Origin of the sequence: Aeromonas sp. 603757, from assembly GCF_049171255.1 — a bacterium.
Lineage (GTDB): Bacteria > Pseudomonadota > Gammaproteobacteria > Enterobacterales > Aeromonadaceae > Aeromonas > Aeromonas veronii_A.
Genome location: NZ_JAAKOE010000007.1, coordinates 168,710 through 214,703 on the forward strand (window position 1 = coordinate 168,710; position 45,994 = coordinate 214,703).

The 45,994-nt window shown below is 58.6% G+C and carries 40 protein-coding genes, 1 tRNA gene and 1 rRNA gene (1 of these 42 only partly in view); 23 read left to right on the forward strand and 19 right to left on the reverse strand.

The genetic code is table 11. The features are described 5' to 3' along the window. Positions 1 to 451 (forward strand): IS3 family transposase gene (locus tag G5332_RS09295; protein ID WP_421249537.1) (it extends 769 nt beyond the left edge of the window). Within the gene, positions 1 to 451 belong to an annotated coding region that runs on past the window's edge; the region does not span the whole gene. A 66-nt stretch (positions 452 to 517) separates the two neighbouring features. Here the strand turns inward: G5332_RS09295 and G5332_RS09300 are convergent. Further along, a complete protein-coding gene (locus G5332_RS09300) occupies positions 518 to 2,308 on the reverse strand; it encodes an AMP-dependent synthetase/ligase (protein ID WP_421172246.1) in 1,791 nt (596 codons plus the stop codon). A 227-nt stretch (positions 2,309 to 2,535) separates the two neighbouring features. Here G5332_RS09300 and G5332_RS09305 point away from each other — a divergent pair, with 227 nt between their 5' ends. Next, positions 2,536 to 3,036 carry a hypothetical protein gene (locus tag G5332_RS09305; RefSeq protein WP_406596058.1) on the forward strand — a complete coding sequence of 167 codons (501 nt, stop codon included), beginning with the start codon at positions 2,536 to 2,538 and terminating at the stop codon, positions 3,034 to 3,036. Between the two features lie 7 nt (positions 3,037 to 3,043). Here G5332_RS09305 and rimI read toward each other — a convergent pair whose 3' ends face one another. After that, the gene (rimI, locus tag G5332_RS09310) at positions 3,044 to 3,493 is read right to left on the reverse strand and encodes a ribosomal protein S18-alanine N-acetyltransferase (RefSeq protein WP_216952883.1); all 450 of its coding nucleotides are present in this window, start codon (positions 3,491 to 3,493) and stop codon (positions 3,044 to 3,046) included. Between the two features lie 109 nt (positions 3,494 to 3,602). Continuing rightward, positions 3,603 to 4,037, reverse strand: coding sequence for a DNA polymerase III subunit psi (locus G5332_RS09315; RefSeq protein ID WP_421249538.1), 435 nt, complete (start codon positions 4,035 to 4,037; stop codon positions 3,603 to 3,605). 313 nt (positions 4,038 to 4,350) lie between these two features. Between G5332_RS09315 and G5332_RS09320 the strand changes: the two genes are divergently transcribed. The 5 genes from G5332_RS09320 (at position 4,351) to G5332_RS09340 (ending at position 11,811) form a co-directional block, all read left to right on the forward strand. Next, positions 4,351 to 5,964, forward strand: a complete 1,614-nt coding sequence (locus G5332_RS09320; RefSeq protein WP_216952885.1) for an ATPase RavA domain-containing protein — start codon at positions 4,351 to 4,353, stop codon at positions 5,962 to 5,964. 9 nt (positions 5,965 to 5,973) lie between these two features. Further along, positions 5,974 to 7,428, forward strand: a complete 1,455-nt coding sequence (gene viaA, locus G5332_RS09325; RefSeq protein WP_421172245.1) for an ATPase RavA stimulator ViaA — start codon at positions 5,974 to 5,976, stop codon at positions 7,426 to 7,428. Between the two features lie 195 nt (positions 7,429 to 7,623). Next, positions 7,624 to 9,471, forward strand: coding sequence for a diguanylate cyclase (locus tag G5332_RS09330; protein ID WP_151286234.1), 1,848 nt, complete (start codon positions 7,624 to 7,626; stop codon positions 9,469 to 9,471). Between the two features lie 219 nt (positions 9,472 to 9,690). Beyond that, positions 9,691 to 11,277: a peptide chain release factor 3 gene (prfC, locus tag G5332_RS09335; RefSeq protein WP_005349018.1), complete on the forward strand. Its 1,587-nt coding sequence runs from the start codon at positions 9,691 to 9,693 to the stop codon at positions 11,275 to 11,277. Between the two features lie 57 nt (positions 11,278 to 11,334). After that, positions 11,335 to 11,811, forward strand: a complete 477-nt coding sequence (locus G5332_RS09340; protein WP_421172244.1) for an ASCH domain-containing protein — start codon at positions 11,335 to 11,337, stop codon at positions 11,809 to 11,811. 43 nt (positions 11,812 to 11,854) lie between these two features. Here the strand turns inward: G5332_RS09340 and G5332_RS09345 are convergent, their stop codons facing one another. Both G5332_RS09345 and mdtH read right to left on the reverse strand, forming a co-directional pair. Further along, positions 11,855 to 12,769: a bifunctional helix-turn-helix transcriptional regulator/GNAT family N-acetyltransferase gene (locus G5332_RS09345; RefSeq protein ID WP_421311232.1), complete on the reverse strand. Its 915-nt coding sequence runs from the start codon at positions 12,767 to 12,769 to the stop codon at positions 11,855 to 11,857. A 140-nt stretch (positions 12,770 to 12,909) separates the two neighbouring features. Further along, complete coding sequence (gene mdtH / locus G5332_RS09350) at positions 12,910 to 14,106, reverse strand: multidrug efflux MFS transporter MdtH (RefSeq protein ID WP_421172242.1); 1,197 nt, start codon at positions 14,104 to 14,106, stop codon at positions 12,910 to 12,912. 92 nt (positions 14,107 to 14,198) lie between these two features. Between mdtH and G5332_RS09355 the strand changes: the two genes are divergently transcribed. Beyond that, complete coding sequence (locus tag G5332_RS09355; protein ID WP_005340524.1) at positions 14,199 to 15,092, forward strand: LysR family transcriptional regulator; 894 nt, start codon at positions 14,199 to 14,201, stop codon at positions 15,090 to 15,092. 32 nt (positions 15,093 to 15,124) lie between these two features. Here G5332_RS09355 and G5332_RS09360 read toward each other — a convergent pair whose 3' ends face one another. Beyond that, positions 15,125 to 16,900, reverse strand: coding sequence for a M4 family metallopeptidase (locus G5332_RS09360; RefSeq protein ID WP_266134775.1), 1,776 nt, complete (start codon positions 16,898 to 16,900; stop codon positions 15,125 to 15,127). 347 nt (positions 16,901 to 17,247) lie between these two features. Between G5332_RS09360 and G5332_RS09365 the strand changes: the two genes are divergently transcribed. Next, a complete protein-coding gene (locus tag G5332_RS09365) occupies positions 17,248 to 17,802 on the forward strand; it encodes a GNAT family N-acetyltransferase (RefSeq protein ID WP_005340529.1) in 555 nt (184 codons plus the stop codon). After that, entirely contained in the window at positions 17,802 to 18,353 is a 552-nt protein-coding gene (gene rimJ, locus G5332_RS09370; protein ID WP_421311233.1) for a ribosomal protein S5-alanine N-acetyltransferase, read from the forward strand. The genes G5332_RS09365 and rimJ overlap by 1 nt, the downstream gene beginning before the upstream one ends. 62 nt (positions 18,354 to 18,415) lie before the next feature. Here the strand turns inward: rimJ and G5332_RS09375 are convergent, their stop codons facing one another. From G5332_RS09375 to G5332_RS09385, 3 genes are all read right to left on the reverse strand, one after another. Next, complete coding sequence (locus G5332_RS09375) at positions 18,416 to 18,664, reverse strand: hypothetical protein (protein WP_005340533.1); 249 nt, start codon at positions 18,662 to 18,664, stop codon at positions 18,416 to 18,418. A gap of 309 nt (positions 18,665 to 18,973) precedes the next feature. Further along, positions 18,974 to 20,023 carry an oxidoreductase gene (locus G5332_RS09380; protein ID WP_268012390.1) on the reverse strand — a complete coding sequence of 350 codons (1,050 nt, stop codon included), beginning with the start codon at positions 20,021 to 20,023 and terminating at the stop codon, positions 18,974 to 18,976. 135 nt (positions 20,024 to 20,158) lie between these two features. After that, the gene (locus G5332_RS09385; protein WP_058056771.1) at positions 20,159 to 21,322 is read right to left on the reverse strand and encodes a multidrug effflux MFS transporter; all 1,164 of its coding nucleotides are present in this window, start codon (positions 21,320 to 21,322) and stop codon (positions 20,159 to 20,161) included. A gap of 238 nt (positions 21,323 to 21,560) precedes the next feature. On the opposite strand from G5332_RS09385, the gene rdgB reads away from it, so the two are divergent. Together rdgB and hemW are read left to right on the forward strand one after the other, a co-directional pair. Next, positions 21,561 to 22,157: an RdgB/HAM1 family non-canonical purine NTP pyrophosphatase gene (gene rdgB, locus G5332_RS09390; RefSeq protein WP_005340539.1), complete on the forward strand. Its 597-nt coding sequence runs from the start codon at positions 21,561 to 21,563 to the stop codon at positions 22,155 to 22,157. Between the two features lie 90 nt (positions 22,158 to 22,247). Further along, the gene (gene hemW, locus G5332_RS09395) at positions 22,248 to 23,393 is read left to right on the forward strand and encodes a radical SAM family heme chaperone HemW (RefSeq protein WP_335818087.1); all 1,146 of its coding nucleotides are present in this window, start codon (positions 22,248 to 22,250) and stop codon (positions 23,391 to 23,393) included. 117 nt (positions 23,394 to 23,510) lie between these two features. Here hemW and G5332_RS09400 read toward each other — a convergent pair whose 3' ends face one another. Both G5332_RS09400 and zntR read right to left on the reverse strand, forming a co-directional pair. Then, positions 23,511 to 23,750 (reverse strand): alternative ribosome-rescue factor A, encoded by a 240-nt coding sequence (locus G5332_RS09400; protein WP_005340543.1) that lies wholly within the window; start codon positions 23,748 to 23,750, stop codon positions 23,511 to 23,513. 214 nt (positions 23,751 to 23,964) lie between these two features. Further along, a complete protein-coding gene (gene zntR / locus G5332_RS09405; RefSeq protein WP_421172238.1) occupies positions 23,965 to 24,420 on the reverse strand; it encodes a Zn(2+)-responsive transcriptional regulator in 456 nt (151 codons plus the stop codon). Between the two features lie 414 nt (positions 24,421 to 24,834). Here zntR and purH point away from each other — a divergent pair, with 414 nt between their 5' ends. The 4 genes from purH to G5332_RS09425 all read left to right on the forward strand — a co-directional run bounded on the left by purH (position 24,835) and on the right by G5332_RS09425 (position 29,018). Further along, positions 24,835 to 26,427, forward strand: a complete 1,593-nt coding sequence (gene purH, locus G5332_RS09410; RefSeq protein ID WP_201994810.1) for a bifunctional phosphoribosylaminoimidazolecarboxamide formyltransferase/IMP cyclohydrolase — start codon at positions 24,835 to 24,837, stop codon at positions 26,425 to 26,427. A 114-nt stretch (positions 26,428 to 26,541) separates the two neighbouring features. Then, complete coding sequence (gene purD, locus G5332_RS09415; RefSeq protein ID WP_227341940.1) at positions 26,542 to 27,828, forward strand: phosphoribosylamine--glycine ligase; 1,287 nt, start codon at positions 26,542 to 26,544, stop codon at positions 27,826 to 27,828. Between the two features lie 277 nt (positions 27,829 to 28,105). Then, complete coding sequence (locus G5332_RS09420; RefSeq protein WP_005349056.1) at positions 28,106 to 28,480, forward strand: cytochrome b562; 375 nt, start codon at positions 28,106 to 28,108, stop codon at positions 28,478 to 28,480. Next, a complete protein-coding gene (locus G5332_RS09425; protein WP_101531414.1) occupies positions 28,461 to 29,018 on the forward strand; it encodes a cytochrome b/b6 domain-containing protein in 558 nt (185 codons plus the stop codon). The genes G5332_RS09420 and G5332_RS09425 overlap by 20 nt, the downstream gene beginning before the upstream one ends. 164 nt (positions 29,019 to 29,182) lie before the next feature. On the opposite strand, the gene G5332_RS09430 is transcribed toward G5332_RS09425, so the two are convergent. The 5 genes from G5332_RS09430 to rpsU all read right to left on the reverse strand — a co-directional run bounded on the left by G5332_RS09430 (position 29,183) and on the right by rpsU (position 34,076). Then, positions 29,183 to 29,259 (reverse strand) — tRNA-Ile (locus tag G5332_RS09430). Between the two features lie 187 nt (positions 29,260 to 29,446). Then, a complete protein-coding gene (rpoD, locus tag G5332_RS09435) occupies positions 29,447 to 31,342 on the reverse strand; it encodes an RNA polymerase sigma factor RpoD (RefSeq protein WP_263718854.1) in 1,896 nt (631 codons plus the stop codon). Between the two features lie 183 nt (positions 31,343 to 31,525). Then, positions 31,526 to 33,313 (reverse strand): DNA primase, encoded by a 1,788-nt coding sequence (gene dnaG / locus G5332_RS09440; protein WP_421311234.1) that lies wholly within the window; start codon positions 33,311 to 33,313, stop codon positions 31,526 to 31,528. 88 nt (positions 33,314 to 33,401) lie between these two features. Continuing rightward, complete coding sequence (locus tag G5332_RS09445) at positions 33,402 to 33,845, reverse strand: GatB/YqeY domain-containing protein (protein WP_005349081.1); 444 nt, start codon at positions 33,843 to 33,845, stop codon at positions 33,402 to 33,404. 15 nt (positions 33,846 to 33,860) lie between these two features. Next, entirely contained in the window at positions 33,861 to 34,076 is a 216-nt protein-coding gene (gene rpsU, locus G5332_RS09450) for a 30S ribosomal protein S21 (RefSeq protein ID WP_005309452.1), read from the reverse strand. Positions 34,077 to 34,255: 179 nt separating this feature from the next. Here rpsU and tsaD point away from each other — a divergent pair, with 179 nt between their 5' ends. Further along, positions 34,256 to 35,269: a tRNA (adenosine(37)-N6)-threonylcarbamoyltransferase complex transferase subunit TsaD gene (gene tsaD, locus G5332_RS09455; protein ID WP_005349085.1), complete on the forward strand. Its 1,014-nt coding sequence runs from the start codon at positions 34,256 to 34,258 to the stop codon at positions 35,267 to 35,269. Between the two features lie 242 nt (positions 35,270 to 35,511). On the opposite strand, the gene G5332_RS09460 is transcribed toward tsaD, so the two are convergent. After that, a complete protein-coding gene (locus G5332_RS09460) occupies positions 35,512 to 36,831 on the reverse strand; it encodes an anaerobic C4-dicarboxylate transporter (RefSeq protein ID WP_021229055.1) in 1,320 nt (439 codons plus the stop codon). A 125-nt stretch (positions 36,832 to 36,956) separates the two neighbouring features. Continuing rightward, the gene (aspA, locus tag G5332_RS09465) at positions 36,957 to 38,399 is read right to left on the reverse strand and encodes an aspartate ammonia-lyase (RefSeq protein WP_005340569.1); all 1,443 of its coding nucleotides are present in this window, start codon (positions 38,397 to 38,399) and stop codon (positions 36,957 to 36,959) included. A 442-nt stretch (positions 38,400 to 38,841) separates the two neighbouring features. On the opposite strand from aspA, the gene G5332_RS09470 reads away from it, so the two are divergent. Further along, on the forward strand, positions 38,842 to 39,318 hold the full coding sequence (locus G5332_RS09470; RefSeq protein ID WP_100646746.1) for an FxsA family protein: 477 nt from the start codon (positions 38,842 to 38,844) through the stop codon (positions 39,316 to 39,318). A gap of 34 nt (positions 39,319 to 39,352) precedes the next feature. Here G5332_RS09470 and G5332_RS09475 read toward each other — a convergent pair whose 3' ends face one another. Next, the gene (locus G5332_RS09475; RefSeq protein ID WP_235630050.1) at positions 39,353 to 40,687 is read right to left on the reverse strand and encodes an MATE family efflux transporter; all 1,335 of its coding nucleotides are present in this window, start codon (positions 40,685 to 40,687) and stop codon (positions 39,353 to 39,355) included. A gap of 260 nt (positions 40,688 to 40,947) precedes the next feature. Here G5332_RS09475 and G5332_RS09480 point away from each other — a divergent pair, with 260 nt between their 5' ends. The 5 genes from G5332_RS09480 to G5332_RS09500 form a co-directional block, all read left to right on the forward strand. Then, positions 40,948 to 41,241 carry a co-chaperone GroES gene (locus G5332_RS09480; RefSeq protein ID WP_005340573.1) on the forward strand — a complete coding sequence of 98 codons (294 nt, stop codon included), beginning with the start codon at positions 40,948 to 40,950 and terminating at the stop codon, positions 41,239 to 41,241. 43 nt (positions 41,242 to 41,284) lie between these two features. Continuing rightward, positions 41,285 to 42,919, forward strand: a complete 1,635-nt coding sequence (gene groL, locus G5332_RS09485; protein ID WP_005341224.1) for a chaperonin GroEL — start codon at positions 41,285 to 41,287, stop codon at positions 42,917 to 42,919. 104 nt (positions 42,920 to 43,023) lie between these two features. Beyond that, entirely contained in the window at positions 43,024 to 43,524 is a 501-nt protein-coding gene (locus G5332_RS09490) for a molybdopterin-binding oxidoreductase (protein WP_421172235.1), read from the forward strand. A gap of 23 nt (positions 43,525 to 43,547) precedes the next feature. Beyond that, positions 43,548 to 45,479, forward strand: a complete 1,932-nt coding sequence (locus tag G5332_RS09495) for a putative bifunctional diguanylate cyclase/phosphodiesterase (RefSeq protein ID WP_227341942.1) — start codon at positions 43,548 to 43,550, stop codon at positions 45,477 to 45,479. Positions 45,480 to 45,929: 450 nt separating this feature from the next. Then, positions 45,930 to 45,994, forward strand: a 16S ribosomal RNA gene (locus tag G5332_RS09500); the annotation flags it as partial.

Genomic DNA, 45,994 nt, shown 5'->3' on the forward strand with positions numbered 1-45,994 from the left:
TATCACCTATCTGCCAGCCAGGAGCGGACCGCTGTACCTGAGCCTGGTGACGGATGCGTACTCACGCAAGATAGTGGGCCATCACGTGCACGAAGGGATGCACGCCGAGTCGGTGGCGATGGCGTTCAAGAAAGCGCTGAAGCAACGACGTGGCAGCGGGGAGCTAATCCATCACTCGGACCGCGGCGTGCAGTATTGCTCGGGGCTGTATCAGTCATTACATGAACGGTACGGGGTGAAATGCTCGATGACGGATGGGTATGACTGTTACCAGAATGCGTTGGCGGAGCGGGTGAACGGGATTTTGAAAGGAGAGTTATTGTTGCAAAGCCCGCAGGATTTGACGCAAGCGCGGGAAATGGTGCGTGAAGCGGTGGATATTTACAACGAGGAGCGGCCGCATCATGCGTTGAAATACAGAACCCCCGATGCGGTACATAGAGGGTTCTGAGTAGAAAAATGCTAGTTGAAAATGTGTAAACCTATTTCAGGACTAGACATCTGAACCTGAGCGATATCAGACGTGGTTATACATGGCCTCGATTTCGCTCTGGTACTTGGCCTCGATGATCTTGCGGCGCAGCTTCATGGTGGGGGTCAGCTCACCCAGCTCCATGGAGAAGGCGCTCGGCAGCAGGGTAAACTTCTTCACCTGCTCGAACTTGGCCAGCTCTTTTTGCAGATCGGCGATGCGGGCTTCGAAGAACTCCATTACCCGGGAGTGGCGCAGCAGCTCGGTCTTGCACTGGTACTGCAGGTTGATGGAGCGGGCGTACTCCTCCAGCGACTCGAAGCAGGGGACGATCAACGCCGAGACGAAGTGGCGGGCATCGGCGACGATGGCGATCTGCTCGATAAAGCGATCCTTGCCGATGGTCCCTTCCACCAGTTGCGGGGCCACGTACTTGCCGTTGGAGGTCTTCATCAGCTCCTTGAGGCGCTCGGTGAAGTAGATATTGCCCTGGCTGTCGAGCTCACCGGCATCGCCGGTACGCAGGAAGCCATCCTCGGTCATCACTTCGGCGGTGGCGTCCGGCTTGTTGTAGTAGCCGCGCATCACTGTGGGGGAGCGCACCAGCAGCTCGTTGTTCTCACCCAGCTTCACTTCGATGCCGTTCAGTGCCGTGCCGATGGAGCCGAGCTTGAACTGGCTGTCTTCGTAGCAGCAGACGGTGGCAGTGGTCTCGGTCATGCCGTAGCCGTACTTGAGGTTGAGCCCCATCGCCTGGAAGAAGAGGTTCACATCGTCGGCCAGACGGGCGCCCGCCACCGGCAGGAAGCGGGTGCGGCCGCCAAAGCGGGCGCGCAGCTTGCGAAACACCAGTCGCTCGGCGAGCCAGAGCTGGCCGTAGAGCAGCGGGGAAGCGGACTTGCCCGTCTGACGGGTGGCAACCATCTGCTTGCCGACACGGGTTGCCCAGCCAAACAGGGCGCGCCGCAGAGCCGGAGCCTGAGCGACTTTGGCCTGGATCATGGCATAGGCCTTCTCGTAGAGGCGCGGCACGGCGCACATCACGGTCGGCTGCACCTCGCCAATCACATCCATCGCCTTCTGCGGATCGCGGATATAGACGTTCTCGGCGCCGCAATAGAGCACGTAGTAGCTCCAGGCCCGCTCGAATACGTGGCTGAGCGGCAGCATGCAGAGCGACACATCCTGCTCGTTCAGATCGAGGCGGCTGTTGTGTATCTCGAAACAGGCGGCGATGTTGTTGAAGTCGAGCATGACCCCCTTGGGCTCGCCTGTGGTGCCGGAGGTGTAGATCAGGGTCAGCAGATCATCCATCCGGTACTGGGTTTCCCGCTCGCGCAGCTCCTGCTCACTGGGTTGATGGTTGCCGGAGACCAGAAATGTCTGGAAGTGGCTCGCCTGCTCACAGCCGCGCAGGTTGACGCTGCCATCGAGGGCGACGATCTGGCGGATCTCGCCGTTTTCAATCAGTTTCAGCGCCTGATCGAACTGGGGTTGCTCGCCAACGAACAGCACCTTGATGCCGGCATCTTTGACGATGTAGCGCAGCTGATCGAGGGTGCTGGTGGGATAGATAGGGACGCTGACGCCGCGGGCGGCCAAGATGCCGAGATCGGCCTGGGTCCATTCCGGCATGTTGCGGGCATAGATGCCGACCATCTCGGTGGGCTGGTGGCCGGCACGGATCAGCGCCTGTGCGCAGTAGTCCATGGCCTGGCCCAGAGTACGCCAGCCGATGGCGCGCCACTGGCCATCCTGCTGAACCCGCAGGGCAGCCTTGTTGCCAAGTTGGGCAATACGTTCACGCATCAGTCGAACCAGATGAAGCTTCGGCATCAGTTAAACATCCTTTAATTACAGTTGTACGCCCGCAAGGGCACTAAAAATCGGGCTAGAGTTTAAACTCCAAGATTACAGCTTACAAGTGTTCGCTGTTTGTCTTGGATCACAAAGAGTGCAAATAGCTCTTCCTTTGTGCAGAGTGGCCGATACTGCAAAGGAGCAAAGGGAGAGTTAACGATATGAATCTATGGATGAAAGGGGCATTGGCCGTGATCGTGCTCATGATGGTGGGGGGCGGGGCGGCCTGGTACTTTCTGGGCAAGACACAGCAGCCTGCGAATCCCTGGTATGAAGGGGCGGAGGGATACCAGCAGGCCCAACAGCAGGCATTGGCGCTGGGCTATCCGCTGCTCTATGTGCTGGAGACCCCCAAGTGCCGTCGCTGCAAGGCATTGAACGAACGTTTCTGGCGCAGTGAAGAGATGAGAGTGCCGTTGAGCCGATTGGTCAAGGTGCGGCTCAATCCGGGCAAGGGGGATGGTAGTGAACAGATCCTGCGCCGTTTTCCCAAGGTGGCCACACCGCCCGGCATCTATATCCAGCAGCCGGGTCAACCCCTCAAACCGATCAAGATAGTGGTGGATATACAGCAGATATGGATGCCGGGGAAAACCTGGCTGCGGGGCTTCTATATGCCGCTTTCCGCCGCAGGATTCGAGGCGGTGGTTCACACCACTCTCTCCTTGCAGGATCCGGCGATGGATAACGCCCCCCTCGATTGAGGCGGGATCAGCTGAAGTCGAACAGGCGGGACATCAGTACCGCATCTTCCCGATCATTGCCGGTGCCGTAGTAGTCGGCGCGGCGGCAATACTCGGCAAAGCCGGCGCTCTCGTAGAGGTTGATGGCGGTCTGGTTGCCTGCCCGCACCTCGAGAAACCAGGCCTCTGCCCCGGCTTGTTTGCTGCGAGTCAGGTAGGCTTGCAGCAGTGTCCGTCCCAACCCCTTGCCCTGAAATTCGGGGTGGACACAGATATTCATCAGCGAGCTGTCTCCGGCCACCAGATCCGAGATATAGAAGCCGGCCGGGCGACCATCGACCAGCATCAAGCCGTTGAGATAGCGAGGACCGAAGCAGGATAGCAGGTTGGCCTGGCTCCAGGGCTCCTTGTGGGCGGCCTGCTCTATGGGATAGACAAGGTCGAAATCGGCTTCGAGCAGGGGACGAAACTCAGGCATGTTGACTCCGGGTGACTGGGTGGAGGATGTCGGGGTTGGCAAAGACGACTTTTGTAAAATCAGGTAAAAAGAGCGGCTTCCAAGAGGGCGTTGAAGGCATGATGCAGGATCATGTCGTACTGTTCGCCAGGTGTCGGCGTAGTTGTTGCCACAGGGCGCGCTTTTGTGCGGCACTGGGGGCCAGCGGACAGATCAACGCATCGGGTCGTTCCGGGTTGGCCTCCGTCAGCCAGAGCAGCGGTGAGGCATCCGCCGTTTGCAGGTTGGCAGGCGGCAGCTCGCTGAGCAGTGAGACCTCGTCGGGGGTCATGCCGAGCAGCTGGCAGATATCCGCCAGCAGCGTGGTGGCAGGCAGCTGAGGCGCCAGCAACCAGAGTTTGCCGCTGGGCAGCGGAGCGCGGGTGGCCGGTGCTGTCTGGTCGGGCTGCACGGCATCTTGCGCAAGCTCGGGTACGAGATCTGCACCCAGCAATGCCGGACGACGCAGTTGCCAGCTTTGAATGCCCATGCGGGCCAACATGCTCTGACGAACGGGATCTTGCATCTGGGGCGACTCACTCTTGATCTGCGTTGGGGAAAATTGTGTTGCGCAGGGTACACTCGAACCGCTTTTGCTGCACCCTTTGCAACGCATCATCTGGCGCATGCGGGCATGGTGCCATCACGACACTGGCTATGCATGGGCGCAGCACGCTGCCGATACGGTATCGCACTGCCTTTGCGTTTTTTCCTGCCAGAGGCGGGTATTGTGCGGCAAGAGATACCAGAATAAACATCATAACAAGACAAAACCCAAGGTCGAGCAAATGGATATCACGCCTTGGGGCTAACATCATCCCAGCTTCGGAACACTCTCTATGTCGTCTTTAGCTCAAGCCCAGAACCCTGCGCGTCTTATTCCCATCCAGGAGCGCCTGCCCCGGCTGCTGGCAGCCCTTGGTGAGGGGCTTTATGAACGGCAGGATGCCCTGCGCCTCGGTCTGCTGGCAGCCCTCAGCGGTGAGAGTGTCTTCTTGCTGGGGCCACCCGGTATCGCCAAGAGTCTGATTGCCCGTCGCCTCAAGCTGGCCTTTCACGACGCCCGCCACTTTGAATATCTGATGACCCGTTTCAGCACACCGGAGGAGGTATTTGGCCCCCTCTCCATTCAGGCGCTGAAAGAGGATGGCAAATACCTGCGCCTCACTGCCGGCTATCTGCCGGAGGCTGAGGTGGTGTTCCTCGACGAGATCTGGAAGGCGGGTCCCGCCATTCTCAACACCCTGCTCACCGCCATCAACGAACGGCAGTTCCGCAATGGTGATAGCCAGCATCCCATCCCCATGCGGCTGCTGGTGACCGCCTCCAACGAGCTGCCGGCGCCGGACAGCGGGCTGGAAGCGCTCTACGACCGGATGCTGGTGCGGATCTGGATGGACCGGGTGCAGGAGAAAGCCAACTTTCAATCCATGCTGGCCAGCGACGGTCACGCCCACCAGAATCTGCCGGAATCCCTGCAGATCCGGGGGGATGAGTACGAGCAGTGGCAGAGCCAGATTGAGCAGGTGCGCCTGCCGGATGCCTGTTTCGAACTTATCTATCAGCTGCGCCAGCAGCTCGACAGTCAGCTGGCCCATCGCTGCTATGTGTCGGATCGCCGCTGGAAGAAGGCGGTACGGCTCATCAAGGCGAGTGCCTTCTTCAATGGCCGCGATGAGGTCGCACCGGTAGATCTGCTGCTGTTCAAGGATTGTCTCTGGCACGACGAGGAGTCCCGCACCGCCCTGCTGGAGATGATGACCGAGTTCTCCCGTCTCTACGGTTATCAGCAACTGGCCTTGACCCGCCAGCTGCTTGCCCTGCGGGATCAATTCAAACAGCTCAAACAGGGCGTGGCCCAGCGTCTCTGCTGCAAGGCGCGCAAGCGCAAGCAGTGGTTTGGCAGACGGGCGAGGGGGATCGAGATCCCGCTCGCCAACGCCAGACCCTTTGGCAAGCAGGTGCACTTCCATCTGCTCACCCCGGCCCCGCTGGATGGCAGCGATCCCGAGCGTCTCACCAGCACCCTGGTGTTCGATCGTACCCTGCTTTCCCATTGGCATCCGACCGGTGAGGCGCTGGTGGGTTATCAATATGGCAACCCGAAAGAGGGACACTACGAGCTGGTACTTGACGATGAGCTGCGCCTGCAGGTGCTCGATATCCAGCGCCAGCAGATCCCGCTGGTATTGATGGAGCGCAACGCCATCCCTGAGGTGGTGCTGGAGCCCTGGCTGCAAGCGCTCGATGAGCTGCTTGCCCAGGTTGGCAAGGTGGTGCAGGAGCTTAAACAGCAGCGCACTCTGTTCGATCGTCATCGGCAGCACCTCTTTATTGCCCAGCGCTGGCTGCAACAGGTGGAAGACAGCTTCTTCGTGCTGAGCCGGGATCTTGAACTGCTGCGCGGCGAGCTGACACAGTGGCGCGAGCGGTTGCCAAGGCTGGACGAGTAAGGAGCGCTCATGCTTGAGATTGGCATGCTGGATCTGGGGCTCCTGATCGGTGAAGGGGAGCTGGCAGGGGAGGTGGCTCTTTTGCTTGCTGCGTCGCCCAAGATCTCCGAGTTCATCAAGCGCTCCCCGCTGCAGGGCAAGCTGCTGAAAAAGCGCCTGCAGAGCTGGGGTGAGCAGCTTGGCGAGGAGATCCGTCACAAGCCGGTGCCGGTGGCGCTGGAGCAGGAGTACCTGCTCTATCAGGCGCACCGGCAGTTGCCGATGACCGAACTGATAGGCCGTTTGCCCGCCCTGCTGGAGTCGCTGGATCACTACAGCCCCTTTGCCGGTGAGGCCCGTTCGCTGGTTCGCCAGCTGATGGCTCACCCCACCGAGGGGCTGCGCCAGCTCTTTATCGATAAGTGGCGCGCCAGTCTGGTGGGGAGCCTGCTGCAACTGCAGCAGCAGATCGCCGAGGCGGAGCGGGAGAAGCAGCGTCAGGAGATTGAAGATCAGCTGCTGGCGAGCCGCACCCTGGCCGATGCCCTCGATCCGAACCAGATCTCAGCCGGTGGTCTTTGGGATCTGGCGCAGGGGCACTGGCACAAACGCAGTCTGGTGCTGGTCAAGCAATACGCCCGTATGTTGCAGCGCGAGCCCTTGCTGGCGGAGATTGCCGCTCTGCTCGGGCGCAGCGAGCGGGATCGCCGGGCGCAGGAGCAGCCGGTGCCACCGGTTCAGGTGCTGGAGCTGGAGCCCGCCCCCAGCGACGATGTGCCGGACGACCTGGTGGGCATCCACCAGGCGAGCGACCTGATGCGGCTACTGCCAAGCGAGGCGGTGATGCTGGGGCTGCCGGAGCTGGAGCTGGAGTTCTACCGCCGCTATCTGGAGCGGCGCCTGCTCAGTTACCAGTCACGCGGCACCTTGCCGCGCCAGCGCATCATGCTGCGCACCCCGGAGCAGGGGGGGCAGCAGTTGCAGCAGCGGGGCCCCTTTATCGTCTGTGTCGATACCTCCGGCTCCATGGGGGGCTATCCCGAGGAGTGTGCCAAGGCACTCTTTCTTGCGCTGCTCAAGGTGGCGATGGATGAGAAGCGCGGTTGCTACCTGATGCTCTTCTCTACCGAGGTGGCGACCCTTGAGATCACCGCCGATACCGGACTGGACAAGGCGGAGCGCTTCCTCTCCATGAGCTTTCACGGTGGTACCGATCTGGTGCCTTGTCTGGAGAAGGCGCTGGTCAAACTCGATGATCCTGCCTTTGCCAAGGCAGATGTGCTGGTTATTTCGGACTTTATCGCTCAGAGTCTGCCCCATGCCCTGCTCGAGCAGATGAACCGCTATCGCCAGCGCCAGACCCGCTTTCACGCAGTGGCCATGTCCCGGCACGCCAAACCGGCACTGTTGCGGGTCTTTGACAACAGCTGGCTGCTCGATTGCGGTCTGCGCGGCCGGCTACTGCGGCGCTGGCAGCATCATTAGTTACCGGGAGGGAGCCAGCCCCCTCTTTCGCTCTGTATCCCCCTCCTCATTCCAACGTTATGATATTGCTGTAAAATGTGAGATGAAACCCATTCAAGTCCTCTCTCCTTGCGGTAGCCTTTACAGCCGTTGTTACAGGGTGATTTTCCGGTATCGGGTCGCCTGCTGCTCTTTCCCCATTCATCCGGAGTGTTTATGAGCCGACTTGCCTTGCTGCTGTTGCTGGCGGTATTCGGGCTGGCAGCCAGACCCTTGTCCCCCGAGCAGTTGGAAAATGAACTGGAGGAGATGGAGCAGGTCCATCAGCCTATCGAGTTGCTGCGGGAGCGCGTTGCTCGCTTGCTGCGGGATGGCAGCGACTATCCACCGTCCCAGCTGATGCGGATCAGTCGTCTGGCTTGCTGGGCCCAATCTGCCGATGACATCCAGGCGTCTCGCCGTGCGATTGCGTATGCCGACAGCCAACTGGTGCTGGCTCAACAACGGGGAGATGACGCAGCCATTGCCGAGTTGCTCATCTGTCGTGGCTGGTTCAATCAGCTGCTCGGCGAGGTGGCACAAGCCCGTCGGGATTATGATGAGGGGCTGCGGTTGGCAGGGGAGGCCGCTGTGCTCAAGCTGGAGGCGCTGGCGCTGTCCCACCGGGGAGCCATGTTGTCGTTTCAGGGGGCGTCAGGGCAGGGGCTGGTGGATCTCACTAGGGCGCACGACATCTACGAACGGTTGGGATTGACCACCTGGTATAACCGGGCGCAGCTCGAGATTGCCGCCGCGTTTCGCCGCATGGGTCTCTATGCCGAGGCTCTCACTACCCTGAACCGGTTGCATGAACACTTTGCCCACAACCATGACGGGTTCGGTTTGGCCAGGATGAGAGAGCAGCTGGCTCTGGTCTATCTGGAGACGGGGCGCTATCAGGAAGCGCAGCAGGAGCTCGAACGTAGTCTCGCCTTTTTGCAACAACCCGAGTACCGGATTGAACATGCGGATCGTCAAGTGATGCTGGCGGAGGCTCTGCTCGGTCTGGCGCGCCTGGAGCAGGCCGGACGCTTGCTGGCGCAGGCAGCAGGCGTGCTCACCCCTGAAGTTGATCCTATCCTCCACGCCCATCTCGAGCTGGTAATGGCCAAACTGCAGGTGAAAATGCGGGATCCGGCCCCGGCCTTGAGCGCACTGGCGAAGATTGAACCGATCCTGAAGGCTGAGGGGCACACTCGTTACCTGATGGATCTCTACGCAGTGCGCAGCGAAGCATTCGAGCTGCAAGGGGACTATCCGGCTGCGCTGGCGGCCTTGCGGGATCATTTGGTGCAAGAGCAGCGCCTCGACCAGATGCAGCGAGAGCAGAGTACAGCCTGGGTGCGCGGCCAGTTTGAACTGACCCGCCAGGCGGAAGAGAACAAGCGGTTGCGGGTCGAGCAGCAGTTGCAGCGGCAGGAGCTGGCGCAGATCAAGGAGCGTCGCTTCTGGTTGCTGGTGGTGATGGTGCTCTGCGGTGGAGTGGCTCTGCTGACGATGAGGTGGTTGCTGGAGCGCAATCGTCGGATGCATCGGTTGGCCTTTACCGATGAGCTGACCGGTATCGATAACCGGCGTCGGGTGCTGGTGGATGGGCGCGAGCACTTTGAGCTGGCCCGCAGGCAGCAAATGCCCTTTTCTCTGCTGCTTTTTGATATCGATCACTTCAAGCGGATCAACGATTCGCTGGGTCATCATCAGGGCGATCGGGTACTGCAGTGGGTATCCAGAATGGTGGCAAGAGAGTTGCGGCAGCAGGATCTGCTGGGCCGTACCGGTGGAGAGGAGTTTTTAGCACTGCTGCCGGAGACGGGGCTGGAGGAGGCGTCCCGTTTGGCTGAGCGGATCCGCGCCAGGGTCGGCCAACGGGCGTTGCCCGGTTTGTCCCATCCGGTGACCATCAGCATCGGGTGTGCCTGCCAGCGCGATGATGATCAGGATCTGGCCGCGTTGATCCGGCGTGCGGATGAGGCTCTCTACCGGGCAAAGGGGGCCGGGCGCAACCGGGTGGAAACAGACGACTGACGGACTGGGTATTTTTCACTCGCGCGGGTATAATGTCGCGCAATTTTGCTTTGACTCAGGCGATAAGACCCATGTAACGCAACCCTCCTCCCTCTCTCCACCAGGTTGGCAACACGCCAGCTGGCGTGGCTTTCGTTGCGTATACATGTGCCGTGAGCGGCATTCCGGATTTATTCCCACGGTGGCTGATGCCACCGCTCAATAGAAGAACGTTGAATTATGTCAGCTGAATTTCTGAGTGAAGTCTCCAAGAGACGCACTTTTGCGATCATTTCGCACCCGGATGCGGGTAAAACCACCATCACTGAAAAAGTCCTGCTGTTCGGACAGGCCATTCAGCGCGCCGGTACCGTCAAGGGCCGTGGCTCGGGCCAGCACGCCAAATCCGACTGGATGGAGATGGAGAAGCAGCGTGGTATCTCCATCACCACCTCGGTGATGCAGTTCCCCTATGCCGATTGTCTGGTCAACCTGCTCGATACCCCGGGTCACGAGGACTTCTCTGAAGATACCTACCGTACCCTGACCGCGGTCGACTGCTGCCTGATGGTCATCGATGCCGCCAAGGGTGTTGAAGACCGGACCCGCAAGCTGATGGAAGTGACCCGTCTGCGTGATACCCCTATCCTCACCTTCATGAACAAGCTGGACCGCGAAGTGCGCGATCCGATGGAAGTGATGGACGAGGTGGAGCGCGAGCTGAAGATCATGTGCGCCCCGATCACCTGGCCAATCGGCTGTGGCAAATCCTTCAAGGGTGTCTATCACCTCTACAAGGATGAGACCTATCTCTACCAGAGCGGTCAGGGCCACACCATTCAGGAGAAGCGTGTAGTCAAGGGGCTGAACAACCCGGATCTGGATGCCGCCGTCGGCGAAGATCTGGCCCGGCAACTGCGTGACGAGCTGGAGCTGGTGCAGGGCGCCTCTCCCGAGTTCGATCACGATGCCTTTATCGCTGGCGAGATGACCCCGGTCTTCTTCGGTACCGCACTGGGTAACTTCGGTGTTGACCACATGCTGGATGGCCTGACTGACTGGGCGCCGTCTCCTATGCCGCGCAAGGCCGAGAGCCGCGAAGTGGTGGCGACCGAGGAGAAGTTCTCCGGTTTCGTATTCAAGATCCAGGCAAACATGGATCCGAAGCACCGTGACCGTATCGCTTTTATGCGTATCGTGTCAGGTACTTACAGCAAGGGCATGAAGATGCGCCACGTGCGTATCGGCAAGGATGTGAACATCTCCGATGCCGTGACCTTTATGGCCGGTGACCGTGAGCAGGCGGAAGACGCCTTCGCCGGTGACATCATCGGTCTGCACAACCACGGTACCATCCAGATCGGCGACACCTTCACCCAGGGTGAGGATCTCAAGTTCACCGGTATCCCGAACTTTGCACCGGAACTGTTCCGCCGCATCCGCCTGCGCGATCCGCTCAAGCAGAAGCAGCTGCTCAAGGGGCTGGTCCAGCTCTCCGAAGAGGGTGCGGTACAGGTGTTCCGTCCGCTGATCAGCAACGATCTCATCGTCGGTGCGGTCGGTGTGCTGCAGTTTGACGTGGTGGTTTCTCGTCTGAAGAGCGAGTACAACGTCGAGGCCATCTACGAGGCGGTCAACGTCTCCACCGCCCGCTGGGTGGAAGGGACCGACGTCAAGAAGTTCGAAGAGTTCAAGCGCAAGAACGAGGTCAACCTGGCCCTCGATGGCGGTGACAACCTCACCTATATCGCGCCGACCATGGTCAACCTGCGCCTGGCACAGGAGCGTCACCCCGACGTGGAGTTCCGCCAGACTCGCGAGCACTGATACTGCTTACCAAATCCCGCCAGATGGCGGGATTTTTTTATGCATCAAGGAGAGGTGATGGTTGAATCGATGAATCCTGCCTGCTCGGCTCTGGCTGAGAGTTATCTGTTATCCCTGCCGGTGGCAGCACGGGCTCGTCATGTCTCAGCGGACTACTTCTGTGCTGATGCACACAATGCCAACCTCTGTGCCGCGCTGGTAGCAGCATGCCGCAAGCGAGCAACCTGTAGCCTCGCTTACTGGTATCTGGAGAAGGGCGAGCGGATGCCGGAACAGGGGGACCTACTGGTGGTAACCGACTGGAGTGGTCTGCCCAAGGCTCTGGTTGAACTGGTGTCAGTCACCTTGTGTCCATTCGATGAGATTGATGCTGCGTTTGCCGCCGAGGAAGGGGAGGGAGATGGCTCTTTGGCTTGGTGGCACGAGGCGCACAAGGCTTTCTTCGAACGCGAGATGAAGGCGGAAGGGAGAGAATTTGATGAGCACGCCACGCTGGTGCTGGAGCGATTCCGGGTAGTGGCGCTGCCGCAGTAAACGAAGCGGCAAGCAGGGGAGACTCCTGCTTGCCGCTATCACTTTAGAGCGCTAGGTCTAACACCATGCAGATCTCACAATCCCCGTGGCCGGTGCAGCCAAGGGGGCCGGGCAGGTGTTCAAAGCCCAGTGATTCATAGAGGCTGGTGGCTTCGCGCAGTACCTCAGTGGTCTCCAGATAGCAGCGGCGATAGCCCAAACCACGAGCGGCATCCAGTGCCTGCAACACCAGCCGCTTGCCAAGGCCCAGTCCGCGCAGGGCGGGCATAAAGTACATCTTCTGCAGCTCGCAGACTCCCTCTTCTCCCGCCAATGGCGCGATACCACCACCGCCGAGGATGGAACCGTCCGGCCCTTCGATAACCCAGTAGCGGCTCTTCTCCCCCTGATAGCTCTGGGAGAGGGTGTCGAGATTGGGATCCGAGACCCCATACCCTTTGTCGGCGGTGAGGTCATATTCGGCCGAGACGGCGCGGATCACCAAGGCGATCTGGGCATTGTCCGCCGCCGTGATGGGGCGGATCTGGTAACCCCGCTGGCGACGGGCGCGGGAGAGGGCGCTGCGATAGAGACGTAACCCTTGCCACAACTGCTCCCGCTCGGGCAAGCTCAACTGCGCCAGCATCTCTTCCATCGCCCCGTCCATCTCCCGGTGCAACTCCAGCAGCATCCCCTGACCGTTGACGGTGAGGCGGGCCTCCTTGCTGCGGCCGTCGGAGGGGTGCGGGTGCCAGCTGATAAGCTCCCGCTCGGCGAGGCGTGCCAGCGGACGGCTGGCGTTGGATTTGTCGATGTGCAGCTTTTCTGCCAGCTGCTGATTGGTGGCCGGGGCGTTTTCCAGCTCGATCAGCAGGTGAGCCTCGATGGGGGTGAGTGCCAGATTGCCGCACTGCTGGGAGAGCATGCCGAGTTCGCGAACCAGATCGCGCGACAGGGCGCGCAGGGGACGGGGATCCATATCGTGGTTTCCTTTTTAGTTGTGCATGACAACTAAAATAGCGTAAAAGTTGTAATTCGCAACCTTTTGCTGTGATGGCTTGCAGAATATAGGGTAAGCGGCAGCACCGTTAGCGGGGCTGCCGTAGGCAGGGGGGGGCGTCAGGCGGCGGCTCTGATAGCCAGCTCCGGGCGGCGGGAGAAGCAGCGGGAGAGCAGCAACATGGTGGCGACGCCTATGGTGCCCAGCACCAGCCAGGGGAGGGCCGGTTGTCCCTGTTGCAGCGAGAAGTCATAGAGGGAGCCACCGCCCACATAGCCGGTCATGCCCCCCAGCGCCAGTCCGAGGCGGCTGAAGCCCATGTAGCTGCCGCGGGCTGTGGGGTTGGCCAGCCGGGTCATCAGGGTCTCCCGGGCCGGTTCACAGATGATAATCCCCAGATAGAAGCAGGCCAGCAGCACGAAGATGCCGGAGAGGGTGCTGACAAAGGCGACCAGCCCGATCCCCACCGTCATCAGCAGGATACCCGCCATCAGCCGGCTCTCCAGCCGATAGCGCCGCTCGCTAAAACGGGCGATAGGGTAGAGCAGCGCCAGCGACAGCGCCGTTTCCAGGCTGTACATCCAGCCCACCGCCGTGGTGGTGCCGGAGAGCTGCTTGACCAGAATGGGGAAAATAAGCATCACCTGTACCCACAGCATGTAGTAGCCGCTCAGGATCAGCACCAGTCGGCAGAAGGCGCGATCCGCCAGCACCTGCCCCAACCCTTCACGCATCGGAGTCGGTTTGACCGAGAGGCGGTAGGCGGGCAGCAGGGTCCAGTTGCAGAGAGCCGCCAGGGTGAAGAGCCCGGCACCCAGCAGGCAGACATAGGTGAAGTCAAAGCGCAGCAGCCAGCTGCCTAGCAGGGCACCGGTGACGGCTCCCGCGCTCTCCAGCATCATCAGCAGGGAGATAAAGCGGCCCCGCTCATGGGGACGGGTAAATTTGATCACCAGTGCGGCCCGTGGCGGATCGAACAGGCAACCGCCCAGTCCGGAGAGGAAGCAGGAGAAGATCAGCATGGCGCCGCTGTCGGCCCAGGCCAGGGTGGCAAAGCCGACGGCGCGCAGCAACATGCCGGTGACGATGAGCGGGCGGGCGCCGAAGCGGTCGGCGAGGGAGCCGCCGAAGATCCCCAGTCCCTGCTGGGTCAGCTGGCGCAGGCCGAGGGCCAGCCCCACCAGACCGGCGGCCCAGCCGAGTTGATCGACGAAGCGCAGGCTGATCATCGGCATCACCACAAAGAAACCCAGGATCACCAGTGTGGTATCCAGCGCCAGAAACCAGCGTCCCCAAAACCTCGCCCTATCGACCATAACGCCCTCTCATTCACAGATACCTTCATTCTGGAGAGGGTTTAGATATAGTGGTAGACGACAACTACCTATATTTCATATCAGGATTATTTATGTCTATGGATCTGGACGATCTGCAACTGCTGCTGGATGTGGCCGAGCTGGGCAGCTTCAGTCAGGCGGCGGCCATTCGTGGCTGGTCACAGCCGCTGGTGAGCCAGCGGATTGCCCAGCTGGAGGAGAGCCTCGGGGCACCGCTGTTTCAGCGTCATCGGCGCGGGGTGACGCCGACCCGTGCCTGCGAGGAGTTTCTCCCTGCCGCCCGCTCGGCGCTGGCCACTCTGAGTGAAGGACGGTTGGCACTGCAGGGGGCACCTGCACTGCCCTGTATCCGTCTCTCCAGCCTCCCTTCGCTCACCTCGGTGGTGTTTGGCTCGCTGTTGATGGAGCTGGTGGATGAGCCGTTCGAGATCCGCTGCACCACGGATCACTCCGGCGAGATCATGCAGTCGCTGCTGACTGGCGAGGCCGATATCGGCTTTGTACTCAAGCGTCCGCCGGTTGCGGGCCTGCAGATGGAGCTGCTTTGCTGCTCCCCCATTATCGCTATCGCCTCGCCATTGCATCCGCTGGCCGGTTGTCACGGCCTCACCCTGGAGGATATTGCCGACCAGCGGCTGGCGCCTCAGGTATGGGGGCCGGGGTGTGACGTCTTTATCCAGCAGTTGCGGCGGCTGCGGCGGGCCGCCAGCCCCCTGCATGCGGTGCAGCCCGCCAGTGCGGCGCGGGATCTGGCGCTGGAACACGGGTTTATCACCCTGATGCCGGAGCTGGCCATCAAGCGGGATCTGGAGGTGGGGCGGCTGGTCAGGCTCGATGTGCGCAATCTGCCGCAAGAGCATTGGGATGTGATGATGGCTTGGCGAGGTGGCAAGCGGCCCAACCCGGCCCGGGAAACCGTGTTGGCCACCGCCCGCACGCTGGCGAAACGGTGGCGCAATGAGTAGAGCGATGCGGGACAAGGCCCGCACCGGGTGGATCAGTAGCTGGCCTTGAGGGTCACGCCACTGAACGCTGCAAACCCTGACAGCTGCACATGCCAGGTGCCCGCCTTGGGATTGGTGAACGAGCAGCTTTCGTTATTGCCCCCCTTGTAGGGGCGGCAGTCGTAACTGCTGCTGGTGGGGGCGCTGCCAAAGCGGACGTAGAGGTCGGCATCACCGGTACCGCCGCTGCTGCTGATCTGCAGCGACCTGGTGCCCGCCGGTACGTTCAGGGTGTAGTTGAGTTTGCCACCCTTGCTGGCGGCGAGGTTGCTCACCGGCACGCCGTTTTGCAGCACGTTGTCGCTCGGTGGCGGCGTGCTGCCGCAGCTGGCATCGACCCCGACGGTCTGGAAGGCCCGTGCCACATCCGCCTGACTGTAACCCAGATCGGCGGTCGCCCGGCTGACGCCGCAGGCCCCTTGCTGATAGTTGGTGTTGGCGCCCCAGTAGAGGCGGTTGGCCAGCAAGAAGACTTCAAATGCCTTGCGGGTGTTCCAGCCACTGCTGGTGGCGAGCAGGTAGAAGGCGCGGTTATAGACCCCGGAGCTGTGGTGTACATCCATCCCCTCCTGATAATCCGCCGCATGGCCGATGGACCTGCCATCCCGGGTCGGATCCTCGAAGTAGCGCAGGGAGCCGTTGCCCTTGAAGATCTGGGCGCCGACCAGCCAGTCGTTGCTCCCCTTCATGTAGAACTCGGCCGCTTCACCCGCCATATCGGAGAAGGCCTCGTTGATGCCGCCGGATTGTCCTGAATAGATCAGCCCGGAGTTCTGTTCGGTAAAGCCGTGGCTCACCTCGTGAGCCGCCACATCAAGGCTCACCAGCGGGTGGAAGGTGGTAGCGCCGTCACCGAAGGTCATCTGGCTGCCATCCCAGAAGGCGTTCTCGTAATTCTTGCTGTAGTGAACCCGCATCTTCAGTTTGAAGGTGAGGGGCGCCGTGTTGTACCAGTTGCGGTACATGTCGAACACCACGTTGCCGAAGTAGTGGGCGTCGTTGAGGGGCGAATAGGCGCCGTTGATCTCCTTGACCCGGTTCTCCGGGCAGGTGAACTGGTGGATGGCACCGCCTGAGGTGGCGTGGTTGAGGTTGATGGTATCGACGTTGGGGCTGGTCATCCGGCAGTTGTCATCCACGATGAGCGGGCCAAAGTCGGTGCCGTAGACGTATTTGCCGGTCTTGATGTTGCCCCCCGGGCCGCTGGCGTCCTTGTGGTTGATCCCCTCCCAGCGTTTGAGCTCCTCACCGCTCTGGGCATCAAGAATGACGAAGGGGCGGCTCGGCTTGTCACCTTCGGCGATGAAGGAGACCTGATAAACCAGCCGGGCCAGCCCGTTCTCATCCTGCATCACGTAGAGTTTGACCTGCTCGTTGCTCCCCTTGCTGCCCGCCTTGGCCTTGCTGGCGGCATCCTGTGGCGAGAGGGTGGCGACCGGGCTTGCCACATCCTGATCGATCTGGCGCAGCATGCGCCCGCTGGCTTGTTGCAGCTGGCCGTTCAGGCTCTTGTCAGCTACCACCACCTGACCCATTACCGGGATGCCGTTCCAGACCTGCTCGTAGCGGATCCGCTGCTGGCCATTGGGCAGCTTGACCACCCGCACCTGACGAAACTCGCCATCTTCCAGCTGCAAGGTACCACTCGCGGCACTGAGGCCTGTCATGGCCCGGATGCCGTTTGCCGTTACGTTGATCTCTACCTCTTGCGCCGCCAGTGCGGCGCTTCCCCAGCAGGCCAGCGCAACGGCCAGATAAATTTTATTCATCTCTTCTTTCCTTAAATCGATGAGGTTGATAAACCGACCGAAGGTCGGGCGTTTTGAAGCTAGTGCCGGTGGGGGAAAGTGCCCCCTGTCAAAAGTGACAGCGCAGCACAAAGGGGTAGCAGGATCTGCCAAAGTGCCGTTTGGGGGGCATTTATCGGCGTCATGTGGAGAGCATTATCCGGTTTCAGACACCCACCCTCCTCTTTTGAGGGAGGAGAGAGCGTGAGCTGTCACCCTCTGCGAAGCCTGTCGGAGGAGGGCCGTAAAAGTGGCTGGCGCGGCCAGTGGCGATTGGCTACATTGGGTGCTGGTTAGCGATTTGATCACTGATTTGAAAGGAGAATCCCATGTTTTCATGGCAGTTGGACGACGAGCTTGCGCTGCTCTTCTTGCAGCCCGATATGGCGAGCGAACTGTTTGCCCTCTGCAATGACAACCGGGAGTACCTCTCCCAGTGGCTACCCTGGCCGCCACTGATCCAGCGCCCCGTCGACAGCGCCCTCTTCATTCGCAGTGCTATCGAGAAGTTCGCCCGGGGCGAAGGGCTCACCACCGCCATCGAGTATCAGGGGGAGGTGGTCGGCGTAATCGGTTACAACAGCATCGATCACGACCTTGGCAAGGTGGTCATCGGTTACTGGCTGGCGGAGCGCTGGCAGGGTAACGGCATCATCACCCGGGCCTGTCAGGCCCTGATCCACCACGCCTTCGAAGAGATGGGGATGGAGAAGGTGGAGATCAGCGCCGCCACCGATAACGAGCCCAGCAGGGCTGTTTGTGAGCGGCTCGGGATGCAGCTGGAGGGGGTGACCCGGCGCGCAGAGCGGCTGGGCAACCGGATTGTGGACCACGCCCACTACAGCCTGCTGCGCGATGAGTGGCTAAGACAGAGGGAGTCCTGATGACGCTGCCACATATCAAGACGGCTCGTACCCACCTGACCATACTGTCGCCGGATCAGGCCCCCATGATGCTCGACTTCTACCAGCGCAACCGTGCCCATCTCGCCCGTTGGGAGCCGCTTCGGGACGAGCACTTTTACACCCTCTCGTACTGGCATGCCCGGCTGCAGGACAGCTACAGCCAGTTCTTCAACGGCACCGGCGTCAATCTGGTGGCCCTCGATCCGGCTGGCGAGCGGGTGATCGCCACCTGCAACTTCAGCAATATCCTGATGGGGGTCTTCCAGGCGTGTCATCTGGGCTATGCCATCGACCAGCAGCATCAGGGACAGGGGATGATGGGAGAGGTGCTGTCAGTCGCCATCGACTACCTGTTTCGGGAGCACGATCTGCATCGCATCATGGCTTGCTATATGCCAGCCAATCAGCGCAGTGGCGCCTTGCTGGAGCGGCTCGGCTTCGAGCGGGAGGGATTCGCGCGGGCGTATCTGATGATCAATGGTCGCTGGGAGGATCACATCCTCACCTCGCTGATTAATCCGGCCCCCTGAGCGACAGATAAAAAAACGGGCCCGAAGTTGCCTTCGGACCCGTCTTCGAATGAGGTGCAGGCTTAGTTGGCCTTGGCATCGCTCACTGCAGCTTCAACCTTGGTAGCGGCTTCGGTAGCAGCTTTTTCTACGGTTGCAGTCGCTTCGGAGGTGGCCTTCTCTACGGTAGAGGTGGCTTCGCTAGCGGCTTTTTCTACAGTGGCAGCAACTTCGGCGGCCGGAGCAGCAGCAGGAGCGGCAGCTTTTTCTTCTTTCTGACCGCAAGCAGTCAACATCAGACCCAGGATACCGGCTACCAGTACTTTGTTCATGTGCATTCCCTCAAATAAATATGGAGAGATGGTCTGTGCAACCATCACAGCGCCCACCGTTGCCCGGTATTGAAACAAGAAGCCGGGAGGCAGCAGGCGGGCGCAATATAGCCCCATTAGTTACCGATGAAAACGGATATCACAATGACATTTTTTCGTGCCGTGGATAAAAAGCTCCACTGCAACGACTGATATCAATACAAGATGCCGTTAAATGGTACTGATTGCACAATAAAACACCGCTTTGCTGCCGTCTTGTGGCGGTTTAACAAGGTCAAGGTTGGTCAAGTGCGGCCGATGACCCGTACCTTAGTCAGACAGCTTCTGACAGGGCAGCCGTTTTCCCTCAAGGTGGCTCTGACGGGCCAGATCCAGCAGCGCCATCACCGCCAGCGCTTCACTTGCTGGCACCGGGTTGCTTCCCTCACCCTTGATGGCGGCGCAGACACCGCGATAGTAGGCGCCATAATCCCCCGGCTCACCCACCACGCTCTGCTGCTGCAACTGACCATCGACAATGCGGCTGAGCTGACCGGGTTCACTATCCATGCCCCAATCCGCCGCCGGTGGCCGCTTGCCCAGTTTGAGCTGATCTTCCTGCACATCCATACCGAATTTCACGAACGAACCCTGGCTGCCGTGAACGATGAAACGCGGCATGGTGGCCGAGACCAGACAGCTGCCATGCAGAATGACCCGCAGAGCACCGTAACCCAGCACCACATGGAAGTAGTCGTCCGCCAGTGCGCCGGGGCGCTGCTCGGCCAGATCGGCCTGCAACCAGTCAGGTTGGCCGAACAGCTGCAATGCCTGATCCAGCACGTGGGGGCCGAGATCGAACCAGAGGCCGGAACCCGGGCCACCCGCTTCGCGCCAGCGCTGGCGTACTTCGGGGCGATAGCGATCGAAGTGCGATTCGAACTGAGCGATCTGCCCCAGCGTCCCTTCGGCAATCAAACGGCGCACGGTAAGGAAATCCCCGTCCCAACGGCGGTTGTGAAAGATGCTGAGCAGTCGCTGCTGCTTTTCGGCCAGCTCGACCAGCGCTTGCGCTTCAGCCAGATCCAGTGCAAAGGGCTTGTCGATCACCACATGTTTGCCTGCCAGCAGCGCCTGGCGGGCGAGGGGGGCATGGGTGTCGTTGGGGGTGGCGATCACCACCAGATCGACGGTCTCATCGCTTAGCACCTCCTCCAGTGAACCGACCCGGCAGGCGGGCAGATCGGTCTGCACCTTGGCGGCATCGCGGCTTACCACCCAACTCAGGGACAAGCCCGGGGTGGTGGAGAGGAAGGGGGCGTGGAAGGTCTTGCCTGCAAAGCCATAGCCCACCAGGGCTGCGTTGAGAGTGTGGCTCATCGGGAGTTCTCCGCTGACATCGAGTGAGTGGGGTTGCCATCGCAGGCTCTCTGCCGGATGGCCATGTGCTGTAAAGGCGATACAAACGAGAAGGGGGCCGATGGCCCCCTGAGTGTGCCCATCAGAGCACAGGATTTATTGCAAACACAAGCGGCGACCGCGGCGGGTCATCAGCATCACCAGAGGCGGCAGCAGCAGCCACATATGCAGTGCCAGCTGGCTGAGCGGGTCGTGCATCAGGGCGCCAGTCAGGCCAACCAAAGCGCCGGAGCCGCTCATCTGGAACAGGCCGAGCAGGGCCGCGGCGGTACCGGCGCAGTGGCCGAACGGTGCCAGCGCCATCCCGGCGGCAGAGCCCAGAATCATGGCAAAGCCGATGCTGGAGAGGAACACCGGCCCCATCATCGCCAGCGGATGTTCGATGTGCATGGCCAAAGTCAGGGTGATGGCCGAGAGCATCAACACCAGCAGGCCGATGCGCAGGGTGCGTCTTGGCCCCACCTTGGCGATAAAGCGCGGCGCCATGAAGCAGGCCAGGATGTTGAGCGCGGCGTTGGCGGTAAACCAGTAGCTAAAGCCGCTCATATCGAGCCCCAGTTTCACCATCAGCTGCACCGGTGCGGCGGTTACATAGGCGAGGATCACCGCCATCGCCAGCATGCACAGCGCCGCGTTGAACAGGAAGCTGGGGGAGCGCAGCACCGGGCTGTAGCGGGACCAGCTGATGAGGGCCCCTTCACTGCGGGTCTCCTCCGGGCGGGTCTCCGGCATCCGCCACATCAGCCAGCAGCCGACGATGAGTGCATAACCGGCCATAAACCAGAAGTTGGCAGACCAGCCCGCCTTGGCGGTGAGCCAGCCACCGAGCAGGGGGGCCAGCGCAGGAATAAAGCAGATGGCGCCATTGAGGTAGGAGATCATCTGACCGCTCTTTTTCGGGCCGTAGCTGTCACGTACCACCGAGAAGGCGGCGACCGAGGTGGCGCAGGCGCCAAAGCCCTGCAGCACTCGCGCCAGCATCAATTCGCCGAGGCTGGCGGCAAAGCCAGCCCCCAGCGCGCTCAGGCCATAGAGCAGCACGCCGCCCAGCGCGATGGGCTTGCGACCGTAGCGATCGGCCAGCGGGCCAACAAGCAGTTGCCCCAGCCCCATGCTGAACAGGAACCAGGTGATGGTGCCCTGCATCAGGGTTACTTCGGCGCCCAGCTGCTCGGCCATCTGCGGAATGGCGGGCAGGTAGATGTCGATAGCCAGCGGACTGAACAGCACCAGTAGTACGAGCAAAAGTATCAATGGCATCTGTCACCTCTTTAGTCAGCCAGGTTAATGAATTGGGGCGCGAGTCTACTGACTCACAGTAATGAATAGAAATGGTATTTAATCACTTTGGTTATTCCATTATGGAAACATGTATTAAAAAGCTGGTTATTCGATGGCGGCAAATCCCCCGCAACCCCATCACAGCGGGTGTAATTGACGCTTTTACTAAACGCTTGCGCCGCATAGAATGCGCAGATTATTTTTGCGGAGGTGCTCGATGAACAAGCTTGTCCTGGCAACAGGTAACCAGAAAAAGGTGAAGGAATTGGCCGCCATGCTGGCCGATATGAAGATCCAGGTGATCCCACAGAGCGAGTTTGCGGTCTCCGATGCCGATGAGACCGGCACCACCTTCGTCGAGAATGCCATCATCAAGGCCCGCCACGCCGCCCGCATTACCGGTCTGCCCGCCGTGGCCGATGATTCCGGTCTGGAAGTCGATCTGCTGCAAGGGCGCCCCGGCGTCTACTCCGCCCGTTTTGCCGGTGTGGGTGCCGGTGACAAGGCCAACATCGAGAAGCTGCTCGGCGAGCTGCAAGGTGCCCCCGAGTACCTGAAGAGTGCCCGCTTCTGGTGTGTGCTGGTCTATATGCGCCACGCTGACGATCCCACTCCCATCATCTGTCAGGCGAGCTGGGAAGGGATGATCATCGACGAGCCGCGCGGTCAGCACGGTTTCGGCTATGACCCGGTCTTCTTCGTGCCGGATCACGACTGCACCGCCGCCCAGATGCCCGCCGAGCTGAAGAACCAGCTGAGCCATCGCGGTCAGGCGCTGGCCAAGCTCAAAGCGGCGCTGGCTGCGGCGCACTGAGTCACTTCGCCACCTTGTTGGTTACACACGGTCAATTACACATAGTCATCTACAATGGGGGCCTTGAGCCCCCGTTTTATTGGAAGCCCCATGCTGCAACTGCCGCCGCTCTCTCTCTATATTCATGTGCCCTGGTGTGTCCAGAAGTGCCCTTACTGTGACTTCAACTCCCATGCCCAGAAGGGGGAGTTGCCTCACCTCGAATATGTCGCCGCTCTGCTGGAGGATCTGGATCAGGATCTGAAGTGGGCGCAGGGGCGGCCGCTCTCCTCGATCTTTATCGGTGGCGGCACCCCCAGCCTGCTGACGGTGGAGGCGATGCAAGCCTTGCTGGACGGGGTACGGGCCCGCATACCGCTCACCGCAGATTGCGAGATCACCATGGAGGCCAACCCGGGCACGGTGGAGGCGGACAAGTTTGCCGGTTTCCAGCGCGCCGGCATCAACCGTATCTCCATCGGGGTGCAGAGCTTCCAGCAGGAGAAGCTGACCCGCCTCGGCCGCATTCACGGCCCGGAAGAGGCGCGCAAGGCCGCCGCACTGGCCCATGCCATCAAGTTGCCCACTTTCAATCTGGATCTGATGCACGGTCTGCCGGATCAGAGTCTGGATGATGCCCTTTATGACCTGCAGCAGGCTATCGACTGTGCCCCACCGCACCTATCCTGGTATCAGCTCACCATAGAGCCGAACACGGCATTTGCCTCCAAACCACCCAAGCTGCCGGAAGATGACACCCTGTGGGATATCTACGAACAGGGCCACGCCATGCTTACCGCCAGCGGTTATCGCCAGTACGAAATCTCGGCTTATGCCAAAGAGGGTTACCAGTGCCATCACAACCTCAACTACTGGCGCTTTGGCGACTATCTGGGGATCGGCTGTGGCGCCCACGGCAAGGTGACCGATCTCGCGGATCAGCAGATCCTGCGCACTGCCAAGGTGAAGCATCCGAAAGGGTATCTGGACAAGAGTCGTCCCTATCTGGACGAGCAGTGGCAGGTGACGGCAGACGATCTGCCGCTCGAATACTTTATGAACCGCTTCCGACTGTTTGAACCGGCCCCCAAGGCGGAGTTCGAGGCCTATACCGGCTTGCCGCTGGAGCGGGTCGAGACAGTGCTCGCCATCGCCCAAAGCAAGGAGCTGATCGAGGATTTGGGGGATAGCTGGCAGCTCACCTCTCTCGGTCATCGCTATCTCAACGTATTGCTCGAACTCTTTATGGATGAGTGAGTGGCCTGTTGAGACGCGCTGTTGAGGCTGTGAGTTGGCGTTGCCAGACCACTTCTTCTGTCAAAACAATCAGGGCGCCATTGGCGCCCTGATTGTTTATGGTCGGTAGAAACCCGCTCAGCAGCAGACGCGGATCATCTGCTGTTGGCCGGGCTCCCACCGCTTGCCAAATTTGGCCTTGCGCTGGTAACTCCCCTTGCCCTTCTTGTTGCGCTCGACCCGGCTGCGAAACAGGGGATCGGAGAGCAGGGCGTGCAGATGGTTATCCTTTATTTCGCCGCGCTGATGGGCATAGTTGCCCCCTTGCGCATTTTCCTCACGGGGGAGGGCGGGTTGGTCGACCCGAATTTTGGCCATGATGGCTCCTCTTCTTTTCTCTTGGTGTGTTGATTCTTGTGTCTGGATGGTGGTTTTCGCTGCGAGCGCCTGTTCAGCTGAGCGCCCGCCAACCGGATGGACTGGCACCGGTTAAAAACGCGGCGATTTTGTCACCAAATCGCCGCCGGAGCAATGCGTCGGGCGCGCCGAGTCAGTCACTCTGAGCTAGGCACGCTCAGTCAGGCATACCACGTCAGCCGTGAACCGGGTCATGCTGGTCGTAGCTGTGGTGCTCGTGATGGGCAGGGGCGCCAGATTCCAGCGTCTCGAGGATGGCGCAGTGCTCCGCCGAGCGCGGCCCGCCGCAGCAGATATTGGAGAGCTCGCGCAGATTGTCGCGAAAGCGGGTCAGTTCGATGATCTTCTGCTCCACCTGGGCCAGCTTGGTGTCGGCCACAGCTTTCACCTCCTGACAGGTGACTTTGGCCTTGTTGGTGTCGAGGTCGAGCAGCTCGCCGATATCGGCCAGCGAGAATCCGACCGACTTGGCGCGGATAATAAACTCCAGCCGCCGCTTGTCCTGTTCACTGTAGAGGCGGTAGCCGGATTCGTTGCGGATCCCCGGTGAGATAAGCCCGTTCTTCTCGTAAAAACGCAGGGTATCTGCCTTGACCCCGCACGCCTTGGCCAGTTCACCGATCCGATACATGCTCTCTCTCCCCTTGAATGTATGCCGCCACAAAAACCGGAATCCACTATCACCCCTTTGCCCATGGATTGCCAGCCAAGGGCATAAAAGGGACAGATAAACATCTCCTGGCGACCCTTTTTCCCATAAAACACTGAAAGTGCAAACGTTTCGAGAAAATCAGGTGAAAACGTTTAACGCCGCGCCAAATAAGGCTTTGCTGTTTCAAAAAATCCACCACAGGTCACATTTTTTGTGTAGAATACGCGCCCATAACAGAGCGCCGCACCAAGCGGGCATTTCCTAAAACGCTTTTGCCGGATGTCGGGGCGAGAGTGGTTTGCGAAATCCCCCACTTCCATTTATTTGGGGACTCTCTGTGTTGAGCCTCGCCTCCCATGGAACGGTCCCCGTTATGTTGAGGACGATAGTGTGATGGAACAAGCTCGACCCATTCGCCGTGCACTGCTGAGTGTGTCTGACAAAACTGGCATTCTGGAATTTGCCAAGGCACTCAACGAGCGTGGTGTTGCCCTGCTCTCCACGGGCGGTACCGCCAAGCTGCTTGGCGAGGCGGGTCTGCCGGTGACCGAGGTCTCCGACTACACGGGTTTCCCTGAAATGATGGATGGCCGGGTCAAGACCCTGCATCCCAAGGTTCATGGCGGCATCCTCGGCCGTCGGGATCAGGATGACGCCATCATGGCCCAGCACGCTATCTCCCCCATCGACATGGTTGTCGTCAACCTTTACCCCTTCGCCGCGACAGTGGCCAAAGCGGGCTGCACCCTGGCCGATGCGGTCGAGAACATCGACATCGGCGGCCCGACCATGGTGCGCTCTGCCGCCAAAAACCATAAAGATGTCGCTATCGTCGTCAAAGCTGCCGACTATGATCGGGTTATTCGCGAAATGGATGCCAACGGCAACAGCCTGAAACTGGCGACCCGTTTCGATCTGGCCATCGCAGCCTTCGAGCACACCGCCGCCTACGACGGCATGATCGCCAACTACTTCGGCACCATGGTTCCTTCCTACGGTGACAACAAGGAGGGTGACGAGGAGTCCCGCTTCCCGCGTACCTTCAACAGCCAGTTCATCAAGAAGCAGGACATGCGTTACGGCGAAAACAGCCATCAGGCCGCCGCCTTCTACGCCGAAGAGCATGCCGCGCCGGGTTCCGTCTCCAGCGCTGTCCAGCTGCAGGGCAAGGCGCTCTCCTACAACAACATCGCTGATACCGATGCAGCTCTGGAGTGTGTGAAGGAGTTCGACGAGCCGGCCTGCGTCATCGTCAAGCATGCCAACCCCTGCGGTGTGGCTATTGGTAGCGACCTGCTGAGTGCCTACGACCGGGCTTACCAGACCGACCCCACCTCTGCCTTCGGCGGCATCATCGCCTTCAACCGGCCGCTTGATGGCGCCACTGCGGCAGCCATCGTGGCCCGCCAGTTTGTCGAAGTGATCATCGCCCCCACCGTCAGCCAGGAGGCCCGCGATGCGGTCGCTGCCAAGCAGAACGTGCGTCTGCTCGAATGCGGTCAGTGGACGGCACCTGCGCAAGGTTTTGACCTCAAGCGCGTCAACGGCGGCCTGCTGGTGCAGGAGCGGGATCTCGGCATGGTGACGCTGGGCGACCTGACCGTGGTCAGCAAGCGTCAGCCGACTGAGGCCGAGCTGCAGGATCTGCTGTTCTGCTGGAAAGTGGCCAAGTTCGTCAAATCCAACGCCATCGTCTATGCCAAAGATGGCCAGACCATCGGCGTCGGCGCAGGCCAGATGAGCCGTGTTTATTCGGCCAAAATCGCCGGTATCAAGGCGGCGGACGAAGGGCTGACCGTGGCGGGCTCCGTGATGGCCTCCGATGCCTTCTTCCCGTTCCGCGACGGTATCGATGCTGCCGCTCAGGCTGGTATCTCCTGTGTGATCCAGCCGGGTGGCTCGATGCGCGATCAGGAGGTGATCGACGCCGCCGACGAACACGGTATGTGCATGGTCTTCACCAACATGCGCCATTTCCGTCATTGATGGGTCAGGGGCTGCCGATGGCGGCCCTTTTGTTGTCTCTTTTCAACTGACTATTTCCACTGACTGACGGCCCGGGTGGCCGTCCGGTGACCACAAATAGAAGCGAGCGATACGATGAAAGTACTGATCATTGGCAACGGTGGCCGCGAACACGCCCTGGCCTGGAAGGCCAAACACTCCCCACTGGTACGTCACGTTTTTGTGGCGCCGGGCAATGCGGGCACCCAGCTTGAGCCGGGTGTCGAGAACGTCGCCATCGAGGCGACCGATATCGAAGGGTTGCTGGCCTTTGCCAAAGAGAAACAGGTCGGCCTCACCATCGTCGGGCCGGAAGCGCCGCTGGTGAAAGGGGTGGTGGATGCCTTCCGCGCCGCCGGTCAGCCGATCTTTGGCCCGACTGCTGCCGCTGCCCAGCTGGAAGGCTCCAAGGCTTTCACCAAGGATTTCCTGGCCCGTCACGCCATCCCGACCGCCGAGTACCAGAACTTCACCGAAGTGGAGCCTGCGCTCGCTTATCTGCGCGAGAAGGGCGCCCCCATCGTCATCAAGGCCGATGGTCTGGCGGCGGGCAAGGGGGTGATTGTCGCCATGACCTTGCCGGAGGCGGAAGACGCGGTGCGCGACATGCTCTCCGGCAATGCCTTTGGCGAAGCGGGCTCCCGGGTGGTGATTGAGGAGTTTCTGGAGGGGGAAGAGGCGAGCTTCATCGTCATGGTCGATGGCGAGCACGTGCTGCCGATGGCCACCAGTCAGGATCACAAGCGGGTTGGCGACGGTGATACCGGCCTCAACACCGGCGGTATGGGGGCTTACTCCCCGGCGCCTGTAGTGACCGCCGAGGTACATCGACGCGTGATGGAGCAGGTGATCATGCCGACTGTGCGCGGCATGGCGGCCGAGGGCAACGTCTACACCGGTTTTCTTTACGCCGGTCTGATGATCGACGGCGCAGGCAATCCCAAGGTGATCGAGTTCAACTGCCGCTTTGGCGATCCCGAGACCCAGCCCATCATGCTGCGGATGCAGTCCGATCTGGTGGAGCTCTGCCTGGCCGCTTGCGCAGGCAAGCTGGATCAGAAAGAGGCCATCTATGATCCCCGCGCCGCTATCGGCGTGGTGTTGGCGGCGGGAGGCTATCCCGGCGATTACAGCACCAACCACCCCATCAGCGGCTTGCCGGTGGATGAAGTGGCGGGTGAGAAGGTGTTCCATGCCGGTACCCGTCTGGAGGGCGATACCAGCCTGACCGCTGGCGGCCGCGTGTTGTGCGCCACCGCCCTCGGTCACACTGTGGCAGAAGCCCAGCAGCGTGCCTATCAGCTCGCTGGCCGCATCAAGTGGGATGGCGTTTTCTATCGCAAGGATATCGGCTGGCGCGCCATTGTTCGCGAACAGGAGTAACTGACGCCAGCAAATGGCCAGCTGATTCAGACCCCGCTACGGCGGGGTTTTTTGTCCCTGTTTACCGCTTTCAACCATCCCCATGGTGCGTGTCACCTGCGTTCAATCAGTTACCAAGCGCAAACAAGCGCGGCATATCTGTCACTATTTGCCACAAAAAACAGCATTTTTCACAAACGTTTCACCATGAGTCATGGCATCATGCTGGTGATGAATTCTTGTTTGGATTCATAAGTACCCCTAACAATTCGAGCATGTCGTTATATAAGGAAATCCCATGTTGAAAACCGTCCGCCCCCTGCTGCTGCCCCTGATGTTTGGCCTGATGACCCTGCCTGCCGTGGCGGGTGATCTGGAACAGCCGATGAAGAAGATTGGCTTCAACTACAAGCAGGCCGTCAAGGCTGATGATGCAGCCACCATGGAGAAGCACATCAACGAGATGAAGGCCCAGCTGGACGTGGCCAAGCAGAAGAACATGCCGGCCGCCAAGAAAGAGAAATTTCTTGAAGGGATGAACGAGGTACAGACCGAGCTGGACGCCAGCCTGGCCGCACTCAAGGCGGGTGATGAGGCCAAGGCGCGCGAACATCTGGCCAAGGTCAACGACCTGAAGAAGGAGTACCACAAATATGCCAAGCAAAAAGGGTGAGCCCTTTCGCTGGGATCCGCTGGTTCGCCTGACCCACTGGGGCTTGGTGGCGGTCTGCATCGGCAACCTCTGGGTTAACGAAGCGGGCGAGGAGTGGCACGAGTGGCTGGGTTACGGCGCCATTGGGCTGGTCTCCTTGCGTCTGCTCTGGGGGCTTACTTTTGCCCGTGGCTACGCTCGCCTTGGTGCCCTCATCCCCAGCGGTGAGGATTTTCGCCAGCAAGCGCGCGAGATGCGTGAGCGGCAGCCTCCGGCACCGGGTCATCACGGCAGCGGCAAACTGGCCGTGTGGGCGCTCTGGCTGGTCGTGCTGGCCACCGCTGGCAGCGGCTGGTTTCAAAATACCGAGACGGGATTTGAACTGGGGGCTGACGAGTGGCATGAGTGGTGCGTGGTGGCGCTGCAGGGGCTGATTGGTCTGCACCTGCTGGCCATCGTCTTCACCTCCTGGCGCCAGCGCAGCAATCTGGTTACCCGGATGCTGCCTGCCATCGGGCGTCGCTCATCCATCCAGAGCGGCAGCAACGAGCAAACCTGAGGCTCAGCATTAGGCTCCTTGTCTCTGAGTGAGGCGCCTGATCCGGACCCTGCCCAGACCCGCCCATGGCGGGTCTTTTCTATGACCTCATCCAGCTCATCACTGGACATTACCCGATCCGCAGATGCAAAAAGGCCGCTCATCATGAGCGGCCTTTTCTAATTTGGTGGCCCCTGGGGGACTTGAACCCACGACCAATCGATTATGAGTCGACTGCTCTGACCAACTGAGCTAAGGGGCCAAATTGTGCGTTTAGCGGCGTGGATTATAGGGGAAGAGGAAAGGGCAGTCTATAGGCATATCAACCACTTGGCGACTAATTGTCCAGCTTGATTGAGGGCGCAAAGCCGGTCGCAAGGGTAAATGCCAGACAAAACAAAGCCCCGCATGGCGGGGCTTTGGCAGAGCAGTTTGACACAGGGTCAGGACTATTCGTCCAGGAAGCTGCGCAGCACTTCCGAGCGGCTCGGGTGGCGCAGTTTGCGCAGTGCCTTGGCTTCGATCTGACGAATACGCTCACGGGTAACGTCGAACTGTTTGCCCACTTCCTCGAGGGTGTGGTCAGTGTTCATGTCGATACCGAAACGCATCCGCAGTACCTTGGCTTCACGGGCGGTCAGGCCAGCCAGCACTTCGCGGGTGGCGTTGCGCAGGCTTTCGCTGGTCGCCGCATCCGCTGGCAGAGCCAGGGTGGTATCTTCGATAAAGTCGCCCAAGTGGGAATCTTCATCATCACCGATGGGCGTCTCCATGGAGATAGGCTCTTTGGCGATCTTCAGTACCTTGCGGATCTTGTCTTCCGGCATGCCCATGCGCATGGCCAGCTCTTCCGGGTTCGGTTCACGACCCATCTCCTGCAGCATCTGACGGGAGATTCGGTTGAGCTTGTTGATGGTCTCGATCATGTGTACCGGGATACGGATGGTACGGGCCTGATCCGCGATGGAGCGGGTAATGGCCTGACGGATCCACCAGGTTGCATAGGTCGAGAACTTGTAGCCACGACGGTATTCAAACTTGTCTACCGCCTTCATCAGACCGATGTTGCCCTCCTGGATCAGATCCAGGAACTGCAGGCCACGGTTGGTGTACTTCTTGGCGATAGAGATAACCAGACGCAAGTTGGCCTCAACCATCTCTTTCTTCGCACGGCGGGCCTTGGCCTCACCGATGCTCATGCGGCGGTTGATATCCTTGATCTGGGCAATCGACAGACCGGTCTCTTCTTCAATCTGCTGCAGCTTGCCGATGGCGCGCTGGATATCCTCGTCCATTTCAACCAGACGAGGAGACCAGGCTTTGCCAGCCTGCTTCTGGTATTCGAACCAGGCAGTTTCACACTCGTTGTTGGTGAAGGCCGCGACGAAGGTTTTCTTCGGCATCTTGGCCTGCTCAACGCAGAGCTTCATGATGATGCGTTCCTGCACGCGGACGCGCTCCATCATTTCACGCATGTTGTTGACCAGGCGATCGAACTGCTTGGGCATCAGGCGGAATTGACGGAATACATCGGCCAGCTGGGCGATGGCGGCCTGGGTATCTTCGTGCGCGCGACCATTCTTCTGAATGGAGAGGCGGGTCACTTCATACTGGGCACGCAGTTCACCAAACTTCTCGCGAGCGACTTCCGGATCCGGACCACCGTCACCGTCGTCGTCAGAGCTGTCGCCATCTTCGTCTTCGTCTTCTTCGTCTTCTTCATCTTCGTCGGCCAGATCGTCTTCGCCGAGCTCGGAACCGATATGCGTGGCGGTAGGCGCCATATCTTCAGTTTCGTTCGGGTCAATAAAGCCAGAGATAATGTCAGAGAGACGCAGCTGCTCGGCTTCGTACTTGTCGTACTGTTCGAGCAGGTAAGTAATTGCTTCAGGGTACTCGGCTACGGAGCTTTGTACCTGGTTGATACCGTCTTCGATCCGCTTGGCGATGTCGATTTCGCCTTCACGGGTCAGCAGTTCGACGGTACCCATTTCCCGCATGTACATGCGGACGGGATCGGTCGTGCGACCAATCTCAGATTCAACAGATGCCAGAGCCTGGGCCGCTGCTTCGGCAGCGTCCTCATCGGCGGTACCACCTTCAGCCATGATAAGGTCATCGGCATCCGGAGCGTTTTCAACCACTTGAATGCCCATATCGTTGATCATCTGAATGATGTCTTCGATCTGGTCTGAATCGACAATGTCTTGCGGGAGGTGATCGTTCACCTCGGCATAGGTCAGGTAGCCCTGTTCTTTACCTTTGGCAACGAGGAGTTTAAGCTGAGACTGCGGGGTTTGCTCCATAGAACTCATCCGGTTGGTGTTGCTAGGTTGCGCGTACAGTGCGCTGCTGCGCAAATAGCCAATTCTAATAGAAAACCGCCAGACATGCTATGTCTGGTTGCGGCGTCGGTCATGAGAAACCCCTGCCCGCAGTATTGTCGGGGCCAGGCGGTTATAAAAATTTTGCTTTTCATCCCGTCGATTCGGGCAACGCTATCCATATTGGGACTAATCACTCAAATATCAAGCCCCACTCTCATTTCTTTTCTCAATTTGCACCTCTCTTATCAGCATCATCAGCTCTTGGGTTTCTTCGGAGCTTAGTCCTTCCTGAGCAACTTTGGCCTGCAATTCTTCGATCCGCTGTTTCAGAAACTGGTTGATGAAGCCGACGAAGGTGTCCTGCAATTCTCCCAGAATATCCGGCTCCTGATCGAGTTTGATCTCCTCGAACAGGTCGTGCATGGCCAGCTGAGCAAGGATCTCTCCCTCCTTGGTTCCACGCCAGTGTTCCAGCAGGATACCGGTTGTGATACCGGGCTGGGCCAGGATTTGCTGGTGCAGTTGCAGCAGGAACTTGATGCCCTGTACGCGTAGTCCGGCCAATTCCGGCATGGGGGGAAGCTCAGCCGTTACTGCCGGATATTGCACCATCAGTGCCAGCGCACGCCGCAGCGGTGTCAGCTTGGCTGCCTTGGGTTTGTTGACCTCGGCCTTGGGCTGACTGTTGCGGGCAAAGAGCTCGGCGATGCGCTGTTTGTTCTCGCCCCAGCGCATCATGCTGGAGAGACGAGTGATCAGCCCTTCGCGGGTAAACCCTTCCGGTACGCGACGAATAAGCTCGGCAGCCTTGTTGGCTACTTCGAACTTGCCCGCCTCACCGGAGAGCGCCGCATCGCGACCGAGACGCTCGAACATGAAGTCGGCGAACGGTTGGGCTTCATCGAGCAGGGCTTCAAAGCCCTCCTTGCCGATCTGGCGTACCAGAGAGTCGGGATCCTCGCCATCGGGCAGGAACACGAACTTCAGCTCGCGGCCATCCTGCAGATGAGGGAGGGCATTATCCAGCGCGCGCCAGGCGGCTTCACGACCGGCGTTGTCACCGTCGTAGCAGCAGACTACCTCGGCGGTGGTGCGAAACAGGGTGTGGATATGGTCGCTGGTCGTTGCAGTACCCAGCGCCGCCACCGCATAGTCGATGTCGTACTGACCGAGTGCCACCACATCCATGTAGCCTTCCACCACCAGGATCCGGCGTGGATCCTTGTGTGCCTGCTTCACCTCGTAGAGACCGAACAGCTCCCGCCCTTTATGGAAGATGGGGGTCTCCGGCGAGTTCAGGTATTTGGGGGTACCATCACCCAGCACCCGGCCACCAAAACCGATGACCCGGCCACGCTTGTCACGGATCGGGAACATGATGCGATCGCGGAAACGATCATAACTCCCCGGGCTATTGTCACGGGTGATCAGCATGCCGCCCGAGATAAGCAACTGCTCGTGATCCCGGCTGGTACCAAAGCGGCGGCGCACCTGATCCCAATCGCTAGGTGCATAGCCAATGTTGAATCGTTTGACCACTTCACCGGTCAGACCGCGGCCTTTGAGGTACTCCACCGCATGGGGAGCGCTCTTGAGATTGCTCTCGTAGAAGCGGGCGATCTGGTTCATCAGCTCGAACAGATCCTTGCTGACTGCGGGCTGGCTATTGGCCGAGCCGCCGATGCTCTGCTCGCGAGGTACCTGCATGCCTTGCATGCTGGCGAGCTCTTCGATGGCATCGGGAAATTCGAGACCGTCGTACTCCATGACAAAGCCGATGGCGTTGCCGTGGGCGCCACAACCGAAACAGTGGTAGAACTGCTTCTCCTGGCTGACCGTAAAAGAGGGGCTTTTTTCGTTATGAAAAGGGCAGCAAGCCTGGTAATTCTTACCGGCTTTTTTCAGCCGCACTCGCGAGTCGATCAGCTCGACTATGTCTGTGCGTACGAGCAGATCGTCGATAAAGGATTGGGGGATCCTGCCTGCCATAACCGTCCTGTTTCATTGCGGAGAAAATAAAAAAGCCGCGCATTCCAAGGGAAGCACGGCTTCTTCGACCAAACAAGAGAGTTGCCTGTTACGCCAAGCGGGTTTTCACCTGAGCACTGACGGCGCCGACATCGGCACGCCCCTGAATTTTCGGCTTCAAGACAGCCATGACCTTGCCCATATCAGCCATGACGGCAGCACCACTTTCAGTGATGGCTTGCTCGATCAGGGCGGCAATTTCATCTGCGGTCAGCTGTTGCGGCAGGAATTCCTGCAACACAACGATCTCGGCGGACTCTTTGTCGGCGAGATCCTGGCGACCGGCAGCCTCAAATTGGCTGATGGAATCGCGGCGCTGTTTGACCATTTTGGTCACGACAGCGAGGATATCCTCATCATTCAGCTCGATACGGGTATCGACTTCACGTTGCTTGATTTCTGCCATCAACAAGCGGATCGCTCCCAGACGTGCCTTATCTTTGGCAAGCATGGCGAGCTTTTGCTGATCCTTGAGTTGATCCTTCAGAGACACGGCAATATCTCCCGATTAGTACAGGCGGATACGACGTGCGTTTTCGCGAGACAGCTTCTTGGCGTGACGCTTGACAGCAGACGCTTTGGCGCGCTTACGAATGGTAGTCGGCTTCTCGTAGAACTCACGGCTACGAACTTCGGACAGGATACCGGCTTTTTCGCAAGAACGCTTGAAACGACGCAGAGCAACGTCAAACGGCTCATTTTCACGGACTTTGATTACTGGCATGTGCCTTTCACCTCAGTGATAAATTGTTAGCTGACCTTCAATCGATCAGCATGTCTTAAAATGGTGCGAAATTATACTCTGGACAGGGAATGAAAGTAAACCCGCAGAGATCGCTCTGGTTTAAAAAACCCGCGAAGGTTACCATAGCCGTCTCATTTTAGCAGTGAAATTTTTTAGCAATGCGTGTATTGGGCATAGAGACATCCTGTGACGAAACCGGGATCGCGATCTTCGACGATCAAAAAGGGATCCTTTCCCATCAGTTATACAGCCAGGTCAAGCTGCATGCGGACTACGGTGGCGTTGTCCCCGAGCTCGCCAGCCGGGATCATGTTCGCAAGACGATCCCGTTGATCCAGGCCGCATTGCAAGAGGCGGGACTGGGCAAAGATGACATCGACGGCATCGCGTATACCGCGGGTCCGGGTCTGGTTGGCGCCATTCTGGTGGGCGCCACTATTGGTCGTTCGCTGGCGATGGCATGGAACAAGCCGGCTATCGCCGTCCATCATATGGAAGGCCACCTGCTGGCCCCCATGCTGGAAGAGAAGGCCCCCGAGTTCCCCTTCGTGGCGCTGCTGGTCTCCGGTGGTCACTCCATGCTGGTACGGGTTGATGGCATCGGCAGTTATCAGCTGTTGGGCGAATCCATCGACGATGCCGCTGGCGAAGCGTTCGACAAGACCGCCAAGCTGATGGGGCTGGACTATCCGGGTGGTCCGCTGCTCTCCCGTTTGGCCGAGAAGGGCACCACCGGACGTTTCCACTTCCCCCGTCCCATGACTGACCGTCCCGGGCTCGACATGAGCTTCTCCGGCCTCAAGACCTTCACAGCCAACACCATCGCCGCCAATGGTGATGATGAGCAGACCCGTGCCGATATCGCTCGGGCGTTTGAAGATGCGGTGGTTGATACCCTGGCCATCAAGTGCCGTCGTGCTTTGAAAGAGACCGGTCTTAAGCGTCTGGTGGTTGCCGGTGGCGTCAGTGCCAACCGTCATCTGCGTGCCCAGCTGGCGGAGCTGATGGAGAGCCTCAAGGGCGAGGTGTTCTATCCGCGCACTGAATATTGCACCGATAACGGCGCCATGATTGCCTATGCCGGTATGCAGCGCCTGAAAGCGGGCGTGTTTGAGCCGCTGGCGGTCAAAGCCGTGCCGCGCTGGCCGCTGGATACCCTGGATCCGGTCTGATCCGACGGATCCCGCCTTCTGGCGTGGTGGTGAGTACCATGGTGGCCTATCGCTCCTGCAATCCGGCAGCGGTGGTTATAGCGCCGCTGGCACGCTGTTGTGGTGTCTGCTGTCGCCGTGGTTGAGCCATCCGGATAAGACGTCAGGTCTCTTGCTGCCAGACAGCCAAGCACAGAGTAAAGAGATAAAAAAATCCCCGCCAACTGGCGGGGATTTTTATTTGGCGATCGGCAGGCGATGAATTACAGCAAGATGCCGCCGAAGAAGAAGCCCAGCGCCACGGCGATGGCGATGGTGGCGGTGCCCGGTACGAAGAAGGGGTGGTTGAAGACCGCCTTACCGATACGGGTGGATCCGGTGTCGTCCATCTCTACCGCAGCCAGCAGGGTCGGGTAGGTCGGCAGTACAAACAGGGCGCTCACGGCTGCGAAAGAGGCAATCGCAGTCAGCGGGCTGACACCCAGTGCCAGAGCGGCAGGCATCAGGGCTTTGGTGGTTGCACCCTGTGAGTAGAGCAGCATGGCGGCAAAGAACAGTACCACGGCCAGCAGCCAGGAGTACTGGTTCAGCAGGTCGCCAGCGATCAGCTGGATGGTGTCCATGTTGCCTTTCACGAAGACGTTACCCAGCCAGGCGACACCCAGTACGCAGATACAGGCGGACATACCGGACTTGAAGGTCGGCATGTTGGTGACCTGGGTGGCGTCCAGTTTGCACACCAGGGTCATGATGGTGGCCGCGGCCAGCATGATGCCCATGATGGCGCCGTCACGGGGGATTGGCGGGTTGGTGATCAGACCCACTTTACCGGAGATGGCAGTGGCATAAGCCATGACAGCAACGATGGCGGCGATGAAGATCCAGACAGACAGTTTGGCGTACGGTTTGATCTCGAGCTTGGTAGTACCACGCAGTTTGATCAGGCCCTTGGCTTTACGCTCTAGATAGACTTCGTCCTGCTCCAGCGGCTTGCCCATCATGTTGGCAATGAAGGCGCCCAGGATACAGGCCAGGAAGGTGGAGGGGATGCAGATGGCCAGCAGGGTCAGGTAGTCAACACCAAATGGCTCGAGCATGCCGGAGAAGGCAACCACAGCGGCAGAGATCGGGGAGGCTGTGATGGCGATCTGGGAGGCGACAACCGCGATGGAGAGCGGACGGGATGGGCGGATCCCTTGCTCTTTGGCCACTTCCGCGATCACCGGCAGGGTGGAGAAGGCGGTATGACCGGTACCGGCCAGCATGGTCATCAGGTAGGTGACCACCGGGGCGGCGAAGGTGATGTATTTGGGGTTCTTGCGCAGCGCTTTTTCTGCCAGGAAGACCAGGTAGTCCATCCCGCCAGCCAGTTGCATACAGGCGATGGCGCAGATGACGGACGCGATGATCATGATCACATCCCAAGGGATGTAGCTGACCAGTTGATCGCTCGGGATGGGCATGCCCAGACCCCACGTCAATACCAGTACCCCCAGACCACCGGCAAAGCCGATGCCGATGCTGCCTATCCGGGCCCCCAGATAGATAGCGGCGAGCACGACAAGTAACTCGATTCCAATCATAGCGATAACTCCATTTTTTAGTTTTTGGTTTTTATTTGGCAAAAAGCCAATTCCCGATCGGGCTGGGGATAAAGACCAATCGGGAACTGACTTTATGGGCCGGGAAGATCCCGGCCCACACTCGCTTATACGGCAGCTTCGCGGGTGAAACGCTTGGCTTTGTATTGCGGGTTCATCAGGTTCTCGATGGAGAGAATTTCGTCCAGCTGCTCGGCGCTCAGCAGGCCACGCTCAAGAACGACTTCGCGGACGTTTTTGCCGGTCTGGGCACAGATCTTGCCGACGATATCCCCTTCGTGGTGGCCGATGAAGGGGTTCAGGTAGGTCACGATACCGATGGAGTTCAGCACGTGATTCATGCAGATTTCCGGGTTGGCGGTGATACCTTCCACGCACTTCTCGCGCAGGGAAATACAGGCTTTTTCCATCAGGCTCAGGGATTCGAACATTGCCTGACCAATCACCGGCTCCATGACGTTCAGCTGCAGCTGACCGGCTTCAGCGGCGAAGGTGATGGTGATGTCGTTACCGAATACCTTGAAGCAGGATTGGTTGACCACTTCCGGGATAACCGGGTTGACCTTGGCCGGCATGATGGAGGAACCCGCCTGCATTTCCGGCAGGTTGATCTCTTTCAGAGCAGTGCGCGGGCCGGAGGAGAGCAGACGCAGGTCGTTACAGATCTTGGACAGCTTCATGGCCAGACGCTTGATGGCGCCGTGCAGCATGACGTAGGCGCCACAGTCGGAGGTCGCTTCGATCAGGTCTTCTGCCGGCACATAGGCACGACCGGTGATCTCGGCCAGACGCTTGATGGCCAGTGCAGAGTACTCGGGCGGAGTGTTCAGACCGGTACCGATGGCGGTCGCGCCCAAGTTCACTTCCAGCAGCAGCTCCTGGCAACGCTTGATGGACTTGATCTCTTCACGCAGGGTCACGGCGAACGCGTGGAACTCCTGACCCAGGGTCATCGGAACTGCATCTTGCAGCTGGGTACGGCCCATCTTCAGGATGTTTTTGAACTCTTTCGCTTTGGCATCGAATGCCGCGATCAGGTGCTCCAGCGCGTGCAGAGTCACGTCAGTGCTGTTGACCACAGCAACGCGGAAGCCGGTGGGGTAGGCATCGTTGGTGGACTGGCACTTGTTGACGTGATCGTTCGGGTTGATGACGTCGTAACGGCCTTTCTCCAGACCCATGATTTCCAGGGCGATGTTGGCCAGTACTTCGTTGGTGTTCATGTTGACGGAGGTGCCGGCACCACCCTGGTAAACGTCGACCGGGAACTGGTCGAAGCATTTGCCGGTGTTCAGCATCAGGTCGCAGGCTTCTACGATCTTGTCAGCAATTTCAGGACGGATGGTACCCAGTTCACCGTTTGCCAGCGCAGCGGCCTTCTTGGTCAGCACCATACCGCGGACGAATTCCGGAACGTCAGAAATCTTCTGAGAGCTGATCTTGAAGTTCTCGACAGCGCGCAGGGTGTGCACACCGTAGTAGAGATCATTGGAAACTTCTTTGGTGCCCAGCAGGTCTTCTTCAATGCGGACGTTCTTGATGTCGCTCATTGTAATGCCTCAGAAATCAGATAAATGGAAAAATCCTCACCGAGTGGTCGCGAGTTCCTTGCGCACAGCTCATCCTGAAGCACCACACATCGAGTGGGGCGGTTGGGAGAATGACCTCCCGAAAAACTAATCAATATACTACTCCAATTGAGGTATCGGTTATTAGAGGTGGATCACTAAATTTGCGACATTTTCAAATTACTTTGAGGAAAGTACACATATGTTATGAAGTTTTTATCATGATGATTTTTATAAATTTTTGTGACTTTTTGCTGGTTTTTTAGATTGCTGATGACGTAGGTGTCAGTTGGTCAACTTGAAAAGAGGGGGGCTGCCCCCATTTATTCAGGGCAGAAAGTGGTGATGACGGGGCGGCAAAATCGCCTCCGGCCATCGTTGGATGGGCGCCACTTTTTCTCAATTTACCGGTGCTGGAGTGGATATGGGCAAGTTGTTTTTGTTGTTGGTGGGTCTGGTTGTGCTGGAGCTCACCGTGATGATCGAGGTCGGCTCGGTAATCGGGGCGCTGCCGACTGTCGGCTTGCTCATTCTGACTGCTGTATTGGGCTCCTCGCTGGTGCGCAGTGAAGGGATCAAGACCCTGTTCAGCGCCCAGCAAAAGATGCAGATGGGCGAGATGCCGGGCCGCGAGGTGATGGGAGGCATGATGCTGGCGTTGGCCGGCTTGCTGCTGATTATCCCGGGTTTCGTGACCGACATTTTCGGTGTGCTGTTGCTGCAGCCCTGGCTGCGCAACAAACTGGCTGACAAGCTGATCGGCAGCAGCCAGTTCCGGATGCAGATGGGTGGCTTCCAGCGTACTCAATCGCCGTTTGGCAACGCACCGTCCGATGATCATCTGGGGAACGCCAAGCAGGGCGGCGCCACCATCGAAGGCGAATTTGAGCGCAAAGAGTAATCGATGAGACGAAAACCCGAGGCGAGTGACTGAATCAGGGTTTGCCCTGATGGCACAGCGCCTCGAAGCGGTGTCGGGCATACCACCATGCGAGGGTGCCCGCCGCCAGATTGGCCAGCAGTATCCCCAGATATATCCCCTGTTCTCCCCCCAGCTTTGCCCCCAGCCAGGCTCCTGGCAACAGAAAACCAAACAGTCGCAATCCGTTGAATAAGAACGAAATACTGGATGCTCGCACGCCATTGAGTGCCGAGGCCAGCAGCATCACCATGCCCTGAAAGCCGTAACCGATCGGCACCAGATGCAGATAGAGGATGATAAGGCGAATGACCTGCGGATGATCGCTGAACAGATTGGCGATGAGTGGCGCCAGTAGCCAGGTCAGGCCATAGATGGCGAGCTGGAACAGCAACGCAAACCTCATGCAGCTTTGCAGAGCAGCTTTGGCGCGGGCCGGATTGCCAGCGCCGCAGTTTTGCGAGATGAAAGGGGCCAGTACGGAGGCGAGGGCCATCATCACAATCAGCAACAGCGCCTCGACCCGCGATGCGGCGCCGTAAGCGGCTACCACCTCGGTACCCAGGCCCGCAAAGATCGTCATCAGCACCGCATTGGCCAAGGGGTTGAGCATATTGGTAAAAGAGGCGGGGACGGCGACATGGAGTAACGCCCGCCAGTGGGACAGCAACCGGGCCCGCGGCGAGAGGCGCCACAGCAGCAAGCCTTCCCGATGACGCAGGATATAGAGGCTGACCAGCATCGCCATCAACCAAGAGATAGAGGTGGCGATGGCGGCCCCGCGGATCCCCCACTCGGGAAAGGGGCCGATGCCGAAGATCAACAGAGGGTCCAGTACCCCGTTGACCAGCCCGGCTACGGCCATCACCAGACTGGGGGTTTTGGTATCGCCGGTCGCCCGGATGGCGGCATTGCCCACCATGGGCAGCACCAGCATGGGGACTGTGAGATACCAGATCAGCATATAGTCATGGATGAGAGAGATAAGCTCGGCACTGGCCCCCAGCAGAGTAAACAGAGGCTTGATGGTGAGAGCTCCCCCCGCGGAGAGCAGGGCCACCATGATGACCGCCAGAAACAGGCTGTCGGTGGCGAGATGGGCCGCCTCATCGTGTTTGCCCTGCCCCAGGGTATGACCGATCACCGCTGACAATCCGGCGCCCAATCCCATCGCCAGCGAGGTAACCACAAAAGTGACGGGAAAGGTAAAACTGATGGCGGCCAGAGCTTCGGTGCCCAGCATACCGATAAAAAAGGTATCGACCAGATTGAAGGCCAGAATGGCGATGATGCCGAAGATCATGGGGCCCGTCATCTGGCGCAGTACGACAGGAATAGGGGCTGTCAGCATGGGGTTGGTGCGGGTCAAGGGCTCGTCTCTACAGCTGGCTTTGAAGGTTCTGGCATGGAAACCAGGCGGCTTGAACCGACCTTGCTCCAGAGTGCGGACACGGCTGAACCATCGAAGATGTTTATAGTACGTGAAAAAATTTTTTTTGTATTTGCCCTTGAAGGGTTAGCAACTCTGCCCCACATCAGGGACATATCTAATTTGGCCTGGAACGGCCATTCCTCAAAGCAACAATGAGACTCATTTTGGGAGAGTTATCGATGAAAATTCGTCCACTGCACGACCGCGTCATCATCAAGCGCATCGAAGCTGAAGCCAAATCTGCCGGCGGTATCGTCTTGACTGGTACTGCGGCCCAGAAGTCCACCCGTGGTGAAGTGCTTGCCGTGGGGACTGGTCGCATCCTGGATAATGGCGAAGTCAAAGCGCTGGCCGTGAAGGTTGGTGACAAAGTTATCTTCAACGAAGGCTACGGTGTGAAGACCGAGAAGCTGGATGGTCAGGACGTCCTGATCCTCTCCGAAACCGACATCCTGGCGATTGTCGAAGAGTAATCCATCCTCCTTTTCCCCGAATTGATTTAAGGATTGAAGAAAAATGGCAGCTAAAGACGTTAAGTTTGGTAACGAAGCCCGCATCAAGATGCTGGAAGGCGTAAACATCCTGGCTGATGCCGTCAAGGTGACTCTGGGCCCGAAAGGCCGCAACGTGGTGCTGGACAAGTCCTTCGGCGCCCCGACCATCACTAAAGATGGTGTATCTGTTGCGCGCGAAATCGAGCTGGAAGACAAGTTCCAGAACATGGGCGCCCAGATGGTCAAGGAAGTGGCTTCCAAGGCGAACGATGCCGCCGGTGACGGTACCACTACTGCAACCGTTCTGGCTCAGGCTATCGTCAACGAAGGTCTGAAAGCCGTTGCCGCCGGTATGAACCCGATGGATCTGAAGCGCGGTATCGACAAGGCCGTTGTGGCTGCTGTTGCCGAGCTGCAAGCACTGTCTCAGCCGTGTGCCGACAGCAATGCCATCGCTCAGGTTGGCACCATCTCCGCCAACTCCGACGAGAAAGTGGGCAAGCTGATTGCTGAAGCCATGGACAAAGTGGGTCGCGATGGCGTCATCACCGTTGAAGATGGTCAGGGTCTGGAAGATGAGCTGGCAGTTGTTGAAGGTATGCAGTTCGACCGCGGCTACCTGTCCCCCTACTTCATCAACAAGCAAGAGACCGGTTCCGTTGAACTGGACGACCCGTTCATCCTGCTGGTTGACAAGAAAGTCTCCAACATCCGCGAAATGCTGCCGGTGCTGGAAGGCGTTGCCAAAGCTGGCAAGCCGCTGCTGATTGTTGCTGAAGACGTGGAAGGCGAAGCCCTGGCGACTCTGGTGGTCAACACCATGCGCGGTATCGTGAAAGTGGCTGCCGTCAAGGCGCCTGGCTTCGGTGACCGTCGCAAGGCCATGCTGCAGGATATCGCCGTACTGACTGGCGGTACTGTCATCTCCGAAGAAGTTGGCATGGAGCTGGAAAAAGCGACTCTGGAAGATCTGGGTCGTGCCAAGCGCATCGTCATCACCAAAGAGAACACCACCATCATCGATGGCGTGGGTGATGCCGGTGTGATCGAAGGTCGTGTTGCCCAGATCCGTCAGCAGATCGAAGAGACTTCCTCCGACTACGACCGTGAGAAGTTGCAAGAGCGCGTAGCCAAGCTGGCAGGCGGTGTTGCCGTAATCAAGGTGGGTGCTGCTACCGAAGTCGAGATGAAAGAGAAGAAAGCTCGCGTAGAAGATGCTCTGCATGCTACCCGTGCTGCTGTTGAAGAGGGTGTGGTTGCCGGTGGTGGTGTTGCGCTGGTTCGCGTTGCAGCCAAACTGGCTGGCCTGCGCGGTGACAACGAAGACCAGAACGTCGGTATCAAGGTTGCCCTGCGTGCCATGGAAGCCCCGCTGCGTCAAATCGTCATCAACGCCGGTGAAGAAGCCTCCGTCATCGCCAACGCGGTGAAGAATGGTGAAGGCAACTTCGGTTACAACGCTTACACCGAGCAGTACGGTGACATGCTGACCATGGGTATTCTGGATCCGACCAAGGTCACCCGCTCTGCTCTGCAGTTCGCCTCTTCTATCGCCGGCCTGATGATCACCACCGAGTGCATGGTGACCGAGCTGCCGAAGAAAGATGCTCCAGCCATGCCTGATATGGGTGGCATGGGCGGCATGGGCATGATGTAATCATCATCCCGGCTCTGTTTGAGAAACGGCTCGCCTTGGCGGGCCGTTTTTTTATATCTGACTAAACTGAGTCTGTTGATAGCAGAAAAGTGTATGGAGGAAAGATGAAGGTGCTCAGATGGATAACTCTGCTGTTTGCATTGATTACCATGCCGCTGTTGGCTGCCGAGGCCCTCAAGGGACCAGTGATCTTGAAAGTAAGCGGCAATATCAGAGCCGCAGATGAGGTCGATGGCAAAGTGCTTTTTGACTTGGCCACGCTGCAGGCATTGCCGCAATATGAGATAGTCACCAGCAACCCTTGGGTTGATAAACCTCACAAGTACAGAGGGCCCAAGGTGGCGGATGTGCTGGCCGCAGTGGGGGCTAATGGCAAGAGCATAACCCTGACAGCATTGAACAGTTTCCAGATCCGCATCAATTGGGACAAAGTTGCCAAGTATAACCCTATTCTTGCTTGGGAAGATGACGGGGTAGCCATGAGGGTCCGTGACAAGGGGCCGCTCTGGTTTATGTTGCCTCTTGATCAATATCCGGAGCTGAAGCGCTCTGAATATACCGACATGATGATTTGGCAGCTGGATCTGATAGATATTCAACACTGATAAAAGAGTCACGGGAGCACGGGGTGAAAGGAAAGACTAGGGCGTGGCCACTGCTCGTCATTCTGTATGTATCCATCCTGTCGTTTACCGGGAGCACCCTTTATTGTCTGGTTCAGCTCCAGAATGCGACCAGAGCGATGGAGAAATATACCTATGATGTCTCCTGGGCGCTGATGCAGCTGCAGCTCGAGTTGGGGCGTTTCCTCAGTGCTGTAGAGGTCTACCATTATGGTGGAATAGAGCACAATGACCTGATGTTGCGCTATGACATTCTTTGGAGCAGAACCCCCATCCTGTTGAGCGGTCAGTTGCGTAAAAGCATGCAGGATAAGCAGAAAACCTTGCGCTTGGTGCAACTGATTGAAAACAACATTCGCGATATAGAGCCTGTCATTACCAAGCTGCAGAGCGGAGACTCTGTCTACCAGCAAATAATGATGCGCCTAGCCCCCTTGCAGGAGCCTTTATCCTATGCACTAGCTTCCGTTATGCAGAAGAACATCAACATCTACTCAGAGAATGATCGCCATTTTGGTCAATTGCGTAATGCTCTGCTGTTGATGGTGTCTGGGTTGGTTATCTCGGTTTTACTCCTTAGCTCGCTTCTTGTATATGAAGCTCGACGTCACTTTAGGGCAGCAAGGCGTGACCCGTTGACGGGTCTCTCCAATCGGGTGGCATTGCTGGAACGGATGGAGCTCTGTGCCACTCAGGAGGTGCCTTTCGGATTGGTATTGGTCGATATCAACGACTTCAGAGATATCAACAGCAAGTTTGGTTATGACGCGGGCGATTTTTTGCTCAGTGAATTGGCCAGACGGATCAGATTGCTCTGTGAAGAAGGGGAGTGGAGTGGTCGGTTGGGTGGCGATCAATTTGCCATTATCCAGCGTGGTAGCAGCGATCTGCGTCAGGTCAGGGAGCTGGTAGCGCGACTGCTGCACGTTCTGAAGCAAGATATCGTCTATGATAACTATCCCTTCCGGCTCGAGGTGGGGATCGGGATTGCCTTCTATCCGATGGACAGCGATAAAACACAGGAGTTATTGAGTCGTGCGGAACAGGCTCTGTTCCATAGCCGCAAGACCCATGTCCCCTATGTGATTTACGATAACTCCTTGCTCAACGAGACGGCGCGGCGCAAGCATTTGGCCTCGGACATGATCATGGCGCTGGAACACAATGCGTTGGAACTCTATTACCAACCCATCGTCAATCTCGAGAGTGGTCGTTGTGAAGCTGTCGAGGCACTGCTGCGCTGGCGGCATCCGGAGCTGGGCTTTATTCCGCCAAACGAAGTGATCATGGTGGCTGAGGAGTTCCAGCTTGCAGAGCGTCTGGGTGGCTGGGTGTTGAACACCGCTTGCGAGCAGCTTTATCAGTGGCATCAGTTGGGTATGGTCGACCTGCAGATGTGCGTGAATGTCTCGCCGGGCATGTACCAGCGCAATTTGCTCAAATTGGTGGCCAAGGCATTGATGGAGCACCACCTGCCAGCCAGCAGTCTGGTTTTGGAGGTCACTGAAGATACCACCATGCGCGAAGTGAAGAATTCGCTGCAACTGATGCAGGATCTCAATCAACAGGGTGTGTTGCTGGCATTAGACGATTTTGGGACTGGTTATTCATCTTTGAGTTATCTGCAAAAGCTACCTGTGAGCAAGGTGAAGATTGACCGCTCCTTCATACAGGGCATTGATACTTCCATGGAGGCATCCGAGCTGGTCGCCAATATTTGCCGGATGGGATCCATGTTGGGCAAGAGTCTGGTTTGTGAAGGGATTGAGACTCAGGCCCAGCTTGATGTACTGCGATCCCTGACCGATATCCACTTGTATGGACAGGGCTATCTGTTCAGCCGGCCAGAACAGGCGGAGAAAATCTATCAAACTTTGCTGGAGATGGAGGAGCTTTGGCTGGCGCGTCAACAATCGGAAATGGCTTATATGAGTTAAGAAGAGGCTTGCCTGTCATCTGCCTCCATAATGTGTGATTTAGCTCGAATTTTCTTCTTGTTGTTTGTTGTTTGAACGGTTGTGCGGTCTTATCAAAAAAATATGCAAATTACCCTTGCCAGAAAGAATCGGCTCCCTATAATGCGCCTCCATCGACAGGGCAAGCGGCAACGCAAACAACCTCGTCGATAACCTCGAAAAGCCTTTGAAAATAAGGCTTGACTCGAGAGGGCGGTTGAGTAGAATTCCACTCCCGCAGCAACACACTGTTGCGTCGCTCTTTAACAATTTGAATCAAGCAATCTGTGTGGGCACTCACAGCATCGAACATCAAAAACAATTTTTGATTTTCAATGTCTGATGAAGTGACCAAGACGATTTCTTAGCAATAAGAAGTCGAACAGTTTATTTCAGCAATTCATTGAGCCGCTTTTCGAAGCAACCAAACTTAAATTGAAGAGTTTGATCATGGCTCAGATTGAACGCTGGCGGCAGGCCTAACACATGCAAGTCGA

Coding starts and splice junctions, on each gene's coding strand:
- G5332_RS09300 (WP_421172246.1), bottom strand. CDS start 2,308: ATGCCGAAGCTTCATCTGGTTCGACTGATGCGTGAACGTATTGCCCAA.
- G5332_RS09305 (WP_406596058.1), top strand. CDS start 2,536: ATGATGGTGGGGGGCGGGGCGGCCTGGTACTTTCTGGGCAAGACACAG.
- rimI (WP_216952883.1), bottom strand. CDS start 3,493: ATGCCTGAGTTTCGTCCCCTGCTCGAAGCCGATTTCGACCTTGTCTAT.
- G5332_RS09315 (WP_421249538.1), bottom strand. CDS start 4,037: ATGCAAGATCCCGTTCGTCAGAGCATGTTGGCCCGCATGGGCATTCAA.
- G5332_RS09320 (WP_216952885.1), top strand. CDS start 4,351: ATGTCGTCTTTAGCTCAAGCCCAGAACCCTGCGCGTCTTATTCCCATC.
- viaA (WP_421172245.1), top strand. CDS start 5,974: ATGCTTGAGATTGGCATGCTGGATCTGGGGCTCCTGATCGGTGAAGGG.
- G5332_RS09330 (WP_151286234.1), top strand. CDS start 7,624: ATGAGCCGACTTGCCTTGCTGCTGTTGCTGGCGGTATTCGGGCTGGCA.
- prfC (WP_005349018.1), top strand. CDS start 9,691: ATGTCAGCTGAATTTCTGAGTGAAGTCTCCAAGAGACGCACTTTTGCG.
- G5332_RS09340 (WP_421172244.1), top strand. CDS start 11,335: ATGGTTGAATCGATGAATCCTGCCTGCTCGGCTCTGGCTGAGAGTTAT.
- G5332_RS09345 (WP_421311232.1), bottom strand. CDS start 12,769: ATGGATCCCCGTCCCCTGCGCGCCCTGTCGCGCGATCTGGTTCGCGAA.
- mdtH (WP_421172242.1), bottom strand. CDS start 14,106: ATGGTCGATAGGGCGAGGTTTTGGGGACGCTGGTTTCTGGCGCTGGAT.
- G5332_RS09355 (WP_005340524.1), top strand. CDS start 14,199: ATGTCTATGGATCTGGACGATCTGCAACTGCTGCTGGATGTGGCCGAG.
- G5332_RS09360 (WP_266134775.1), bottom strand. CDS start 16,900: ATGAATAAAATTTATCTGGCCGTTGCGCTGGCCTGCTGGGGAAGCGCC.
- G5332_RS09365 (WP_005340529.1), top strand. CDS start 17,248: ATGTTTTCATGGCAGTTGGACGACGAGCTTGCGCTGCTCTTCTTGCAG.
- rimJ (WP_421311233.1), top strand. CDS start 17,802: ATGACGCTGCCACATATCAAGACGGCTCGTACCCACCTGACCATACTG.
- G5332_RS09375 (WP_005340533.1), bottom strand. CDS start 18,664: ATGAACAAAGTACTGGTAGCCGGTATCCTGGGTCTGATGTTGACTGCT.
- G5332_RS09380 (WP_268012390.1), bottom strand. CDS start 20,023: ATGAGCCACACTCTCAACGCAGCCCTGGTGGGCTATGGCTTTGCAGGC.
- G5332_RS09385 (WP_058056771.1), bottom strand. CDS start 21,322: ATGCCATTGATACTTTTGCTCGTACTACTGGTGCTGTTCAGTCCGCTG.
- rdgB (WP_005340539.1), top strand. CDS start 21,561: ATGAACAAGCTTGTCCTGGCAACAGGTAACCAGAAAAAGGTGAAGGAA.
- hemW (WP_335818087.1), top strand. CDS start 22,248: ATGCTGCAACTGCCGCCGCTCTCTCTCTATATTCATGTGCCCTGGTGT.
- G5332_RS09400 (WP_005340543.1), bottom strand. CDS start 23,750: ATGGCCAAAATTCGGGTCGACCAACCCGCCCTCCCCCGTGAGGAAAAT.
- zntR (WP_421172238.1), bottom strand. CDS start 24,420: ATGTATCGGATCGGTGAACTGGCCAAGGCGTGCGGGGTCAAGGCAGAT.
- purH (WP_201994810.1), top strand. CDS start 24,835: ATGGAACAAGCTCGACCCATTCGCCGTGCACTGCTGAGTGTGTCTGAC.
- purD (WP_227341940.1), top strand. CDS start 26,542: ATGAAAGTACTGATCATTGGCAACGGTGGCCGCGAACACGCCCTGGCC.
- G5332_RS09420 (WP_005349056.1), top strand. CDS start 28,106: ATGTTGAAAACCGTCCGCCCCCTGCTGCTGCCCCTGATGTTTGGCCTG.
- G5332_RS09425 (WP_101531414.1), top strand. CDS start 28,461: ATGCCAAGCAAAAAGGGTGAGCCCTTTCGCTGGGATCCGCTGGTTCGC.
- dnaG (WP_421311234.1), bottom strand. CDS start 33,313: ATGGCAGGCAGGATCCCCCAATCCTTTATCGACGATCTGCTCGTACGC.
- rpsU (WP_005309452.1), bottom strand. CDS start 34,076: ATGCCAGTAATCAAAGTCCGTGAAAATGAGCCGTTTGACGTTGCTCTG.
- tsaD (WP_005349085.1), top strand. CDS start 34,256: ATGCGTGTATTGGGCATAGAGACATCCTGTGACGAAACCGGGATCGCG.
- G5332_RS09460 (WP_021229055.1), bottom strand. CDS start 36,831: ATGATTGGAATCGAGTTACTTGTCGTGCTCGCCGCTATCTATCTGGGG.
- aspA (WP_005340569.1), bottom strand. CDS start 38,399: ATGAGCGACATCAAGAACGTCCGCATTGAAGAAGACCTGCTGGGCACC.
- G5332_RS09470 (WP_100646746.1), top strand. CDS start 38,842: ATGGGCAAGTTGTTTTTGTTGTTGGTGGGTCTGGTTGTGCTGGAGCTC.
- G5332_RS09475 (WP_235630050.1), bottom strand. CDS start 40,687: ATGCTGACAGCCCCTATTCCTGTCGTACTGCGCCAGATGACGGGCCCC.
- G5332_RS09480 (WP_005340573.1), top strand. CDS start 40,948: ATGAAAATTCGTCCACTGCACGACCGCGTCATCATCAAGCGCATCGAA.
- groL (WP_005341224.1), top strand. CDS start 41,285: ATGGCAGCTAAAGACGTTAAGTTTGGTAACGAAGCCCGCATCAAGATG.
- G5332_RS09490 (WP_421172235.1), top strand. CDS start 43,024: ATGAAGGTGCTCAGATGGATAACTCTGCTGTTTGCATTGATTACCATG.